The 56405-nt window shown below is 70.5% G+C and carries 52 protein-coding genes, 1 pseudogene and 1 riboswitch (1 of these 54 running past the window's edge); of the genes and pseudogenes, 20 read left to right on the top strand and 33 right to left on the bottom strand.

All coding sequences use genetic code 11. From position 1 onward, the window contains the following. A protein-coding gene (locus E7Z54_RS16455; protein ID WP_136435519.1) for an NAD(P)-dependent alcohol dehydrogenase crosses the window boundary here: on the top strand, positions 1-543 show its 3' portion. It extends 441 nt beyond the left edge of the window; the window shows 543 of its 984 coding nt (coding positions 442-984); its start codon lies beyond the left edge, outside the window; the stop codon is at positions 541-543. Positions 544-553: 10 nt separating this feature from the next. Here E7Z54_RS16455 and E7Z54_RS16450 read toward each other — a convergent pair whose 3' ends face one another. From E7Z54_RS16450 to E7Z54_RS16440, 3 genes are all read right to left on the bottom strand, one after another. Further along, positions 554-898, bottom strand: coding sequence for an ArsR/SmtB family transcription factor (locus E7Z54_RS16450; protein ID WP_136435517.1), 345 nt, complete (start codon positions 896-898; stop codon positions 554-556). Beyond that, positions 895-1356, bottom strand: coding sequence for an SRPBCC domain-containing protein (locus E7Z54_RS16445; protein WP_136435516.1), 462 nt, complete (start codon positions 1354-1356; stop codon positions 895-897). Before E7Z54_RS16445 ends, E7Z54_RS16450 begins: the two co-directional genes overlap by 4 nt. A 72-nt stretch (positions 1357-1428) precedes the next feature. Beyond that, positions 1429-2166, bottom strand: coding sequence for an SDR family oxidoreductase (locus E7Z54_RS16440; RefSeq protein WP_136435514.1), 738 nt, complete (start codon positions 2164-2166; stop codon positions 1429-1431). Positions 2167-2261: 95 nt separating this feature from the next. Here E7Z54_RS16440 and E7Z54_RS16435 point away from each other — a divergent pair, with 95 nt between their 5' ends. Next, entirely contained in the window at positions 2262-3419 is a 1158-nt protein-coding gene (locus E7Z54_RS16435; protein WP_136435512.1) for an ATP-binding protein, read from the top strand. A gap of 28 nt (positions 3420-3447) precedes the next feature. On the opposite strand, the gene E7Z54_RS16430 is transcribed toward E7Z54_RS16435, so the two are convergent. Further along, positions 3448-4446 (bottom strand): cytochrome d ubiquinol oxidase subunit II, encoded by a 999-nt coding sequence (locus E7Z54_RS16430; RefSeq protein ID WP_136435510.1) that lies wholly within the window; start codon positions 4444-4446, stop codon positions 3448-3450. After that, complete coding sequence (locus E7Z54_RS16425; RefSeq protein WP_240769738.1) at positions 4443-5864, bottom strand: cytochrome ubiquinol oxidase subunit I; 1422 nt, start codon at positions 5862-5864, stop codon at positions 4443-4445. The genes E7Z54_RS16430 and E7Z54_RS16425 overlap by 4 nt, the downstream gene beginning before the upstream one ends. A 72-nt stretch (positions 5865-5936) precedes the next feature. On the opposite strand from E7Z54_RS16425, the gene E7Z54_RS16420 reads away from it, so the two are divergent. After that, positions 5937-6734 carry an SDR family oxidoreductase gene (locus tag E7Z54_RS16420; protein ID WP_136435509.1) on the top strand — a complete coding sequence of 266 codons (798 nt, stop codon included), beginning with the start codon at positions 5937-5939 and terminating at the stop codon, positions 6732-6734. 2 nt (positions 6735-6736) lie between these two features. Here the strand turns inward: E7Z54_RS16420 and E7Z54_RS16415 are convergent, their stop codons facing one another. Together E7Z54_RS16415 and E7Z54_RS16410 are read right to left on the bottom strand one after the other, a co-directional pair. Further along, the gene (locus E7Z54_RS16415) at positions 6737-7450 is read right to left on the bottom strand and encodes a sortase domain-containing protein (protein WP_136435507.1); all 714 of its coding nucleotides are present in this window, start codon (positions 7448-7450) and stop codon (positions 6737-6739) included. Further along, positions 7447-8337: an LLM class F420-dependent oxidoreductase gene (locus E7Z54_RS16410; protein WP_136435505.1), complete on the bottom strand. Its 891-nt coding sequence runs from the start codon at positions 8335-8337 to the stop codon at positions 7447-7449. The genes E7Z54_RS16415 and E7Z54_RS16410 overlap by 4 nt, the downstream gene beginning before the upstream one ends. Positions 8338-8389: 52 nt before the next feature. On the opposite strand from E7Z54_RS16410, the gene E7Z54_RS16405 reads away from it, so the two are divergent. Continuing rightward, positions 8390-9079: a peptidylprolyl isomerase gene (locus E7Z54_RS16405; RefSeq protein WP_240769737.1), complete on the top strand. Its 690-nt coding sequence runs from the start codon at positions 8390-8392 to the stop codon at positions 9077-9079. Here the strand turns inward: E7Z54_RS16405 and E7Z54_RS16400 are convergent, their stop codons facing one another. Beyond that, complete coding sequence (locus E7Z54_RS16400) at positions 9080-9988, bottom strand: SDR family NAD(P)-dependent oxidoreductase (RefSeq protein WP_136435503.1); 909 nt, start codon at positions 9986-9988, stop codon at positions 9080-9082. A gap of 51 nt (positions 9989-10039) precedes the next feature. On the opposite strand from E7Z54_RS16400, the gene pepN reads away from it, so the two are divergent. From pepN to E7Z54_RS16375, 5 genes are all read left to right on the top strand, one after another. Continuing rightward, positions 10040-12496: an aminopeptidase N gene (gene pepN, locus E7Z54_RS16395; protein ID WP_240769736.1), complete on the top strand. Its 2457-nt coding sequence runs from the start codon at positions 10040-10042 to the stop codon at positions 12494-12496. Then, positions 12493-13308 carry a formate dehydrogenase accessory sulfurtransferase FdhD gene (locus tag E7Z54_RS16390; protein ID WP_136435502.1) on the top strand — a complete coding sequence of 272 codons (816 nt, stop codon included), beginning with the start codon at positions 12493-12495 and terminating at the stop codon, positions 13306-13308. Before pepN ends, E7Z54_RS16390 begins: the two co-directional genes overlap by 4 nt. 71 nt (positions 13309-13379) lie before the next feature. Further along, on the top strand, positions 13380-14840 hold the full coding sequence (gene rmuC / locus E7Z54_RS16385; protein ID WP_240769734.1) for a DNA recombination protein RmuC: 1461 nt from the start codon (positions 13380-13382) through the stop codon (positions 14838-14840). Positions 14841-14860: 20 nt separating this feature from the next. Then, complete coding sequence (locus E7Z54_RS16380) at positions 14861-16387, top strand: TldD/PmbA family protein (protein ID WP_136435500.1); 1527 nt, start codon at positions 14861-14863, stop codon at positions 16385-16387. Beyond that, positions 16384-17787, top strand: coding sequence for a metallopeptidase TldD-related protein (locus E7Z54_RS16375; protein WP_136435498.1), 1404 nt, complete (start codon positions 16384-16386; stop codon positions 17785-17787). The genes E7Z54_RS16380 and E7Z54_RS16375 overlap by 4 nt, the downstream gene beginning before the upstream one ends. A gap of 3 nt (positions 17788-17790) precedes the next feature. Here the strand turns inward: E7Z54_RS16375 and E7Z54_RS16370 are convergent, their stop codons facing one another. The 15 genes from E7Z54_RS16370 to E7Z54_RS16300 form a co-directional block, all read right to left on the bottom strand. Beyond that, on the bottom strand, positions 17791-18642 hold the full coding sequence (locus tag E7Z54_RS16370) for an acyl-CoA thioesterase domain-containing protein (protein WP_240769733.1): 852 nt from the start codon (positions 18640-18642) through the stop codon (positions 17791-17793). Between the two features lie 7 nt (positions 18643-18649). Then, on the bottom strand, positions 18650-19930 hold the full coding sequence (locus E7Z54_RS24090; protein ID WP_240769732.1) for a serine hydrolase domain-containing protein: 1281 nt from the start codon (positions 19928-19930) through the stop codon (positions 18650-18652). Beyond that, on the bottom strand, positions 19927-22749 hold the full coding sequence (gcvP, locus tag E7Z54_RS16360; protein WP_136435494.1) for an aminomethyl-transferring glycine dehydrogenase: 2823 nt from the start codon (positions 22747-22749) through the stop codon (positions 19927-19929). Before gcvP ends, E7Z54_RS24090 begins: the two co-directional genes overlap by 4 nt. A gap of 75 nt (positions 22750-22824) precedes the next feature. Next, a riboswitch (glycine riboswitch) is annotated at positions 22825-22922 on the bottom strand. Positions 22923-22945: 23 nt separating this feature from the next. Further along, complete coding sequence (locus E7Z54_RS16355; protein ID WP_136435492.1) at positions 22946-23566, bottom strand: MerR family transcriptional regulator; 621 nt, start codon at positions 23564-23566, stop codon at positions 22946-22948. 112 nt (positions 23567-23678) lie between these two features. Further along, entirely contained in the window at positions 23679-24152 is a 474-nt protein-coding gene (locus E7Z54_RS16350; RefSeq protein WP_136435490.1) for a bifunctional nuclease family protein, read from the bottom strand. 52 nt (positions 24153-24204) lie between these two features. Next, on the bottom strand, positions 24205-24939 hold the full coding sequence (gene ftsR, locus E7Z54_RS16345) for a transcriptional regulator FtsR (RefSeq protein WP_136435488.1): 735 nt from the start codon (positions 24937-24939) through the stop codon (positions 24205-24207). A gap of 2 nt (positions 24940-24941) precedes the next feature. Next, positions 24942-25451: an FHA domain-containing protein gene (locus E7Z54_RS16340; RefSeq protein ID WP_136435487.1), complete on the bottom strand. Its 510-nt coding sequence runs from the start codon at positions 25449-25451 to the stop codon at positions 24942-24944. A 65-nt stretch (positions 25452-25516) separates the two neighbouring features. Then, the gene (gene gcvH / locus E7Z54_RS16335) at positions 25517-25933 is read right to left on the bottom strand and encodes a glycine cleavage system protein GcvH (protein ID WP_136435485.1); all 417 of its coding nucleotides are present in this window, start codon (positions 25931-25933) and stop codon (positions 25517-25519) included. A 26-nt stretch (positions 25934-25959) separates the two neighbouring features. Beyond that, positions 25960-26736, bottom strand: coding sequence for a DUF881 domain-containing protein (locus E7Z54_RS16330; RefSeq protein ID WP_240769731.1), 777 nt, complete (start codon positions 26734-26736; stop codon positions 25960-25962). Beyond that, positions 26729-27061 carry a small basic family protein gene (locus E7Z54_RS16325; RefSeq protein WP_136435483.1) on the bottom strand — a complete coding sequence of 111 codons (333 nt, stop codon included), beginning with the start codon at positions 27059-27061 and terminating at the stop codon, positions 26729-26731. The genes E7Z54_RS16330 and E7Z54_RS16325 overlap by 8 nt, the downstream gene beginning before the upstream one ends. Then, entirely contained in the window at positions 27058-27903 is an 846-nt protein-coding gene (locus E7Z54_RS16320; RefSeq protein ID WP_136435481.1) for a DUF881 domain-containing protein, read from the bottom strand. The genes E7Z54_RS16325 and E7Z54_RS16320 overlap by 4 nt, the downstream gene beginning before the upstream one ends. Next, complete coding sequence (locus tag E7Z54_RS16315) at positions 27896-28519, bottom strand: CDP-alcohol phosphatidyltransferase family protein (protein ID WP_136435479.1); 624 nt, start codon at positions 28517-28519, stop codon at positions 27896-27898. Before E7Z54_RS16315 ends, E7Z54_RS16320 begins: the two co-directional genes overlap by 8 nt. A gap of 36 nt (positions 28520-28555) precedes the next feature. After that, positions 28556-29608: a hemolysin family protein gene (locus tag E7Z54_RS16310; RefSeq protein ID WP_136435478.1), complete on the bottom strand. Its 1053-nt coding sequence runs from the start codon at positions 29606-29608 to the stop codon at positions 28556-28558. Further along, positions 29601-30944: a hemolysin family protein gene (locus E7Z54_RS16305; RefSeq protein ID WP_136435476.1), complete on the bottom strand. Its 1344-nt coding sequence runs from the start codon at positions 30942-30944 to the stop codon at positions 29601-29603. Before E7Z54_RS16305 ends, E7Z54_RS16310 begins: the two co-directional genes overlap by 8 nt. 52 nt (positions 30945-30996) lie before the next feature. Beyond that, positions 30997-32883 (bottom strand): acetoacetate--CoA ligase, encoded by a 1887-nt coding sequence (locus E7Z54_RS16300; protein ID WP_136435474.1) that lies wholly within the window; start codon positions 32881-32883, stop codon positions 30997-30999. 104 nt (positions 32884-32987) lie between these two features. Between E7Z54_RS16300 and E7Z54_RS16295 the strand changes: the two genes are divergently transcribed. Then, positions 32988-34607, top strand: coding sequence for an AMP-binding protein (locus E7Z54_RS16295; RefSeq protein ID WP_136435472.1), 1620 nt, complete (start codon positions 32988-32990; stop codon positions 34605-34607). On the opposite strand, the gene E7Z54_RS24205 is transcribed toward E7Z54_RS16295, so the two are convergent. After that, a complete protein-coding gene (locus E7Z54_RS24205; protein WP_276606238.1) occupies positions 34591-35259 on the bottom strand; it encodes an acyltransferase in 669 nt (222 codons plus the stop codon). The two genes, E7Z54_RS16295 and E7Z54_RS24205, sit on opposite strands and share 17 nt — an antisense overlap. 81 nt (positions 35260-35340) lie before the next feature. On the opposite strand from E7Z54_RS24205, the gene E7Z54_RS16285 reads away from it, so the two are divergent. From E7Z54_RS16285 to E7Z54_RS23375, 6 genes are all read left to right on the top strand, one after another. Beyond that, complete coding sequence (locus tag E7Z54_RS16285; RefSeq protein WP_136435470.1) at positions 35341-36483, top strand: CDP-glycerol glycerophosphotransferase family protein; 1143 nt, start codon at positions 35341-35343, stop codon at positions 36481-36483. Between the two features lie 35 nt (positions 36484-36518). Then, positions 36519-37841, top strand: a complete 1323-nt coding sequence (locus E7Z54_RS16280) for a TIGR04338 family metallohydrolase (RefSeq protein WP_136435468.1) — start codon at positions 36519-36521, stop codon at positions 37839-37841. A 53-nt stretch (positions 37842-37894) separates the two neighbouring features. After that, on the top strand, positions 37895-39727 hold the full coding sequence (locus E7Z54_RS16275) for a hypothetical protein (protein WP_136435467.1): 1833 nt from the start codon (positions 37895-37897) through the stop codon (positions 39725-39727). 180 nt (positions 39728-39907) lie between these two features. Continuing rightward, on the top strand, positions 39908-40111 hold the full coding sequence (locus E7Z54_RS16270; RefSeq protein ID WP_136435465.1) for a hypothetical protein: 204 nt from the start codon (positions 39908-39910) through the stop codon (positions 40109-40111). Positions 40112-40119: 8 nt separating this feature from the next. Continuing rightward, on the top strand, positions 40120-40371 hold the full coding sequence (locus tag E7Z54_RS16265) for a hypothetical protein (protein WP_136435463.1): 252 nt from the start codon (positions 40120-40122) through the stop codon (positions 40369-40371). After that, complete coding sequence (locus E7Z54_RS23375; protein WP_168798376.1) at positions 40368-40508, top strand: hypothetical protein; 141 nt, start codon at positions 40368-40370, stop codon at positions 40506-40508. The genes E7Z54_RS16265 and E7Z54_RS23375 overlap by 4 nt, the downstream gene beginning before the upstream one ends. Before the next feature lie 140 nt (positions 40509-40648). Here E7Z54_RS23375 and E7Z54_RS16260 read toward each other — a convergent pair whose 3' ends face one another. Next, positions 40649-41089 carry a nuclear transport factor 2 family protein gene (locus E7Z54_RS16260; protein ID WP_168798375.1) on the bottom strand — a complete coding sequence of 147 codons (441 nt, stop codon included), beginning with the start codon at positions 41087-41089 and terminating at the stop codon, positions 40649-40651. Position 41090: 1 nt separating this feature from the next. Continuing rightward, positions 41091-41249: a DUF1059 domain-containing protein gene (locus E7Z54_RS16255; RefSeq protein ID WP_136435460.1), complete on the bottom strand. Its 159-nt coding sequence runs from the start codon at positions 41247-41249 to the stop codon at positions 41091-41093. Positions 41250-41317: 68 nt separating this feature from the next. On the opposite strand from E7Z54_RS16255, the gene E7Z54_RS16250 reads away from it, so the two are divergent. Beyond that, positions 41318-42070: an AfsR/SARP family transcriptional regulator gene (locus E7Z54_RS16250; RefSeq protein ID WP_136435458.1), complete on the top strand. Its 753-nt coding sequence runs from the start codon at positions 41318-41320 to the stop codon at positions 42068-42070. Positions 42071-42125: 55 nt separating this feature from the next. Here the strand turns inward: E7Z54_RS16250 and E7Z54_RS16245 are convergent, their stop codons facing one another. Next, on the bottom strand, positions 42126-44417 hold the full coding sequence (locus E7Z54_RS16245; protein WP_136435456.1) for a beta-glucosidase family protein: 2292 nt from the start codon (positions 44415-44417) through the stop codon (positions 42126-42128). Positions 44418-44655: 238 nt separating this feature from the next. Between E7Z54_RS16245 and E7Z54_RS16240 the strand changes: the two are divergent. Beyond that, positions 44656-44826 (top strand): annotated as a pseudogene (locus E7Z54_RS16240) (SUMF1/EgtB/PvdO family nonheme iron enzyme); the annotation flags it as partial. Positions 44827-45100: 274 nt separating this feature from the next. Next, positions 45101-46315 (top strand): sensor domain-containing phosphodiesterase, encoded by a 1215-nt coding sequence (locus E7Z54_RS16235; protein WP_136435455.1) that lies wholly within the window; start codon positions 45101-45103, stop codon positions 46313-46315. Positions 46316-46460: 145 nt separating this feature from the next. Here E7Z54_RS16235 and E7Z54_RS16230 read toward each other — a convergent pair whose 3' ends face one another. Further along, entirely contained in the window at positions 46461-48371 is a 1911-nt protein-coding gene (locus E7Z54_RS16230) for an LVIVD repeat-containing protein (RefSeq protein ID WP_136435453.1), read from the bottom strand. A gap of 576 nt (positions 48372-48947) precedes the next feature. On the opposite strand from E7Z54_RS16230, the gene E7Z54_RS16225 reads away from it, so the two are divergent. Continuing rightward, the gene (locus E7Z54_RS16225; protein ID WP_136435451.1) at positions 48948-50474 is read left to right on the top strand and encodes a hypothetical protein; all 1527 of its coding nucleotides are present in this window, start codon (positions 48948-48950) and stop codon (positions 50472-50474) included. Between the two features lie 205 nt (positions 50475-50679). Here E7Z54_RS16225 and E7Z54_RS16220 read toward each other — a convergent pair whose 3' ends face one another. The 5 genes from E7Z54_RS16220 to E7Z54_RS16200 all read right to left on the bottom strand — a co-directional run. Then, positions 50680-52125 carry a sialidase family protein gene (locus tag E7Z54_RS16220; RefSeq protein ID WP_136435450.1) on the bottom strand — a complete coding sequence of 482 codons (1446 nt, stop codon included), beginning with the start codon at positions 52123-52125 and terminating at the stop codon, positions 50680-50682. 427 nt (positions 52126-52552) lie between these two features. Next, on the bottom strand, positions 52553-53932 hold the full coding sequence (locus tag E7Z54_RS16215; protein ID WP_136435448.1) for an LVIVD repeat-containing protein: 1380 nt from the start codon (positions 53930-53932) through the stop codon (positions 52553-52555). Positions 53933-54241: 309 nt separating this feature from the next. Next, positions 54242-55069, bottom strand: a complete 828-nt coding sequence (locus E7Z54_RS16210; RefSeq protein WP_136435446.1) for an ABC transporter ATP-binding protein — start codon at positions 55067-55069, stop codon at positions 54242-54244. Then, positions 55066-56091 carry a FecCD family ABC transporter permease gene (locus E7Z54_RS16205; RefSeq protein WP_136435444.1) on the bottom strand — a complete coding sequence of 342 codons (1026 nt, stop codon included), beginning with the start codon at positions 56089-56091 and terminating at the stop codon, positions 55066-55068. The genes E7Z54_RS16210 and E7Z54_RS16205 overlap by 4 nt, the downstream gene beginning before the upstream one ends. Next, positions 56088-56405: iron chelate uptake ABC transporter family permease subunit (locus E7Z54_RS16200; RefSeq protein WP_136435442.1), on the bottom strand; the 318-nt coding region annotated here is incomplete at its 5' end. The genes E7Z54_RS16200 and E7Z54_RS16205, both read right to left, overlap by 4 nt.

Here is a 56405-nt window from a genome sequence, read left to right as displayed (position 1 = left end):
CAGCGGGTGCTGGTGAACGGCGCGTCAGGCGGCGTCGGCACGTTCGCGGTACAGATCGCGAAGGCGCTGGGCGCCCACGTCACCGGGGTCTGCAGCGCGCGCAACGCCGAGCTGGTCACCGCCCTGGGCGCCGACGAGGTCATCGACTACACCCGCACGGATGCCACCCGCACCGGTGCGTCGTACGACGTGGTGCTGGACCTGGTCGGCAACCACTCCCTGCGATCGCTCCGCCGGGTGCTGGCGCCCGGGGGCGTCGTGGTGCTCTCCGGAGGCGGGGTGTTCCAGGGCGGCAGCCTGGCCGGGCCGATGGCGCTGATCGTCAAGGCGAAGCTGGTGGCGCCGTTCATCCACGACCGGGTCGTGGTGCTCGAGACTGCGCCCAGTGCGTCCCACCTGGCGGCGCTTCGCGACCTGGTCGAATCCGGCTACCTCTCCCCCGCGATCGACCGCACCTTCCCGTTGGTCGACACGCCGGCGGCGATCAGCTATCTCGAGCAGGAGCACGCCCGGGCGAAGGTGATCATCTCCGTCCTGGGCTGAGCCGACGGCGTCACTTGACCTTGTCGATGGCCTCCGCGATCCGCTTGATCCGGCGCAGTCGCGCGTCCCAGGTGTTACCGACGGAGTTGAGCTGCGCCGCGGCGCGCTCGAGCTGGGCCCGGTCGACGCGGTAGTGCCGCTCGCGGCCCGACGGCGTCGCCGTGACCAGGCCGACCCGATCGAGGACGGCGAGGTGCTTGGCGACCGCCTGGCGCGTCACCGGCAGCTGCTCGCTGAGGGAGGTGGCCGTGGCCGGCCCCGAGTCGAGCAGCAGGTCGAGCAGCCGCCTCCGGGTCGGCTCCCCGATTGCGGACCAGAGCTCGTCGTCGACGTCCTCCACCAGCGAGGCGCTCACCGCGGGACCTCCAGTGAGGCGAGGTAGGGCGCGATCCGCGGCAGGTAGTGGTCCCAGCCGACGGAGTGCTCGCGGTACTGCTGCTCGAGGACCGCGACCTCCCAGCCCATCTCGCGGAACCCGGTCTCGGTCATCTTGAGCAGGGTCCCGTCACCGGACGGGATCAGGTCGAAGGTCACCAGGAGGGAGTTCCCCGCGGCTGCGGTCGCGCCCACCGGATGGGTCCAGCGGAACGAGAACAGCCGGGGTGGGCGCGCGGCGACCACGGTGAAGGCGACGGCGACGCCGTCGGCGTCGGGGTCACCGAAGACGATCTCCCCCGGCGACCCGGGCGTCAGGTCGTACCGCGCGTCATCCGGCCACCACTCCCGGACGTGCTCGGGCCTGCTCACCACCTCGAAGACGACCTCCGGCGCCGCGTCGACGTAGATCTCCCGCTCGATGGCCCCGAACTCCATGCCAACCTCCTGCAACGTTTGGTTGCGCGCCACGGTATCCCCTGTCGCGGCAGCGCGCGACCGGCCCGCCCTTCAGCGCCCGCCGCTCACGTCCAGGAACGAGCCGGTGGTGTACGACGCCGCCTCGGACAGCAGCCAGCACACCGCCTCGGCGACCTCGTCAGCCGTTCCCGAACGCCCCATCGGCGTCGTCGGAGCTAGCCGGTCGAGCCGGCCAGGCTCGTGGATCTCGGTGTCGATCAGGCCCGGTCGCACCGCGTTGACGCGGATCCCCTCCCCCGCGACCTCGCGGGCGAGACCCAGGGTGAGCGCATCCACCGCTGCCTTCGAGGCCGCGTAGTCGACGTACTCCCCAGCCGAGCCCAGCACCGCCGCGCGGGATGAGACGTTCACGATCGCACCGCCCCCGCCGCCGCCCGCCGTCGACATCAGCCGCACCGCCTCCCGCGCGCAGAGGAACGCGCCCAGCACGTTGACGTCCAGCAGGCGTCGGATCCGGCGGGCATCCATCTCCGCGACCGTGGCCGCCGGGGCGACCACGCCCGCGTTGTTGACGAGTCCGCGCAACGCACCGGCCTCGGCGGGGAGCGAGCCGAAGAGCCGCACGACCTCAGCCTCGACCGCGACGTCGAGCGGCCTGGCCTCCGCCCATCGCCCGGCCTCGCGACACTCGGCCGCTACCCGCGCGGCCTCGGCCGCGTTCGTCCGGTAGGTCAGCAGCACGTCCCATCCCCCAGCCGCCGCTCGACGCGCCGTGGCCGCTCCGATGCCCCTGCTCCCGCCGGTGATCACGACCAGACCGTTGCTCATGCTCGGGACCGTACAGATACGACGCCCGTAGTGTCTGACCGATCTTTATACTCCTTGCTAAGTATAAAGAAGTGTCATCGATCAAGGGGTCCCCCATGCTGCCGAATCCCTACACGCCGGGCGAGGCGCCGCCGCGCGTCTTCGTCGGCCGCGAGACCGAGATGGAGCGTCTCCGCGATCGGCTCGCCCGGGTGATCGCCTACGGCGAGATGATGGGCCCGTTGACCGTGCTCGCCGGGCCGCGCGGCGTCGGGAAGACCTCGCTGCTGCGCGCGGTGCAGGCCGATGCGGCCGCCGGGGGCTTCGTGACGGCGTGGTCGTCGTGCGTGAAGGACCAGCCGTTCCTCGGCGACGTCCTGCACTCGGTACGACGCGAGCTGGTCGGGGTCGGCGCGCTGGACGAGCCGCGGGGCGCCCGGATCGACGAGCTCGGCGTGGAGGTCGGCGTCGGCGTGGCGAAGCTGTCGGCGAAGGTGTCGCCCGGACGGCGACCGGCCGTGCCGGCCGCGCTCGTCGGGCCGCTCGAGGACTTCTTCCTCACCACCTCGACCCTGGCCCGCGAGTTCGGTGGTGTCGGCCTGCTCGTCCTGATCGACGAGATCCACGCCGCCCACCTTCCGGACGCGGCCGTGCTCCTCAACGCCGCGCAGAACATGACCGGCCAGCGCGAGCGTTTCCCGCTGGCCATCATCGGCGCCGGGCTGCCATCGGCCGTCAGCCACCTGACCCACGCCGCCACGTTCGGCGAGCGCACGACGGAGCGGTCGCTGACCGTGCTCGACGAGGCGACCTCGCGGGAGCTGCTGGTCAAGCCGGCGGCCGAGCTCGGCGTGCGATGGAGCGCGGCCGCACTCGACCTCGCCGTGGGCGCCGCGCGCGGCTACCCGCACTTCCTCCACCTGGTCGGCGAGGCCACCTGGTTCGCCGCCCAGCCCGCGAAGGGCGCCCTTCTCGACGCCGCCGACGTCCGTCGCGGCACCCCCGACGTGGAGTCGGGCGTCAACGCCCTCTTCCGGGCCCGCTGGGAGAACGCCACCGCCGCCGAGCGCTCCTTCCTGCAGGCGATGGCCACCAGCGGCAACGACGTGGTCAAGCGGTCCGAGATCGCCGACGCCCTCGGCGTGTCGACACGCGCGCTGAGCGTGGACCGCCGCAACCTGCTCGACAAGGGCCTGGTCGAGGCGCCCCAGCGCGGCTACCTGACCTTCAGCATCCCTGGCTTCGGGCAGTTCGTCCGGGACATGACCGACTGAGCCCAGACAGGCCGGGTCGTCCGGCCGGTCAGTGCGTCCACTCCTCCGACTGGGTGAGCCGGAACAGGTAGTAGAGCGACGGGCCGACCAGGGCCGCCGCCAGAGCGACCGCGACCAGCAATCCCTGGAGGGTGGCAGGCGCTCCGGCCGCGTCCTCGATCGTCACCTCGTCCACCAGCAGCCACGGGTACTGGCCGACGCCCCAGCCGGACACCACGGCTGCGACGGCGACCACCGCCGTGAGGCGAGCCGGTGCGAACCGGCGCCGCCACAGGAGCACGAGGGTCGCCACGCCGGCCAGCGCCGACACCACGACGAGCGGCGCGGCGCGTCCCTCGAGGCCGTCGGCCAGCGTCGGTGCGTCCCGCTGGATCGGCACCAGCGCGGCGAAGACCGCCGCACCCGTCAGGGCGCCGACGGCCAGCGTCCTGCCCCGCAGCTGCTCCGCCAGCCGGGTGCTGGCGCTGCGGGCGGCGTCCGCCGCCAGGAAGGTGCCGGCGAGGAAGGCACAGGTGCCGACCGCGATCACCCCGCCGAAGAGCGACGTCGGGTTGATCCACGACGACCAGAGGTCACCGTGTCCGTCGGCCGGCACCCGGCCGGACGCGAGGCCGCCGGCGACGGTGCCGAGGAAGAACGGCGTCAGCACCGACGACAGCGCGAACACCGCTCCGAACAGCCGCGCCTGTCCGAGCGTCGCGGCGTACTTGCGGAAGGCGAAGCTCGCGCCGCGCAGCACGATGCCCAGGAGCGCCAGCAGCAGCGGGAGGATCAGCGTCGTCATCGCCGCGGCGAACGACGTCGGGAAGCCGGTCCACCACATGACCAGGACGTAGATCAGCCACACGTGGTTGGCCTCCCAGACCGGCCCGATGCTGTGGTCGACCAGCGTCCGCAGCTCCGCACCGCGGCGGCTCCCGCCTGCGGTCAGGTCGTAGAACCCGGATCCGAAGTCGGCGCCCCCGAGCACGGCGTACGCGACAACGCCGACGAACAGCGCGGCCGCGACCGCGACCTCGAGGCTCATCGGCGCTCCTCTGCCGTCTCGGTGTCCCAGAGCCGGGACTCCGGTCCGTACGGACTCGGCAGCTCCGCCTCACCCGCCCGCCAGCGCCGCGCCATCGAGCGGAGTACGACGACCGCGCCGACCGTCATCGCCGCGTAGACCAGCGAGGTGGTGCCCAGGAGCCACCACAGCCGGGAGGTGTAGTCACCCACCGCCTCCGGCGTGCGCATCACGCCGTAGACGATCCACGGCTGCCGCCCCACCTCGGTGGCGATCCACCCGGCCTCCATCGCCAGCACGGCGAGCGGACCGCCTGCGGCCGCGAACCGCAGGAACAGGCGACTCTCGAGCAGGTCCCTCCCGCGTCGCCGGAGCACCCAGAAGGCCACCGAGGAGAGCATCAGCAGCGAGCCGATCCCGACCATCGTCTGGAAGGCCCAGTGGGTCAGGTTGACCGGCGGGCGGTCGGCCTCCGGGATCTCGTCGAGTCCGGGGACCGGCTCGCTCGGGGAGTTCATCGCGATCAGGGAGCCGAGGTAGGGGATGTCGAGGGCGTAGCGGACCTCGCCGTCGACGAGGACGCCGCCGATCCGCAGCGGCGACGGGCTCTCCGTGGTCTCGGCGAGCTCGAAGGCCGCGAGCTTCGCCGGCTGGCGCTCGTCCAGGCCGGCACCGAGCACGTGTCCCACGAACGGCTGCGCGACGGCCGCGATGCTCGCGAAGACGAACGGGACGAGGAACCCGAGCCGGTGGTGCTCGTCGCGCCGGCCGCGCAGCATGCCGACGGCGTACACGCCGGCGATCGTGAAGCCGGCGACCATGTAGGCCGCCACCCACATGTGCGCGAACTGGAGGAAGGCGTGCTGGTTGAACAGCACCGCCCACGGCTCGACGTCGGTGACCTGGCCGTCGACGATCCGGAAACCGGTCGGGACGTTCATCCACGCGTTCACCGCAAGCACGCAGTAGGTTCCGACCACGCCGGTCACGGCCATCGGCAGCACCATCAGCACGTGCTGCCTCGGTGGCATCCGGCCCCAGCCGTAGAGGTAGATCCCGAGGAAGATCGCCTCGAGGAAGAACGCCAGGCCCTCGAACGCGAAGGGCAGCCCGAGCACGTCGCCGTACGTTCCCATCAGGCCGGGCCAGAGCAGTCCCATCTCGAAGCTGAGCACCGTGCCGGACACGGCGCCGATCGCGAACAGCACCGCGGAGACCTTCGCCCAGCGCTTCGCCAGGCCCAGCGCCACCGGGTCGTCCCGCCGGATCCCCCGCAGGTGCATCACGAAGATCATCGCCGGGAAGGCGACCCCGAAGCACGCCAGGACGATGTGCCAGCCCAGCGACAGCGCCATCTGTTGGCGGGCCGGGAGCAGGCCTGCGGGCTCGGCCGCTTGGGCGAGCTGGGTCAGCTGGGCAACGAGGTCGGCGGCCACCACGCTTCGAACCTACGCGGCCGGTGCGGTGGACTCACTCGTTTGTGAATGTTTTCACAAGTGATACTGAGCGGCATGACCCGACCCTCCGTCTTCATCACCGGCGCCGCCGCCGGCATCGGCCGTGCCATCGCCTCGCGCTTCGCGCGGGAGGGCTACCTGGTCGGCGCGTACGACGTCGACCTGGCCGGGCTCGCGACCCTGGCCTCCGACCTGGGCCCGGTGCTGGGCACCGGCCGGGGCGAGGTGGTCACCGGCGAGCTCGACGTCAGCGACCCGGCGGCGTGGCGGACCCGCCTGGACGAGTTCAGCGGCCACGCCGGTGGACGCCTCGACGTCCTCGTCAACAACGCCGGAGTCCTGCGGAGCGGCCCGTTCGCGGACATCCCGCTGGAGGCGCAGCACGCGCTCGTCGACGTCAACGTGAAAGGCGTGCTCAACGGCTGTCACACCGCCTATCCGCTCCTGAGTGCCACGCCCGGCGCGCACGTCGTCAACCTGGCCTCCGCCAGCGCGATCTACGGCCAACCGGAGCTCGCCACCTACTCCGCCACCAAGTTCGCCGTCCGCGGCATCACCGAGGCACTCGACCTCGAGTGGGCGAGGGAGGACATCACCGTGCGTGCGGTGTGGCCGCTGTTCGTCAAGACCGCCATGACCTCCGACATGGACATCGCCGCCAGCCGGTCGCTCGGCGTGCGGCTGACGCCGCAGGACGTCGCCGACGAGGTGTACGCCGTCGTCCGGCCGCACCGGCTTCCCCGCGCCGTGCACCGGGCGGTGGGTCGGCAGGCCACGGCGCTGATGGCCGCCTCGGCGATGACGCCCGGCTGGCTGCTGCGGGCGATCAACAGGAGGATCGCCGGTGCGTGACATCAGGAGCTGCTGACCAGCACCCCGATCTTGTCGATCCGGTGCTCGGGGTTGTCGAGCTCGTCCGCCCAGTAGTTCCCAGCGGCATGGTCCTCCTGGGTCGCGCACGTCGAGAGCGTGATCATCGCCCGGGTCGGCTCGGCGCCGGGCCACCCCGGCACCGCCGCGCGTTGTGCGCGCAGCGACGCCGGCGACCGGAAGGAGGTCCGCCGGGTCGCGGTGATCTCGTAGACGTACCGCCGCTCCCCCACCTCCACCACCACCCGGTCGCCGCGCCGCAGCCTCGGCAGGTCCACGAAGGCCTGCGTCGAGGACAGCCGATGCGCGGTCACCTGATAGTTGCCGATCCCGCCGGGGCCGACGCCGCCCTCGGGCCCGAACGGGCTCGCGGCGAGGCCGCGGTCCTGGATCTCGGTCCCCGGCGCGTCGTCGGTCCTGCCCCGGTACGGCACCACCACGAGGTCGTCGATCCCGAGCTTTCTGATCGTCAGCGTCGCCCGGCGGGGTCGGCCGTCGGACGGCTCCGGGCCGGCATCCGGCGAGGCGGTGTCCGCCGCCGACCCGCTGGACGCGGACGGTGGCGAGGACTCCGGTGCGGGAGACGGCGCGGTGGAGGTCGGCTCCGGGCCGGACTCCCCCGACTCGCGGGGGGACGACGAGCACGCGACCAGGAGGAGGCCCGTCGCGGCGATCCCGATCGCCCTCCACACCGTCATGGCCAAGGCTCCCCCACCTGAGGCAGCACGTCCGTCACGAGCGCCTCGGCCCACGACTCCGGGTCGACCCCGGTCGGCGGCATCATCGTCGCGAGGTCGACGCCGAGCTCGCCGTACTGCTCCATCTCCTTGAGGAAGCCGTCCCGGTCGGCCACCGGATCTCCGAACCAGAGGACCGTCTTGCGGATCCGCTCGTAGTCACGGCCGAGCTCGTCGCAGTGCCGCCGGAGGACGTCGAGCTTGTGGGCGACACCGGGAACGCCCTCGCCGGTGAAGAGGTTGCACGCGTCGCCGTACCGCGCGACCAGCCGCAGGGTCTTGCGCTCGCCCTGGCCGCCCACCATCAGCGGCACCCGACCGCGGACCGGCCTCGGCCGGCAGATGGTCTCGGCCAGCCGGTAGTGCTCGCCGTCGAACGGGCCGTCGTCGTCGCTCCACATCTGCTCGGCGATCCGGATCGTCTCCTCCAGCCGCTCGAAGCGCTCGGCGATCGGCGGGAACGGGATGCCGAGCCCGCGGTGCTCGCGCTCGTACCACCCGGCGCCGAGGCCGAGCCACGCCCGACCGTCCGACAGGACGTCGAGGGTGGAGACGACCTTCGCCAGGACGCCGGGGTGGCGGTAGGTCACGCCGGTGACGAGCAGGCCGAGGTCGATCCGCTTCGTGACCGCCGCGAGATAGCCCAAGGTGGTGTAGCCCTCGAGCATCGGCTCGTGCGCTCCGTCGTGCGCGCCGTGGTGCCGGCCCATCTGGAAGTAGTGGTCCATCACGCTGAAGAGTGCGATGCCGCCCTCGTCGGCGATCGTGGCGGTGTCGGTCAGCCGACCGACCAAGGTGGACTCCCACTGGGGGTGGGTGAAGCTCGCGTAGTGGATGCCGAGGTCCATGTGCCTCAACCTACGCCCGGGTGGTGGGGGGAGACTGCGTACGATGCGGCCCATGCGTCCCCCCATGCGTTCCTCCCTGCGCGCCGCTGTGCCGGCCCTGCTCCTGCTCGCCCCGCTCTCCGCCTGCTCCGACGACGCGTCGGCGGGGGACAACACGAGCCCGTCGGATGCGGCGGCGTCGGAGGGGCCCTGCACCTACGAGCCCGACGGCACCTCCTCCGATGTCGAACTGCCGCCCTCGCAGCCGACCGCGTCGGGTCAGGTGCCGGTCACGATGACCACCTCGGTCGGAGAGTTCAAGGCGACCCTCGACGCCGACCGGGCGCCGTGCACGGTGAACTCGTTCGTCTCGCTCGCCGAGCAGGAGTACTTCGACGGCACGTCCTGCCACCGGCTGACGACCAGGCCCGGCTTCCAGGTGCTCCAGTGCGGCGACCCGGACGGCACCGGCATGGGCGGACCCGGCTACACCGTCCCGGCAGAGTTCGACGGCACCGAGACCTACCCGGCCGGCACCCTGGCGATGGCGCGGGCACAGGACCCCGACAGCGGCGGGTCGCAGTTCTTCATCGTGTACGGCGACACCGGCCTGGACCCGTCCTACACGGTCTTCGGCACGGTCGACGCCGACACGGTCGCCCGGATCGCCAAGGCCGCCGAGGCCGGCGTCACCCCGGAGATGGGCCCGGAGGACGGCCGCCCGAAGACCCCGGTCACCTTCGAGACCGTCAGCGTCGACTGATCAGGACGACCCCGCCGGCAGGTCCACCCCGGTGAGCTCGACCGACCTCGCCCACAGCGCGTGGGCGAGGTCGGTGTCCCCGACGGCCGGCGCCATCCGGGCGGGCGCCGGCCAGCCCCAGAGCTCGGTCCTGCCGTGCGGTCCGATGTAGGTGCCGCCCGGGACGTCCATCGTCGCCGCGTAGACGGTGCACAGAGCGCCGCGCCAGGCCGGCATGCTCACCAGCCGCTGCCCGAAGACCCCGACTGCGCTCACCAGCGGGTTGGCCGACCCGCTGGTGATCCGGCTGACGGAGGCGCCGGGATGCGTCCCGACCGCACGCAGCGGCGAGCCCGCCCGGGTGAGACGACGGTCGAGCTCGACCATGAACAGCAGGTCGGCCAGCTTGGAGGCGCCGTACGCCGCGAACGCCCGGTAGGGGCGTCGCCTCCAGCCGAGGTCGTCGAGATCGAGCGCCCGGCTGCCCGAGCGGTGCTCCCGCGATCCGAGCATCACCACCCGGTCGGTCAGCAGCGGCACCAGCAGGTTGGTGAGCGCGAAGTGGCCGAGGTAGTTGGTCGCGAAGTGCATCTCCACGCCCTCGGGCGTGAGGGCGTAGGGCACCCCGAGCACCCCGGCGTTGTTGATGAGCACGTCGACGGGACGGTCGTCCTGGTGAAGCGCGGCCGCGAAGCTCCTGACCGAGTCCAGGTCACTGACGTCGAGCCGCCGGACCTCCACCCGGCCCTCGTCGTGGCCCGGCACCGTCGGCGCCACGGCCTCGCCCTTCTCGACGCTGCGACAGGCCATCACGATCGAGGCGCCCCGGGAGCCGAGGATGCGCGCGGTCTCCAGGCCCAGCCCGCCGTTGGCTCCGGTGATCACGAACCGCCGCCCCTGCTGCTGCGGTACTTCGGTCCACGGACGCATGGTCCGAAGGTTGCCACATCGCGGTGCCCCCTCCGTCCCTAGGCTGGAAGCGTGACGAGCATCTCCACCGACTCCCGCAGCCTCACCCGCGCCGAGGCCGAGCACCGGGCCGCGGCGCTCACCGTGGCGTCGTACGACGTCGAGCTGGACCTCAGCGTCGCCGACGAGGTCTTCCGGTCCCGCACCACGATCCGCTTCTCCTCCGAACCGGTGGAGACGTTCCTCGACGTGAAGCCGCGGGCACTGCACGCGGTGACCCTCGACGGTCTGCCCCTGCGCCCGGAGCTGCTCGATCGCGGCCGACTTGCCCTGGAGCTGGGCGCCGGTGAGCACGAGCTGGTGGTGGACGCGACGATGGGCTTCCGGAACGACGGCGAGGGTCTGCACCGGATGGTCGACCCGGCCGACGGGTTGGCCTACGTCTACGGGATGTCCTTCATGGACGCGGCACCGTCGGTCTTCGCGTGCTTCGACCAGCCGGACCTGAAGGCGCCCTACACGATGCGGGTGACCGCGCCTGCCGACTGGATGGTCGTCGGCAACGCGCCGGCTCGAGAGGCCGGCGCGCAGGACGGCGTACGACGGTGGGAGATCGGCCCCACGCCGCCCCTGGCCACCTACTTCGTCACGATCGTCGCCGGTCCGTATCACCGGCTGACCGACGAGCACGACGGCATCCCGCTGGGCCTCAGCGCCCGGAGGAGCCTCGCCGGGACGCTCGACCGCGAGGCCGACGAGCTGCTCACCCTCACCCGCCAGTGCTTCGACGAGTTCCACCGGCTGTTCGGCGTCCGCTACCCCTTCGGCGACTACCACCAGGCATTCGTGCCGGAGTTCAACGCCGGGGCCATGGAGAACCCGGGGTGCATCACGATCCGCGACCCGCTGCTCTTCGAGGGCAGCAGCACCCGCGCGGACCGCAGCTTCCGTGCCGCCCTGATCGCGCACGAGATGGCGCACCAGTGGTTCGGCAACATCGTCACCCCGCGCTGGTGGGACGACCTCTGGCTCAACGAGAGCTTCGCCGAGTACATGGGCTACCGGGTGACCGCCGACGTCACGCAGTACCACGACGCATGGCTCCACCAGTCCTACGCACGGCGGGTGTGGGGCATCGCCGCGGACTCGCGCCCGACGACGCACCCGGTCGCCGGCAACGACGCACCCGACGCGCTCGCCGCACTGCAGAACTTCGACGGCATCTCCTATGCGCGAGGCTCCAACGTGCTTCGCCAGCTGGCGGCGCGCCTCGGTGACGACGCGTTCCTGGATGGGGTCCGTGAGCACTTCGACCGCCACCGCTTCGGGAATGCGACCATGCACGATCTCTTCGCGAGCTGGGCCCGGGCGGCCGGCGGCGTCGACCTCGACGGCTTCGTGAGGGACTGGCTGCTCACGCCGGGGCCGGACGTGCTCACCCTGGACCGGCCTGCTGGCGTGATCCGGCGCTCGTCCCCCGACGCCCATCCCGCGGACCGCCGGCACCAGCTGGACATCGCGGTCCACGACGGGGCGCGCTGGGAGGTCCGTCCGCTCGTCGTGGACGGGCCGGAGGCTCCGGTCGAGGTCGGCCGGGCACCCGTGCTGATCGACGCGCACGAGACCACGTGGGCGGTCAGCCCGCCCGATCCGCTGACCATGGCGGCCCTGCCCGCGCTGGCGGCGGACATGGCGGACCCCCAGCTGCGCGCGTCGATGTGGAACAACGTGCGGATGGGCCTGTTCAACGGCGTGCTGTCCCCGGCACAGGTGGCCGACCTGGTCGCGGCGGCGCCCCCGGTCGAGGACACCGCCGACGGTGTCCGCAACCTGCTGCCGTGGGTGCTCGGAACCGTGCTTCCCCTCGCCCCTGAGGGGACCCTGTCCCGATTCCACGCGGCGGTGCGAAGGGCCGGCGAGCGGTCGGCGCCCGGCTCCGAGCTCCAGCTCTCGGCCTTCCGAGCGACCGTGCTGACAGCCACGGACGCCGAGGAGCTCTACCGCTGGGCGGCCGGTGAACGCCTGCCGGACGGCATCGCGCCCGACGGCGATCTGCGGTGGAAGGCGTGGCGCAGGCTCGCTGAGATCGGGGCCACCGACCGCACCGCCCTCGACGCGATGCTCGCCGCCGAGCCGAGCGGCTCCGCGACCGTCGCCCACGCCCGCGCCGTGGCGTCACTGCCCACGGCCGAGGCCAAGGAGTTCGCCTGGGCCCGTGCGACGGGCGAGGTGTCGGTGGCCAACTACGAGATCGACGCGGCGGGCGCCGGGATGTGGCGGCCCGACCAGCTGGAGGTCACCGCCCCGTTCGCGGACGCCTACTTCTCGCAGCTGGACGCCATCGTCGCGGCGCACCAGGGCTGGGTGCAGGCGGTGGTGGTGCAGGCGTTCTTCCCCATCACCCATCTCGACGACGCGACCGCTGCCGCTGCGAAGGCCGCGCTGGAGCACGACCTCCCGGTCGCCGTACGACGCCGCCTGGCCGACCGCGTCGACGAGCTGGAACGCCTCCGTGCGGTGCTCCCGTGAAGGAGCGCCGCCCCGGGCCCACCGGCCGCGTCCACGTAGCGGAGTACGACGCCGGCCCGGCCCCCAGCCGCCACGAGGACCGGGTGCTGACGGAGGAGCCACTGGAGATCCGGCTCGGCTGGCCGGGCGCGCCGGCACGCCGGGTGTGGACCACGCTGCGCACTCCGGGCAACGACTTCGAGCTCGCCGCCGGCTGGGTGCACCACGAGGGCCTGGGGTCCGCCTCGGGCGTCGCCTACTGCACCGACCGTGACCTGACACCCGAGCAGGAGTTCAACGTCGTCACGGTGACCCTCCTGGCCGCTCCACCTCGCCTGCCCACGCAGCTCGACGCGCTGAGCGCGGGCTCCTCCGCATGCGGGGTCTGCGGAACCGACAGCGTGAGCGAGGTGCTGGCGCGCCGTCCGGCCGCCGCCTGGGACGGCGCGCTGCCCTCACCCGCGGTCGTCCGGTCCCTGCCCGGCCTCATGCGGCCCCATCAGGAGCTCTTCGCCCGCACCGGCAGCGCGCACGCGGCGGGCCTGTTCACAGCCGACGGCGAGCTCCTGGTGTGCCGGGAGGACGTGGGCCGGCACAACGCGGTGGACAAGGCGGTCGGGTCCAGGCTGCTGCACGGCGACCCGCCATCGGCTGCCGCGCTCGTGGTGAGCGGCCGCGCCGGTTTCGAGCTGGCGCAGAAGGCCGTGGCGAGCGGTGTCGGCGCACTCGTCGCCGTGGGTGCGCCGACCGGGCTCTCGGCCCGTCTCGCCAGCGAGGCCGGACTTGCCCTGTTCGGCTGGACCAGCGACGGGCGGACCGTCCGCTACGCCTGAGGACCAAGCATCTCGGCCGCCCCGGCGTGGGGGCACCGGATGTGTCGGGCCGCCCTGTTTGACTGCTCCACATGGAAATCGTCGCACTGCTGATCGGCCTACTCCTCGGCGCCGCCGCGGGGTGGTTCGCCCGTCAGTCGATGATCCGTGACACGTCCGCCGACCTGGAGGCCACGGCGCGCGAGCATGCCGTCGAGCTCGATCGTCTCGCGGGCCGGCACCAGGCCGAGCTCGCCATCGTCCGCCACGAGGTCGACCTGGCCATGGCCCGCCAGGACGCCGTGGTCGCACGCGTGCGCGAGCAGGAGGCAGCGGCCCGCGCCGCCGTGCAGAGCGACCTCGCCGCCGCGATGGCCACCGTCGAGCAGCTCCGCGACGCCCTGGAGGCCGCCCGCGACCAGCACAAGGTGCTCGTCGACCAGCACCGACAGGCGCAGCGGGAGCGGGAGCAGGCCGAGGGCGGCCACAACCAGGTCCTCAAGACACTCACCCCGGTGGCCGAGCAGCTGCGAGCGATGCAGCGCCGAGTCGAGGAGCTGGAGCAGCAACGCTCCCATCAGCACGGCGAGCTCGCCGAGCAGCTGCGCACCACCGCGCACACCGTCGCCGAGTCCAAGAAGGCCGCCGACACCCTCGCCTCGGCGCTCACCAACAACGCCGTCCGGGGCGTGTGGGGCGAGACCCAGCTGCGCACGCTCGTGGAGTCCGCGGGCCTGCTGCAGCGGGTCGACTTCGACGTGCAGCACTCGATCGAGGCCGACTCCGGCGCGCGCCGCCCGGACATGGTGATCAACCTGCCCGGCGGCAAGCAGATGGCGATCGACGCCAAGGTGCCCTACAACGCCTTCATCGACGCCCACAAGCCGGGGATCGCGCCCGAGCGACGCCTGGAGCTCCTTGCCCAGCACGCGAAGCGGGTCCGCAACCACGTCGACGCCCTGTCTGCGAAGAACTACTGGACCGGTCTCTCCGCGAGCCCCGAGTTCACGGTGGCGTTCATCCCCAACGAGCAGCTGTTGTCGATGGCGCTGGACACCGACCCCTCACTGCTCGAGTACGCCTTCGGGAAGGGCGTCGTGCTCGCGACGCCGACGAACCTCTGGGCCATCCTCAAGACCGTCGCCTTCACCTGGCGTCAGGACGTCCTCACCGACGACGCCAAGGAGCTCTTCGACCTCGGACGCGAGCTCTACCGGCGGATCGCCAAGCTCGCCGACCACGCTGAGAAGCTGCGTCGGTCCCTCGAGACCACCGTCAAGAGCTACAACGCCTTCGCGAGCTCACTCGAGACCCGGGTCCTGGTCACCGCCCGCAAGCTGGACCACATGGACGAGTCCGCCGTCCTCGGCACCGTCGGCCAGATCGACGTCATGCCCAAGCCGCTCACCAGTGGGGACTTCGAGACGGTTGCCGGCCAAGCGCCTCGAGCCCAGGACTTCGAGGTCATCGCCGACGTCGAGCGCCCGGAGCTCACCTTCGAGTTCGAGGCCGTCGACGTGGAGATCGTCGAGGACGACGCGCAGGCCGGCTGAGTCCCGCTAGATTTCGCGCCATGGCATCCGGGCAGCTCGATCCGACCTTCCTCGACCTCCCGTTCCGTCGGCTCGGTGAGGTCGCCCTGGCCCGCGCCGCGGACCTCGGCGCCACTCACGCGGACTTCCGCGGCGAACGGATCCGCACCCAGCACATCTCCGTTCGCGACCGCGCCCTCCAAGGAGCCTCCGAGGGCGACGCGGTCGGGTTCTCGGTCCGCGTCGTGCACGCGGGGGCCTGGGGGTTCGCATCCGGTGTCGTCCTGACCGACGACGAGGCGCGCCGCGTGGCGGAGACGGCCGTGAGCGTCGCGCAGGTCGCGGCGGCGATGACCACCCGACCCGTCGAGCTCGCGCGCGAGCCGGTGTACGACGACGTCACCTGGGTCTCGTCGTACGACGTGAACCCGTTTGACGTGCCCACCGGCGACAAGACCGCAGTGCTCATCGACTGGACCGAGCGGCTCCGTCGCCACGACGCGGTCCAGCACGCGTCGTCGTACCTCCTCGCCGTGCAGGAGAACAAGTACTACGCCGACCTCGCCGGTACCCGCACGACCCAGCAGCGGATCCGGATGCAGCCGGGGTTCGAGGCGATGGGCGCCACCGAGGACCTGTTCGACTCGATGGCCAGCATCGCGCCGCCGGTCGGCCGCGGCTGGGAGTACGTCACCGACGGCTACCCGTGGGACGACGAGCTGGCGGAGGTCCCCGACCTGCTCGAGGAGAAGCTGAAGGCGCCGAGCGTGGAGGCAGGTCGCTACGACCTGGTCATCCATCCGTCCAACCTGTGGCTGACGATCCACGAGTCGATCGGACACGCGACCGAGCTCGACCGCGCGCTGGGCTACGAGGCCAACTACGCGGGCACGTCGTTCGCGACCCCGGACAAGCTGAACACACTGCAGTACGGATCCCCGGTCATGCAGGTCACCGGCGACCGCACCGTGGAGCACGGCCTCGCGACCATCGGGTACGACGACGAGGGCGTCGCCACCCAGCAGTGGGACATCGTGCGCGACGGGCTGTTCGTCGGCTACCAGCTCGACCGGCCGATGGCGGCGCTCTTCCCGGAGCTCAACCGGCTCGACGGACAGGGCCGCTCCAACGGCTGCGCCTTCGCCGACTCCCCCGGCCACATCCCGATCCAGCGGATGGCGAACGTGTCCCTGCAGGCCGCCGCCGACGGACCGAGCACCGAGGAGCTGATCGGCCAGGTCGACCGTGGGCTCTACGTCGTCGGCGACAACTCCTGGTCGATCGACATGCAGCGCTACAACTTCCAGTTCACCGGTCAGCGCTTCTACCGGATCGAGGGGGGCAGGCTCGCCGGCCAGGTGCGCGACGTCGCCTACCAGGCGACGACCATCGACTTCTGGAACTCGCTGGCGGCGGTCGGCGGCCCGGACACCTGGCTCCTCGGCGGCGCGTTCAACTGCGGCAAGGCGCAGCCTGGCCAGGTCGCCGCCGTCAGCCATGGTTGCCCGACGTCGCTGTTCCGCGACGTGCGAGTGCTGAACACGACCGAGGAAGGAGCGCAGGCATGACCGGTGTCATTCCGCAGGATCTCGCCGAGCTGGCCCTGGCCGCCTCCTCGGCCGATGACTGCATCGTCCTGCTGAGCGACAGCACCAGCGCCAACCTCCGCTGGGCGAACAACACCCTGACCACCAACGGGGTCATGGTGGACCGCTCGGTCACGGTCATCTCGTTCGTCCGCTCGGCCCGCGGTGTCGCGGCGGCGTCGGTCAGCGGGAGTGCGACCTCGAAGGAGCAGGTGACCGACCTGGTCGCTGCGGCCGATGCCGCCGCACGCAAGGCAGAACCGGCCGAGGACGCTGCCGAGCTGGTCGACGACCGCGTCTCACCGGACTGGGCGGAACCGTCGGCACCGACCGACATCGGTGTCTACCGCGACGTCGCGCCGGCCCTCGGCGAGGCGTTCTCCCGCGCCCAGGCGGCCGGCCGGGTGCTCTACGGCTTCGTCGACCACGACGTGACCACCACCTACCTCGCCTCGTCGACCGGGCTGCGTCTCCGCCATGTCCAGCCCACCGGCCACTACGCCTGCACCGGCAAGGACGCGGAGCTCACCCGGAGCGCCTGGGTCGGCGGCGCGACCCGGGACTTCTCCGACGTCGACCCGCTGGCTCTCGACGCCGAGCTGGAGAAGCGGCTCGAGTGGGGCAGGCGCCGCCTCGAGCTGCCCGCCGGACGCTACGAGACCATCCTGCCGCCGAGCTCGGTGGCCGACCTGATGATCGACGCCTACTGGTACGCCGGGGCACGCGATGCCCACGAGGGTCAGTCGGTCTACAGCAAGCGGCCGGCCGGCACCCGGATCGGCGAGCAGATCACCGCGCCGGGCGTCCGGCTCCACTCCGACCCGGCGCTTCCCGGGCTGGCCTGCGCGCCGTTCTCGATCGCGACGTCCTCCGGCCCGACCACCTCGGTGTTCGACAACGGCATCGAGCTGGGACCGACGGACTGGATCCGTGACGGGGTGCTGACCTCGCTGGTGCAGACCCGCCACAGCGCACACCTGACCGAGCAGCCGGTGACGCCGTACGTCGACAACCTCGCGCTGACCATCGACGGAGCGGCCGGCGGCGTCGTCGAGACCGTCGACGACCTGGTCGCCGGCACCGAGCGGGGGCTGCTCCTCACCTGCCTGTGGTACATCCGAGTGGTCGACCCGCAGACGCTGCTCCTGACCGGCCTGACGCGGGACGGCGTCTACCTCGTCGAGGGCGGCGAGATCACCGGTTCGGTCAACAACTTCCGCTGGAACGAGAGCCCGATCGACCTGCTGCGCAGGTTCAGCGCGGCCTCGGCGACGGTCCCGAGCTTCAGCCGCGAGTGGGGTGACGAGTACTTCAGCCGCACGGCCACGCCAGCCCTGCGGATCCCCGACTTCAACATGAGCTCGGTCTCCCAGGCGTTGTAGCCCTCAGACGCCGGGCGTTCCCTTCGACCCGTCCCACTCGGACGCGGAGAGGTCGACGGTCCGTCGGGTGTTCGCCAGGGAGGTCACGGTCGCGGTCCCGATCGGTCCGAGCCGGTCGAAGACCTCGGCGGTGCCGACGGCCACGCCGGCGGACGCGACGTGGTCGGTGGTGCGCAGCCCCAGGGACGCGCTCTCGGGCAGTCTGGCGATGGCCAGGCTGATGTCGGTGTTGATGAACTCGACGCCCCCGCTGCCCCAGTTCGTCACCATGCTCGTCGCGTCGGCGATCGAGGCGACGGCCTGGAAGGGCGTGCACTCCTCGTCGACCACGATCGGCATCGCGGTCTGCCACGTCTGGTGGCGGCCCGCATTCTGGTGCTCGGTGAAGTCGTCGGACCACGGCTTGCCGCTCGCGAAGATCGGGACATGGTGCTCGCCCGTGCTCGGAGCGACGTCCGCCGGCGGCGGGCTCGGCCGGTCTTCGGCGGACCAGACCTCGCCCGGCGGGTTCTGCGACGACGTGAGGAACGTCGCGCCGGCCCGGGCCACGACCTCGCCGTCCTGCTCGACGACGGCGTCCAGCAGCAGGAGCCGCGGGCCCTCGCGGACGATGGTCGCGCTGCTGGTCGTCGCGGTCATCCGCGCCGGCCGGAACAGGTCCACGTGGTAGCGCGCCGGCACCAGGTCCGTGCGGCCCGTGACCGCAACCCTCTGCTCGAGCGTTCGCGCGAGCAGGCCGCTGACCGCCACGCCGTGCATCTGGTCGGCGCGCCACAGGCTCTGGGCCAGCGGCAGCGGCGTGTAGGTGTCGCCATCGCGACGGAACCAGCCCAGCTGGAACGTGTTCTCGTTCACGGGGCCATCATGCTGGATGACCACCCGGGATCGTGACCTCGGGGTCGTAGGGCACGCGGGTGTAGACGAACGACGCACACTCGAGGTGGCTGACCGAGCCGTCCTGCTTGCGGCGCACCTCCAGCGGCTCACCGCGGTGGTAGCCCTCGGTCCCGACGAGCACACCCTCGTCCAGCCCGAAGCGGTACTCCACGTTGCCGGTGCGCAGGTCGCGCACGACGAGCTCGTCACCGCACCACTCGAACCCGAGGGCGGTGTTGCCCCAGAACCACAGCCCGAGGATCGGCGCGATTTCGCGCGGGACCTCGACCGAGGGTCGCCACGGCGCGCACTCCTCGACCGGGTCATCGCCGAGCAGTTCGACCGGGACCAGCTCGGGCCGCAGCCCGGTGGTCGCGTTCGCCAGCACCGCGACGGCGTCGCGCGTCGTGGGGTCCACGAAGAGCGACGCCTGGAAGCCGGGCATCGACCCGGTGTGGCCGACCAGCGTCCGGTCCCGGCCGCGGAGGATGCGCAGACCGAGGCCGTAGCCTTCCGCAGTCGTCGCGGGGCGCGTCATCTCGGCGAGTGTCTCGCGACGGAGCACGTCGCGATGGCCGACGGCGAGGAAGTCCGCCCAGCCGAGCAGGTCGGTCACCGTGCTCCACAGCTGGCCCGCGGGCGCCATGGCGACGGTGTCGGCGTGCGGCTCCGATGTCAGCGTGTGGGCGAAGTGGTCGACGCTCAGGCCGGGGGCGTGGTCGTCCGGGGCGTCGTACGTCGTCGCGGTGAGGCCGAGTGGAGCCAGCAGCCGCTCCTGGACCAGGTCCCACCACAAACGGCCGCGCAGACGCGCCACCGTCTCACCGAGCAGCGCGTAGCCGAGGTTGGAGTAGTGGTAGTACGCGCCGTCGGACGCCACCCGAGCGCAGTGCTGGTTGGCGGCCAGGAGCTCGGCCGTCGCGACGCCCGGCGACCGCTCCCACCACGGTCCCACCGGCTCGCTCCGCAGCCCGGCCGTGTGCGACAGCAGGCCCCGCAGGGTCACGTCGCCGCACCCGGCCTCCGGGACGAACCGACCCACCGGGTCGTCGAGTGACAGCCGCCCCTCGTCCCGAAGCTGCAGGACGAGGACCGCGGTCATGGTCTTGGTGATGGATCCGATCCGGTAGGACGTGTCGGCGCTGATCCCCTCCAGCACCGAGACCGAACCGCGCCAGGCCTCCGCCCCGCCGTACGCCACCGCGGCGGACACGGAGGGCAGCCGGCCGACCGCCTGGACCGACCGGAGCGCGGCGTCGTGCGTCACTCGTCGTAGGCGTCGATCGGCGGGCACGCGCACACCAGGTTGCGGTCGCCGTAGGCCTGGTCGATCCGAGCCACCGGCGGCCAGTACTTGTCCGGGTCGATGCCCGCCGGGAACACCCCGATCTCCCGTGCGTAGGAGCGGTCCCACTCCCCGACCAGGGCCCGGGCGGTGTGCGGGGCGTTGCGGAGCGGCGACTCCTCGACCGTCCACTCCCCCGCCTCGACCCGGTCGATCTCGCCCTTGATCGCGATCATCGCGTCGCAGAAGCGGTCGAGCTCGGCGAGGTCCTCCGACTCCGTCGGCTCGACCATGAGCGTGCCGGCGACCGGGAAGGACATGGTCGGCGCGTGGAAGCCGTAGTCCACCAGTCGCTTGGCGACGTCGTCGACCGAGATGCCCGTCAGCCGGGTGATCTCCCGCACGTCGAGGATGCACTCGTGCGCCACCAGCCCGGTGTCGCCGCGGTAGAGCACCGGGAAGTGGTCGCCGAGGCGCGCCGCCATGTAGTTGGCGGAGAGGACCGCGACCGCCGTCGCCTTGGTCAGGCCCTCGGCGCCCATCATCCGGATGTAGGCCCACGAGATCGGCAGGATGCCCGCCGAGCCGTACGGCGCCGCGCTGATCGCACCGATGCCGTCGCGCCTGTCCGCCACGGGGTGCAGCGGATGCGTCGGGAGGTACGGCGCCAGGTGCTCGCGCACCGCGACCGGACCCACGCCCGGGCCGCCGCCGCCGTGTGGGATGCAGAACGTCTTGTGCAGGTTGAGGTGGGAGACGTCGCCCCCGAAGCGGCCCGGCTTCGCGTAGCCGAGCAGCGCGTTGAAGTTGGCCCCGTCGATGTACACCTGGCCGCCGTGCTCGTGGACGATGTCGCACAGCTCGGTGATGCTCTCCTCGTAGACCCCGTGCGTCGAGGGATAGGTCACCATGATCGCGGCGAGGTCCTCGGCGTGCTCAGCACACTTCTCTCGCAGGTCGTCGAAGTCGACCGTGCCGTCGTCCGCGGCCTTGACCACGACGACCCGCATCCCGGCCATCACCGCGGAGGCGGGGTTGGTGCCGTGCGCGGAGGACGGGATCAGGCAGATGTCGCGCTGTCCCTCGCCGTTGGCGCGGTGGTAGTCGCGGATCGCGAGCATGCCGGCGAACTCCCCCTGCGCACCGGCGTTCGGCTGCACAGAGACCTGGTCGTAGCCGGTCACCTCCGCCAGCCAGCCCTCGAGCTCCTCGATCAGCTGCCGGTAGCCCTCAGCGTCCTCCGCCGGCACGAACGGGTGCAGGTTCGCGAAGCCGGCGAGGGAGATCGGCTCCATCTCGGTGGTCGCGTTCAGCTTCATCGTGCAGGAGCCGAGCGGGATCATGCCGCGGTCCAGCGCGTAGTCGCGGTTGCTGAGCTTGTGCAGGTAGCGCAGCATCGAGGTCTCGTTGTGGTGGGTGTTGAAGACCGGATGGGTGAGGAACTGCGTGGTCCGCGCGAGCGCGGTCGGAAGCGCGGCAACGGGCTCGACCGCCTGCGGCACGACGCCGAACGCCGTGTGCAGCGCGCGCAGCGTCGCGACGCTGGTGGTCTCACCGAACGACAGCCCCACCGTGTCGGCGTCCACGAGCCGCAGGTGCAGGCCCTGGTCGCGTGCCGCCGCCACGATCTCCTCCGCCCGGCCGGGGACCGCGACCTGGAAGGTGTCGAAGAAGGTGTCGGTCTGCACCGCGAACCCGGCGTGGGCGAGGGACGCCGCTGCGCGAGCCGCGAGCTCGTGGATCTCCTGCGCGATCGCCCTCAGCCCGCCGGGACCGTGGTAGACCGCGTACATCCCGGCGGCGACGGCGAGCAGCACCTGTGCGGTGCAGATGTTGGAGGTCGCCCTGTCCCGGCGGATGTGCTGCTCGCGCGTCTGGAGCGCGAGACGGTAGGCCGGTCGGCCCTCGGCGTCGATCGAGACGCCCACCAGGCGACCGGGCAGCTGCCGCTCCAGGCCGTCCCGGACAGCGATGAAGCCCGCATGCGGGCCGCCGTAGAACAGCGGGACGCCGAACCGCTGGGCCGACCCGACGACGACGTCGGCGCCCATCGTGCCGGGTGCCTCCAGCAGGGTCAGCGCGAGCAGGTCCGCGGCCACGACGGCCAGACCGCCGTGTTCGTGCGCGGCCTCGATCAGCGGGCGGATGTCGGCGACCCGGCCGGACGCGCCCGGGTACTGCACGAGCACCCCCGACACCGCGCCCTCGGGAAGGCCGTCGCTCAGGTCGGCGACGACGACCTCGATGCCGAGACCTGCGGCGCGGGTGCGAACCACGTCGATGGTCTGGGGAAGCGCGTCGGCGTCGATGACGAACGGGCCGTTGGCCCCCCGGTTGGCGCGGAACGCCAGCGCGACCGCCTCCGCGGCGGCGGTGCCCTCATCGAGCAGGGAGGAGCCGGCGGTCGTGAGGCCGGTGAGGTCGGCGACCATCGTCTGGAAGTTGATCAGCGCCTCGAGGCGTCCCTGCGAGATCTCGGGCTGGTACGGCGTGTACGCGGTGTACCAGCTCGGATCCTCGAGCACGTTCCGGCGGATCACCGCAGGCGTGACGGTCGCGTGGTAGCCCAGCCCGATCATCGGCTCGCCCGGCACGTTCGTTGCGGCGAGCGCGCGGAGCTCGGCCGCGGCCGCTTCCTCGCTCACCGCGCGCGGCAGGTCGAGGGGGTCGGTGGTGCGGATCGACTTGGGGATCGCGGCGTCCATCAGCTCGTCGAGCGAGGCGTAGCCGAGACGGTCGAGCATCGCCGTCACCTGGGCCTCGTCGGGTCCGATGTGGCGGTTCACGAAGGGTGCGCTCATGTGGTGGGTGGCTCCAGGGATCGCGTGATCGAAGCCTCCCCCTCTGTCAGCGCACCATTGCGCCTCCAGAGTCGCCTGCTCTGCACGGTCCGGGCGCCTGAGAGGTTCCGGGGAGGAATTGCCCCTTCGGCGCCAGCCTCACCGAAGAGACTGGACTCTCCCGCGCAGCATCAGATGGCGGGACCAGACTACAGCGTCAGCTGACGATACGCGCAGCGCGACGCGCGGCGAGCTCGTCGCTCGCCAGCGCCGCCGAGGGGTCGGCCTCGGCCGCGTGCTCGCTCGGCAGCTGGGCGAGGGTGCCCTCGATCTCGCGCCAGACACCACCGATGGCGATGCCGAAGACGCCCTGGCCGCCCTGGAGGAGGTCGATCACCTCGTCGTTGCTGGTGCACTCGTAGACCGAGGCGCCGTCGCTCATCAACGTCACCTGGGTCAGGTCGTCGGTGCCGCGCTCGCGGAGGTGGCTCACGGCCGAGCGGATCTGCTGGAGCGAGATCCCGGCGTCGAGCAGGCGCTTGATGATCTTGAGGATCAGGATGTCGCGGAAGCTGTAGAGCCGCTGCGAACCGGAGCCGCTGGCGCCGCGGACGCTCGGCTCGATCAGGCCGGTGCGGGCCCAGTAGTCGAGCTGGCGGTAGGTGATGCCGGCCGCGTTGCAGGCCGTCGGGCCGCGGTAGCCGAGGTCGCTCGGCAGCGGCGAGACGTCGTCGGTGAAGAGAAGCCCCTGCTCCTCTGCGACAGCCGTGGCCTCAGCCTCGCGGTGGGCCGTCTCCGGCTGCTGCTCGTTCACTGGGTCCTCCACGGGGCGCGACATCGACGGTCGTTCGATAGTTCAAGGTACGGCCGTTGTGAGGGCCGGTCAAAGACATGACCGGGCGTGTCGCCGAAAACCCTCAGCCTCAACTTGAGGTTGAATCCGCTGGCGCTCACCCGGGGGTGGACCCGAAGTCCTCGGGTGAGACGTGGTCGAGGAACTCTCGGAACTTCTCCACCTCGTCCTCCTGCTCGGCGGGGACGGCCAGGCCGGCCTCGTCGAGCACCTCCTCGGCGCAGAAGATCGTGGTGCCGGTGCGCAGCGCGAGCGCGATCGAGTCGGAGGGACGGGCGCTCACCTCCACCCCCGAGTCGAAGACGAGGGTGGCGAAGAAGACCCCGTCGCGCACGTCGGTGATGCGCACCTCGGACAGGTCGTTGCCGGTCGCGGCGAGGATGTCCCTCATCAGGTCGTGGGTCAACGGTCGCGGCGGCACCACGCCCTGCTGGGCGAACGCGATCGCGGTGGCCTCCACGGCGCCGATCCAGATCGGCAGGTAGCGATCACCGGCGACTTCGCGGAGCAGGACGATCGGCTGGTTGGAGGGCATCTCCACCCGGACTCCCATGACATCCACCTCACGCATGCGTCCAGCGTACTTGTGCTGTGAAGGGCGAGGCGGCAGGAGCCGACTGCGGCTAGATCCTCCGCAGGCCGGCCTTCACCAAGGTGGCGTGCAGACGCACCGACAGGGCCGCGATCTCACTGACCGCATCCTCTGCCCGCGCGCTCGCGGCGGCGTCGCGACCCTTGCGCACCGGTGCGACGACCTGGTCGATCAACCCGACCTCGCGGTCGGCGGCTGTGCGGTAGGCGCGGAGGTGGCGCGGCTCGATCCCGAAGTCGGCCAGCTCCTTGGCGGTGCGCGCGATGACTAGGGCGTCGGTGTCGTAGTGGCCGGTCGCGGACGGCGTGATGAGCGCGAATCCCTCGAGCTGTGTGAGCTGCTCCTCGTCGATCCCGGCCACCTTGATCAGCTCCTTGCGGGAGAGCCGCAGCCGGTCGGTACGACGGAACGACTCCGGGGACGGGAGGCCGTCCGCCCCGAGCGCGACCGTCGGCACTGTCGGCACCACGGGCTCGGGGGCCGGCGGCTGGAGGCCACGGTCCATGGCGTCCAGGTGCTCGCCGATCACCTTCAGCGGCAGGTAGTGGTCGCGCTGCATCCGCAGGATGTAACGCAGGCGCTCGATGTCACGCTCGGAGAACTTCCGGTAGCCGGCAGGCGTTCGCTCAGGCTTGATCAGCCCCTCGGACTCCAGGAACCGGATCTTGGGGATCGACACGTCCTCGAAGTCGGTGCGCAGGCGGTCGAGGACCTGCCCGATGTTGAGCAGCTCGTCCCGCGCTCCGCGGGGGACAGCAGCCGGCATCCTCAGGCGCTCTCGTGCCCGGCGAAGAAGACCAGGCGGTACTTGCCCACCTGGACCTCGTCGCTGTCCTTGAGCTGGACCTTCTCGATGCGGTCGCGGTTGACGTAGGTGCCGTTCAGGCTGCCGGCGTCCTCGACCGTGAACGTGCCGCCCTCGCGGCGGAAGACCGCATGCCGTCGCGAGACCGTGACGTCGTCGAGGAAGATGCCGCTGTCCGGGTGACGGCCCGCACTGACCTCGTCGGCGTCGAGCAGGAAGCGGCTGCCCGCGCCGGGCCCCTTCTGCACCACGAGCAGCGCATGACCGACGGGCAGGGCGTCGACCGCCGCGGCGTCAACAGCGCTCAGTGCGCGGTCGGAGGTCTCGACCTTGTCGCTACCACCGAACTGGATGGTGGCAGTGGCGTCGCTGGTCGCCGGCGGCGTGTCCGACCCGACCAGGCGGGTCCCACACTGCGAGCAGAACCGCGCATCATCAGGGTTCTGCTTGCCACAGGCGGTGCAGAACGGCATCTGGGAGCTCCTCGGCGATCGAATCTGTCTGTGTCGAACCTACATGGTCAGCACCACGTGAGGCGTCAACTCTCGAGCTGTGCCTCGTAACCGGCGGCGTCGAGGAGGCCGTCGACCTCGCCCTTGTCTGCAGGCACGACCTCGAAGAGCCAGCCGGCGCCGTACGGGTCGTTGTTGACCAGCTCCGGGGTGGCGTCCAAGGCCTCGTTGATCGCGGTGATCTCGCCGGTCACCGGCGCGTACACGTCGCTGACCGACTTGGTCGACTCGAGCTCGCCGCACGCGGCGCCGGAGGTGACCGTGGCCCCGACCTCGGGGAGCGAGACGTACACGATGTCGCCGAGGGCGTCCTGCGCGTAGTCGGTGATCCCGACGCGGACCGACTCGGGGGTCTCCCCCGGCTCACGCAGCCACTCGTGCTCGACGGTGTACTTCAGGTCCGCAGGGTTCGTCACCGGTTCTCCTCGGGGGGTCGTCGTCATGGTCGCGCAGGCCGGTGGCCAGAAGGCTACTGCCCCTGGTCGGGGACGGCGAAGGAAGGCTCGTCGGTCGTCGTCACAGCCTCGATGTCGATGGAGCGGAGCTCCTGCACCTGGATCTCGGCACCGTCCTGCTCCAGCTGCTGCTTGGGGCCGAGCGCGAAGCTGATCGCCGAGCTCAGGACACCGGGCTCGCCGATCACATCGATGACGTAGGGCGCCTCGACCTGCACCCCGTCGATCGTGAATCCGCCGTCGGTCTCGGCGAACGACGTCTGGGCGACCACCCGGACCGTGCCGTTGATCGCGATCGCCTCGGCGCCGACGGTGCGCAGCTCCTGGACCGTGTCGAGCAGCGACGCCTGGCGGACCCGACCCTCCGACTCGGTGACGGTGATCCGGATACCGGGTCCGGTGACCGGCACCAGGCCGGCGAGGATGCTGAGGTCGTCGACCTCGCCCTGGGCCTGGTCCAGCGCGGTCTGCCGCTTGGTCGTGTCGTCGCGCAGGTCGGCGGCGACCCGCTCGAGGCGATCGATCTCGGACTCGGTGCGCTGGCGGGTGGCGGAGAGCGCACTGAGCAGGTCGACCAGCTCCTGTTGGCGCAGACCTGCGTAGCTGTCGTCAGTGCCGGCGACCCGGACCTGGGTGACGGCCGCGAAGCCGAGCAGTGCCATCAGCATCCCCGCGACGACCTGCTTGCGCGAGGGTCGGAGCATCGCCTGCCGCAGCCGCTGCATCGCCGCCACCTGGCCCTCGTCCACCTGGCCCTCGCCCACCTGGCCCACCTGGTCCTCCTCAGGCATGGAACAGGTGCCTTCGGATGGCCGCGACGTTGGTGAAGATCCGGATCCCGAGCACCACGATCACGCCCGTGGAGAGCTGGCCACCGACGCCGAGCCGGTCGCCCAGGTAGACGATGCCCGCAGCGATCACCACGTTGCTGAGGAAGGAGACGACGAAGACCTTGTCGTCGAAGATGCCGTCGAGGTAGGCGCGCAATGCTCCGAACACCGCGTCGAGGGCGGCCACCACGGCGATCGGCAGGTAGTACTCCAGGCCGAGCGGCACGTCGGGCTGGAAGATGAACCCCAGCACGATGCCGATGACAAGACCGAGCACAGCGATCACGGCGTGCCACCTCCCTGGTTCTTCCGGATGTCCTGGTCGTACCGCGCCGACCGTAGCTCCCGCAGCTTCCCGGGACCTGCAGGCAACCGGATGTCGGTCACGTTGTCGATGTCGTACCGGAAGCCGTACTGGCTGGCCAGGGACACGAAGGCCAGGCCGCTCGGCGTCTCGAGGAGGTCTGCGGCGAGGGTCCTCGGGTTCCCGATCGCCGTCACGGTGTAGGGCGGGGCGATGCCGATGCTGTTGACCTCGATCGCGAGGCCCGAGTTGCGGATGGCCGACATCGACGTGAGCCGCTGGCCGTTGATCGCGATCGCCTCCGCCCCGGCGGCCCAGAGTCCGTCGACGAGGAGGGCGAGGTCGGAATCCCGCAGCTGCGCGTTGGGGTCGGCGAACTCTGCGTTGTCGAGCGAGATCCGGACCCCGTCACCGGTCACGCGGGTGAACCCGGTCAGTGCGCCGAGCTGGGCCCGGCGGGCCTGCACGGCGCTGTAGCGCTCCCCCAGCCGGCGTACCTCGTTCTGCGCCGTGGTGTTGTCCTCGCGCAGGCGTGCGACCTCGTCCTGGAGGCCGGCCACCATCGCACGACGCGCCCCGATCCGGTCGATCAGGCTGGCCCGACTGGCGTCTTCGGTGTCGGCGTTGCGCGAGGTCTGCACCGCAGCGACCGTCACCAGCATCGCGAAGGCCGCGACGACGAGCACGACCGCGGTCCGCGAGCTGGCACGCGTGTGCTCGTCAGGGCCCTTGCGCGACGCGGCGACCTGGTAGTCGCGGTCGAGCGCCTCGGCGGTGATCAGGGCGAGCAGCGGGGTCCGGGACCGGTCCAGGTTGTCATTCATCGCGCACCACCGGCGGGGACCGTCGCTCCGTCGTCGCCAGCAGCTTGCGGACCTGCCAGGCGTAGAGGACCCCCGCCCACCAGTACAGCCCGATGCCCCACAGCGCGAACGCCCAGCCGAAGACCTGCGCCAGGGTTGCGACGACCCCCTCGCCGTCGCCGAGGAGCAGCAGCGGGAAGGCGTAGAGGAGGTTGAACGTCGCCGCCTTGCCGAGGAAGTGCACCGGGAGCGCGCTGTAGCCACGGGTCCGCAGCAGGGGCACCAGCCCCCACAGCAGCAGGTCGCGCAGCGGCAGGCACAGGGCCACCCACCACGGGATGATGTCGCGCATCGCGAGCCCGACGACGACGGCCAGGATGTAGAGCCGGTCGGCGACCGGGTCGAGGAGCTGCCCGAGCACCGACTGCTGGTTGAGCTTGCGCGCGAGCCACCCGTCGAGGAAGTCGGTGATGCCCGACAGCATGAGAACCACCAGCGCCCACACGTCGGCCTCGGGCCCGAGCACCAGCCACAGGAACAGCGGGACGCCGAGCAGTCGCAGGCCGCTGAGCAGGTTGGGAACGGTCAGCACGCGACTCTCAGCCGAGCGATCCTCGCGCGTCCGCCGTCCAGCCACGGATGACACCCTAGTTGGCACCTGCGCCGTCCTTCGTCAGGCCTGCTCCTCCGAATGCGCGGCGTCGCGGATCTCGCCCACCAGCTCCTCGATGACGTCCTCGAGCGCGGCCACACCGAGCGTCGCGCCGTCCCCGTCGACGACGCGCGCCATGTGGGCCCCGCGGCGCTGGAGGACCTCGAGCGCCTCGTGCAGCAGCATGTCCTCGGTCACCGTCGCGAACGGCCGGATCCAGCGGTCGGCGACCGGTCGCATCCGGCGTTCCTCGTCCGGCTCGAGCACGTCCTTGATGTGGAGGTAGCCGAGCAGCTCGTCGCCGGCGTCGGAGACCACCGGGAACCGACTGAATCCGGTCGCCGCGCACAGCGCCTCCACGTCGGCGCCGGTCGAGCCGCGAACGATCGTGGCCAGGGTCTGGGGCCGCATCATCACCGACCCGACCGTCTTCTCCGTGAAGCCGAGCGCACCGGAGAGCCGGCCGTACTCCTCCTCGGCGATCAGGCCCTCCCCGTGTGACTCCTCCACGAGCGCGGCGACCTCCTCGCGGGTGAAAGTGCTGGAGACCTCGTCCTTCGGCTCGATCCGGATCATGCGGAGGATGCCGTTCGCCATCATGTTGATGCCGACGATGATCGGGCGCAGGACGGTGACGATGCCGTAGAGCGGTGGGCCGAGGAGCAGCGCCGCGCGGTCGGGTCCGGCGATAGCGATGTTCTTGGGCACCATCTCCCCGAGCACCACGTGGAGGAACACCACGATCGACATCGCGATCACGAACGCGACCGGGTGCAGCCACTGGTCGGGAACGTGCAGGGCATGGAAGCCGGGCTCGATCAGGTGGGCCAACGCCGGTTCGCCGACCGCACCGAGGCCGAGGGAGCAGACCGTGATGCCGAGCTGGGCGCCGGCCATCATGAGGGAGACGTGCTCCATCGCGTTCAGCGTGGTGCGCGCGATCCGGGATCCCGCCTGCGCGCGCGGCTCGATCTGGCTGCGTCGAGCGGAGATCAGCGCGAACTCGGCGCCCACGAAGAACGCGTTGGCGAGCAGCAGGAAGGCCGCCAGGAGCAGGCTGGTGAGGTCACCCATCGGTCCGCGGCACCTCCTCCACGCGCAGGGAGATCCGGTCGATGCGGAGACCGTCCATGTACTCGACGGTCAGCACCGCACGTCGCTGGACCTCGTCCTCGTCCTCCCCGGCGAGTGGCACCACGGCCTCGTCGCCCGCCGAGGGGATCTTCCCGAGCAGCTGGAGCACGAGCCCGGCCACCGTGTCGTAGTCCTCGCCCTCGGGGAGGGCCACGCCTGTGAGGTCCTCGACCTCGTCCGGCCTGAGCAGCCCGGAGAGCGACCAGCTGCCGTCGCGGCGGAGCCGTCCGCGGTTGCCCAGACGGTCGTGCTCGTCGGCGATGTCACCGACGATCTCCTCGATGACGTCCTCCAGCGTCACGATGCCGGCGTGGTCGCCGTACTCGTCCAGCACGATGGCCAGCTGGAACCCGTCAGCGCGCAGCAGCGCGAGCAGGGGGTCGAGGCGAAGCGTGTCGGGGACGACGATCGGGCGCACCATGAGGTGCTTGACCCGGGTCGTCGCACGTTCGTGGAGAGGCAGCGCGACGGCGTTCTTGACGTGGACGGTGCCCACCACGGCGTCGGTCTCGTCGAGCACCGGGAAGCGCGACATGCCGGTCTCCCGCGCGAGCGCGATGATCGCACTGGCTCGGTCGTTCACGTCGAGGGTCCGGGTGCGCACGCGGGGAGTCATGATCTCCCCGGCCGTCCGGGTGCCGAACTCCACCGAGCGCTCCATCAGCTCCGCGGTGTCGGCGTCGAGGGTCCCCTCGTGCGCCGAGCGCTGGATGAGGGACGCCAGCTCCGTGGAGCTGCGTGCCGACCGGAGCTCCTCCTGCGGCTCGACGCCCAGCCGGCGGACGATCGCGTTGGCACTGCCGTTGAGGACCCGGATGGGAAGCCGGCATGCGGCAGTGAAGGCCCGCATCGGGCCCTGGGTGATCCGTGCGGTCGCCAGCGGCAGCGCGATCGCCACGTTCTTCGGGACCAGCTCGCCGATGAGCATGGTGAGCAGGGTGCTGAGCACCAGCCCGGTCGTCACCGCGACCGGCGTGACCGCTCCCTCGGGCAGCCCGGTCCCGCGTAGGGGTTCCCGGAGCAGCGCGGCGATCGCCGGCTCCGCGAGGAATCCGATGCCGAGGTTGGTGATCGTGATCCCCACCTGGGCGCCGGACAGCTGGGTCGACAGCGAGCGCAGCGCCTTCTGGAGCCCTTCGGCGGCGGCGTCACCTCCGGCCGCTGCCCGATCGACCTGGCCACGGTCGACGGTGACGAACGCGAACTCGGCGGCGACGAACAAGCCACAGGCGATGACCAGCAGGATGGCGATTCCCAGCAACAGCCAGGGGGTCATCGAGGTCCTTCAAGGAGCGGGGCAGGGGTGCGGTTCACTCTAGCGCCGCAGGTCAGCCCTTCCGCGCGCGGCCGACCTCCGCGTACCAGTCGATCAGCTCCGGGGCGTCCACGCTGCCGGGATCGAAGGCACCGCCGAGGTCCTTGCCGGCAAGCACCTTCTTGACCGGGACCTCCAGCTTCTTGCCCGTGCGGGTATGCGGGATGCCGGGCGCCTGGATGACCGCATCCGGCACATGACGCGGCGAGGCGTGGGTCCGGATCGCGACCTTGATCCGCTGCTCCAGGTCGGCGTCCAGATCCACGCCGTCGGACAGGACGACGAACAGCGGCATCCAGTAGCCGCCGTCGGCCTCCTCCAGGCCGATCACCAGGGCCTCTCGAACCTCCGGCAGCGCCTCGACGGGTTCGTAGATGTCGGCGCTGCCCATCCGGATGCCGTTGCGGTTCAGCGTGGCGTCGGACCGACCGTGGATGACCACCGAGCCGTGGTCGGTGATCGTGATCCAGTCGCCGTGTCTCCAGACGCCGGGATAGGTGTCGAAGTACGCCTCGTGGTAGCGGCTGCCGTCCTCGTCGTCCCAGAAGAACAGCGGCATCGACGGCATCGGTCGGGTCACCACCAGCTCGCCGACCTCGCCGCGGACCGACTTGCCCCCGGGATCGAAGGCATCCAGCGCCACGCCGAGGCAGGGCCGGGACAGCTCGCCCGGCCAGACCGGCAGGGTCGGCACCGGGCCGACGAAGGCGCTGACCACGTCGGTGCCGCCGCTGATCGAGCAGATCTGGACGTCCGGGCCCAGCTCGGCCTGGAGCCCCTCATGGCTGGTCGCAGGGAAGGCCGAGCCGGAGATGCCGATCCGCCGCAGCCGCGGCAGCTCGTGGTCGGCCGGGCCGACGCCTGCCTTCTGGCAGGCCGCCACGTAGCCGGGGCTCATGCCGAGAACCGTCACGTCGTGCTCCGCGGCCAGTGCCCACAGGCCGTCGGTCGCCGGCACCGCCGGGCTGCCGTCGTAGGCGACGACCGAGGCGCCGGTCAGCAGCCCGCCGACCACGAAGTTCCACATCATCCAGGAGGGGGTGGTGTACCAGAACAGCCTCTCCCCGGGACCCATGTCGAAGTGCAGAGCGGCCACCTTGGCCTGCTCCAGCATCGCCCCGCCATGACCGTGGACGATGCCCTTGGGCTTCCCGGTGGTGCCGGAGGAGAACAGCACCCATAGCGGATGGTCGAACGGCAGCTCGACCGGTGCGAGCTCCGCTGTCGCGGACACTGCCTCGGTCCACGTCGGTGTGCCGACCTCGAGCGTCGCGCGCAGGCTCGGCAGCGCGGCCTTCAGCTCGGCGACGACCTCGGTCCGATCGTGCGTCCTCCCGCCGTGGACGTACGACGACGCGTGCACCATCAGGACCGGCTCGAGCTGCTCGAAGCGGGCCTGCGCGGCAGAGGCGGCGTAGTCCATCCCGCAGACCGACCAGATCGCACCGATGCTGGCCGCCGCCAGGAGAGCGACGATCGTGTCCGGCGTGTTCGGGAGGTAGCCGACCACCCGGTCGCCCTCCGCCACCCCGAGCGCCCGGTAGGTCGCCGCGAGCGACGCCACCTGGGCTCGCAGCTCGCCCCAGGTGACCTCGCGGGTCTGCGACGGATCCTCGACCACCCCGACCACCGCGACGTCGTCTGCAGGCCGGTCGCGGAAGATCGCCGCCGTGTAGTTGACCCTCGCCTCCGGGAACCACACCGCCCCGGGCATCCGCTCCTCGGCGAGCGCCGGTCCCGGAAGCGGGGATCCGACCTGCGCGGCGACGCACCTCCAGAACGTGTCGAGGTCCTGGACGGACCAGGCCCACAGCTCGTCGTACTGCTCGGGCGTGGACGCACCGCGAACGCGGCCCGAGGCGGCCGATGCGACCTTCGCGAACTCCTCGATTCGGCTCATGCGGGCAGCCTAGTGAAGAAGGTCACTGGAACCTGTTCTCGTTCTGCTCGAAAGGTGGCATTCTCGGCTCACCCACGTGCCCTGCACTGGCCAAAGGAGCCTCCATGAAGTTCAACCTCGCCACCGTCTTCGAGACCGTCGCGGACACGGTCCCGGACCGGATCGCGCTCAGCTACGAGGGCCGCGACCTGACGTACGCCGCGCTCGACCGGGAGGCGACCCAGGTGGCCCACCTCTTCGCCGCCTCCGGCATCGCGGCGGGCGAGCATGTCGCGTTGTATCTCAAGAACTGCGTCGAGCACGTCACCGGCATGGTCGGGCTGCTCAAGACGCGGGCGGTGCCGATCAACGTCAACTACCGCTACACCGACGCCGAGCTCGAGTACCTGTTCACCAACGCCGACGCGGTCGGGATCGTGGTGGAGGAGACCGGCCACCAGCAGGCGCTGGCGAGGATCCTCCCTGACCTCCCCGACCTGAGGACGGTCTTCGTGGTGGGCGAGGTCGAGCCGGCGCTCCGGTCAGCCGCTATTGACCGCGGCGTCTCCATGGTCGACTTCGGGTCCTGGCCGGAGCACTCCGAGGAGCGCGACTTCGAGCCGCGGACCGGCGACGAGCACTACATCCTCTTCACCGGCGGGACCACCGGCTACCCCAAGGGCGTCGTGTGGACCCACGACGACCTGTTCCACAAGCCGCTCTCGGGCGGGAACCCGTACGGCGACGCGCACCCCGACCTCGAGGCGCTCGCAGCGGCTGCGGCCGCGATGCCGCCGCTGTCCTTCCTGATCGCGGCGCCGCTGATGCACGGCGCTGCGTCGTACGCCATGTTCTTCTACTTCATCTTCGGCGGCCGGCTCGTGATGCTCCGCGACTTCGACCCCGAGCGGATCGTGGACGGCATCGCCGAGGACGGGCTGCAGAGCCTGCTGATCGTCGGGGACGCCATGGGCATGCCGCTGGTGGAGGAGATGGAGCGGCGCAAGGACGAGGTCGACTACTCCCCCGTCTTCATGGTCAGCTCCGGCGGCGCGATCTGGTCCCAGGCGTGCCGCGACCGGTTCCGGGCGATCGTGCCGAACGCCATCCTCAGGGACAACTTCGGCGCCTCGGAGTCGGGCAACGACGGCGAGATCACCCTCGACGGGAACGGCAACCTGCGGGTGCCGGCCACGGACCGGATGCTGGTCGTCGACGACACGCTGGCCGAGCTGCCCCGAGGACCCGAGCACGTCGGGCTGATCGCGCGGCTCGGGCCCGTCCCCCAGGGCTACTACAAGGACGAGGAGAAGACCGCTCGGACCTTCCGCACGCTGCCCGACGGGCGACGCTGCTCGGTGCTCGGCGACATGGGCTACCGGGACCTGGACGGGTCGATCGTCTTCCTCGGCCGCGGCTCGCAGTGCATCAACACCGGCGGCGAGAAGGTGTACGTGGAGGAGGTGGAGAACGTCCTTCACGGCCATCCAGATGTGGCTGACGTGCTCGTGGTCGCCGTGCCCGACGAGCGACTGGGTGAGCGGGTCGCAGCCGTGATCGCCGCGCGCGACGGCCGCGCGCCCTCGCTCGACGACATCCAGTCCCACGCGCGTGGCGCGCTGGCGGGCTACAAGGTGCCGCGCGACGTCGTCCTCGTCCCGGAGGTCCGGCGCACCCCGGCCGGCAAGGCGGACTACAAGTGGGCCAAGCAGGTCGCCGCGGAGCGGGTCACCCCTCGCCGCTGAGCGCGACGCTGCGCACGTCCGGGGATGTGCCCTGCGACACCCATCCGACTCCCGGCTCGAGGCGCCGGATCACCTTGGCGGGCACGCCTCCGATGACCGCGTGGTCCTCGATCGTCCCGCGCACCACGGAGCCGGCGGCGACCACGACGTTGCGGCCGATCGTGGTGCCGGGCAGGACCATTGCGCCGTGGCCGATCCATGAGCCGGAGCCGATGCTGACCGGCTGGTGGGCTCCGAACTGGAGCCCGACCGGCAGGCTCGGGTCCTGGTAGCCGTGGCTGGCGTCGGAGACGAACACGTCCTGCCCGAACCACACGTCGTCGCCGATGCTGATCGACTCGTGCGCCGTGATGCACACCCGGGCGCCGAGGACGCACCGGTCGCCGATCACCAGCCCACGCTCCGGCAGCGCGGCCTGGGTCGGCCCGTAGCCCACGGAGAGCGTGGAGTACTTGCCGATGAGGGTGTCCTGGCCGACGTGGATGGAGCCGGTGCCGAACAGGGTTCCGAGCGGGAAGGCGAGGCAGCTGCCGCGCCCGAACGCCGCGAACTCGTCGGCCAGCGCGGTGCCGGGGGCGACGTCCCCGACCCGCTCCAGCCAGCGCCAGGCGGCGTGGATGGACCGGTTCATCAGGCGACGGGGTGACGGCACCGGGCGAGGCTACCGAACCGCCGGACCGCCGGTGCGGGTCCGCGTTTCCTCGATCGTTCCAACCGGACCTAGGATTCGTTTGTGCAGCCCCATGTCATCGCCTACTTCGCGGACGACCCCACCCGCGTCTACCAGCTCCTGCAGTGGATCCCCGTGCTGGAGAGGCTTGATGACAGTCATCCCGTCGCGATCGTGACGAGGGATCCGGCCACTGCTGCGCTCGTCGGGGAGCGCAGTGCTCTCCCCGTGCTCTGTGCGCCCGGCTTCGCCGACCTGGCTGAGCTGTACGACGAGCTCGGCGCCAAGCTCGTCGTCTACTGCAACAACTCGATGCTCAACTTCAACTCGCTGCTGGACGGTCGGATGCTGCACGTGCACATCAACCACGGCGAGAGCGACAAGCAGAGCATGGTCAGCAACAACGCCAAGGCCTACGACCGGGTCTTCGTGGCCGGCGAGGCCGCGGTGCAGCGGCATCGCGCCGCGCTCATGGAGCTGGACGAGGCCAAGCTCGTCCGTCTCGGCCGCCCGCAGCTCGACCTGCGTCCGGCTCCCCTGCTGCCGGCGAGCCCCGGGCGTCGTAGCGTCCTCTACGCCCCGACCTGGGAGGGCGACGCCGAGTACAACGACTACACCTCGGTCGACGTCTTCGGGCCGGAGATCGTCCGGGCGATCCTCGCGACCCCGGACGTGCGGCTGGTCTACAAGCCCCACCCGAAGATCACGACCAGCCTGACGCCCGCGATCCGCGACGGCCACCAGGCGATCCTCGACCTGGTCGAGCGCGCCGCCGAGCAGGACCCGGCCGCGGGGCACGCGGCCGTCTGGCAGGGCGACATCCTCGCGGTGTTCCCGGGGTGCGACGCGATGATCACCGATGTCTCGTCCGTCGGCCTGGACTGGCTGTATCTCCAGACCGACAAGCCGGTGTTCATCACCGACCGGCACCACGACGCGGAGCGGCTGCGCCAGGACGTGCCGGTCAGCCGGTGCGCCGACGTGATCGACGCCGGCAACATCGACCACCTCAGCGAGCTGCTGGCGGCCCGGCTCGAGCATGACGAGCACCGGATCGCGCGGGCTGCGATGCGGCACCACTACTTCGACGACAACGGCGTGGGTGACAGCACCGTGCGGTTCGTCGAGGCCGTCTCGGATCTCGTCGAGCTGCGGGACCGCCTGCGAGGCACGACGTCGGCGGCCGGGTTCGAGGCGACCGCCTGACCGGCGCTGTCGGCGCGACCTGAGAGCCTTCCTCCGTGCCCGACACCCAGGAGGTCTACGCCGCGGAGGACCTGTTCCGCGGCTGGCTCGACGAGGCGCACCGCTCGCCGGGTGACCCGGTGCGGGTCCGCGTCGGTGGTGAGCTGCGCGAGTTCGCGCCGGAGACCGAGGTCCGGTTCACCGACCCCGACCATGTCGAGGCGTTCGTCGACAAGGTGCTCGCCCACGTCGTGGCCAGCCAGAGCGTGTACGACGACGGCACCGGACTCGACCTCGCCACGGTGCCGGTCTCGGTGCGCGCCCGCCGCGGGCACCGGCTGGCCCACTACGAGCGCCACGAGCTGCCGCTGCGCGGGGTGATCGCGATCCCGCCGCGCGAGATCGGCGGCTCGTGGTCACTCCGTGCGGCCGTCGTTCTCCACGAGATCGCGCACCACCTCTGCTCCGACGACGGCCACGGTCGCGAGTTCCGCACGACCTTCCTCCGCCTGCTCGAGGACCTCGGGATGCCGGTGCTCGCCGACATGCTCCACACGGCCTACCGGGTCAGCGGCCTCGACACCGGCGTCGACGACGAGGACCGCACCCTGCTGCGGATCGGCCGCCTGCTGCGCCAGGCCGAGCGGAGCAGCAACGAGGCGGAGCGTGACGCCTTCTTCGCCAAGGCTCAGGCGCTCGCGACCCGCCACCAGATCGCTCTCGCCGTCGCGCGGGCGACCGCGACCGACGAGGAGCGGCGCGAGGACCCGACGTGGGAGACGGTGCTCATCGGTGAGAGCGGCAAGCGCTCACTGGCTCGCTATGTGCGGCTGGTGCTGGAGATCGCGCGGGCCAACGACGTCCGGGTCGCGATCTACACCACCAACACCCGGGTCACGCTCTACGGCTTCCCGTCCGACATCTCGATCGTGAAGGCGCTGTACGCCTCACTCGTGACGCAGATGGTGACCGACGCCGACGCCCACCTGCGGTCCGGCGCGCATCGGGCCGACACCCGTCTGGTGTGGAACGCTCGGCGGCGCCGATGGGAGGAGAGGCCGGTGCACGGCTCCACCGCCCGGGCCGCGTTCTACGAGGCGTGGGCGGACCACGTGGGTGAGCGGCTGTTCGCGGCGCGGCGTGAGACGCAGGCGGCCGTGATCGAGGCCGAGAGCCCGTCGTCGTCGTCGACCGAGCTCGCCCTCCGGGCCAAGGAGGTGGAGGTAGTGGACTACTTCGCGCAGATGCAGGCCGAGCACGGCGTCCGTGGCACCTGGAAGGGTGCGGCTTCCGCCGGCCATGCTGCTCCGGGGTCGCACCATGCCGGCGTCCGGGCCGCTGCGCGGGCTCGCCTCGGCACGGAGCGGGCGCTCGAGTAACGGTTCGGCCATTTGTTGGCGTGGGCCACCCGCGCCGACTATGGTCCGCATCCATGACGCTTGGTGACGCCTCCCCGAACATCGACTCCCCCGTCGGGAGGTCGCGCGGGCGCCGTACTGCGTGGGTGACCGCGGGCAGTCTCGGTGTGGCCGCGGTCGTGGGGGGCGGCGCGCTCGCCTGGCAGTTCTGGACGGCGCAGGGGCCGCAGCCGGCCGAAGTGCTGCCGGACGGCACCCTCGCCTACGTCGCGGTCGACCTGGACCCGCCCGGTGGCCAGAAGGTCGCCGTGTACGACGCCATCCGGAAGTTCCCGTCGCTGGGGAAGGAACTGGGCCTGGACAGCCGCGACGACCTGCGGCGTTCGCTCGTCGACGGGATCGCCGCTGAGGGCGGCTGTGACCTCGACCGCGACGCGATCCTCTCGTGGGCCGGTGACCGAGGTGCTCTCGCCGTGGTCGACGGTGACCGCGACCTGCCCGAGGTCGTGGTGGTCGTGCAGGTCGGCGACGCCGACAAGGCGGCCGCCGGGCTGTCGGCCATCGCCGCAGACTGCGCCGCGGACGAGTTCGGGCACGCGATCGAGGGTGACTGGGCCGTCCTCGCTCGCAACGATGCGGTCGCCGAGCAGGTCGTCGAGGACGCAGCGGACCGCGCGCTCGCGGACGACGCCGACTACCGCCGGATCACCGGCGCCGCCGGCGACCCCGGCGTCGTCACGCTCTACGCCGCGCCGGAGGCGGGACCGGCACTCCTTCGGGCGGCCGAGGAGAACCCGTTCATCGGGTTCATGGTGACCACCCAGATCACTCCCGCCGTCGACCCGATCGGGGCCGTGATGGGCTGGATCACCCTGATGCCCACGCTCTCCGGTGCGGGTGCGGCGCTGGGTGAGCATGAGATGGCAATGGAGTCCGACTACCAGCCGAGCCCTGCCGAGCGGCGTCTCCAGAAGCGGATGGAGAGGTACGACGAGCTCAGCCCCGCCGAGCAGGACCAGCTGATGAAGGAGATGGAGGCGTTCCACTCGGCGGAGTGGGAAGAGGAGCTGCCCGAGACGGAGCTGGACCTCGATGACCTGGCCGAGCCTTCGGACGACCTGCGCCGGGCATTGCAGGACTTCACCGGTCTCGGTGGTGTCCTCCGCTTCGACGACGGGGCCGTCGAGCTCGAGGTCGTCGGCGATCGGATGCTCGGCAGCTACGGCGGCGTGTACGCCGGCGGCTCCGGCCATGACGTCGTCGCGACCCTGCCGGCGGACAGCGCCGCCGCTTTCGGCGCCGGGTTCGCCGACGGCTGGGCGCAGAGGTCCCTCTCGCAGATCCAGGACCAGTGGTACTACTCGGGGCAGAGCGAGGAGGAGCTGGTCACCTCGCTCGAGGAGGCGACCGGACTCACCTTCCCCGAGGACTTCGAGGCACTCGGAGGAGAGGCGATCGCAGTCGTGGCGCGGTCCGGATTCGACCCGTCCTCGGCAGCGGAGGACCCATCGAAGCTCGCCGCCGCGGTGCGGATCATGGGCGACCCCGACCGCATCGAGGAGGCGCTGGCGAAGGTCCGCGGCGCCGTCGGCAGGTCCGGAGCGACCTACCTGCACTCCGAGGCCACCGACGACGGCATCGTGGTGGGTCCGAACGTGGACTACCTCGAGGAGCTCGCGAGCCCCGGCGAGACGCTCGGCGACTCCGACCGGTTCGAGCGCGCCGTCCCCGACGCCGACGGCGCGACCACCGTCATCTTCATCGACTTCGACGCAGGGAACTGGCTGGTCGGCCTGATGGACGACGACCGGGACCGGGCCGATGTCGAGCCACTCGACACGCTCGGATTCACGGTGACCGAGGACGGCGACGAGCAGCACGTCCTCGTCCGGGTCACGCTGGACTGATGCTCGGTCGGGTGACCTGATCGCAACGGTGGGGTGATCGCCGAGCGGTCGTGCCCGCAGCGGGTCAGCCGGGTCGGACTACGTATCCAAATACGTAGTCCTCCGGTCGCACCCGGCGCCCACCCGACGTTCACTGGGAGAAAGCCCGACAGTTGCCCGACCCCAGGAAGCGAGGCAGTCATGATCATCGATCAGTCCGACATCGGGATGGCCGGCAGGCTTCGCTCGATCCTGCTGGAGATGGCGCGGCGCGAGGACGAGCTCGCAGCCGACGAGGCCGCCGCGAGGCCGTACTGGTCCCCCACACCGGACATGGTCGTCGCCCGCCGCAACGCAGCAGCACTGCTCCGTGCCGAGGCCGACCAGTTCCTAGCGGTGAGCTGAGGTACGCCATGTCTCTCGTGCTTCCCCAGAACGAGAAGTACCTGCGTGACGTCTTCGGCGCCCCGCTGAGCGACGGCGCGTGCGTCCTCGACGCCGAGCGGCAGGTGGGCTACGTCCGTCTCGAGTTCGGGAACCGCCGAGGCCCCGACTCGGCCTACTGGGACGGCTGGTTCAGCGTCACCCCGACCCGGAACGGCCACCCGCTGCGAGGCAAGGTCGCCAACGGCCGGCTGGTCCAGCTCATCGGCGGCGCGACATGACCTGGCACACCGTCTTCGCGGCCACCGGCGACTACCAGCGGCTGCTCCGGGCGATCCGTCAGGAGGGCGGCGTCGTCACCGGCAGCCGGCCCTGCCCGGCCGGGTACGTCGTCGTCTACGTCATCCACGAGCACTAATCCGATGGACCACGAGATCCTCAGCCCCATGCAGGCAGCGGAGATCGCGGCGTGGTGGTGGCAGGCGTTCGAGGCCCTGGACGACCGGGAGCATGCGGCGAGGCTATGAGCGCGGCTCCGAGGCTGATCGCGGCCGCGAGTCAGCCGTTCGACGTGAAGGGCGAGAAGTGCTCGTGCACGATCAACCACCGGCCTTCGTCCCTGGCGAAGACCATCGTTGAGCGAGCCCGGAACGAGAGCCGCTCGTCCTCCTCGGTGACCACGTCGTAGTTCATGACGAAGGTCGCCACGGCCACCGGCCCGAAGACATCGATCTTCACGTCCTCGACGTCGGGCACGAACGCCTTCACTCCGGTGATGGCCTCCCGCTCGAGTCGCTTCGTGGTGTCGGCGTCCTGCCGCCCGAGCGGTTCGAAGTCGTCGTACTTGGTGAACTTCGGCCCGAACGCGTGCAACGACTCCAGCTCGTCGACCGCCTTCCTGCGCGCCGCCGAGAGGATCCGCTCCAGGGCACGTTCCACCTCCGCCTGCTCGTCGTCGTAGGCCCGAAGCAGGATCGAGCGCTCGTGCACGGCGGTCACCTCACACCTCCTCGGCCATGTCCAGCAGATCCTGCCGGCTCACCCGGCCGACCAGGTCAGGGTGGGTGTCGCGGATGTGGCCCTCGGCCTGCGCCAGGAGCTCTGCTTCGGTGGCGCCTCGTGCCACGTAGCCGCACTCGCACCTGATGACCTTTGCCATGGCTCCTCCTCGTCGTTGTCGCCGTGGTTCTGATTGTGGCCGTCCGGCGTTGTCGCTACGTTGCAAAGATGTTGGCCCGGACGAGGATCCAGGTCTGCGGCCAGGTCTTCATCGAGCTGTGCGGACGGACGCTCGACGCAGGGCTGCTCCGCGGGCAGGGCCGTGTCCTGTTCGTCTACCTCGTGCTCAACCGGGTCCGTGCGCTGCCTCGCGGCGACGTAGTGACCGCGCTCTGGCCGGACGAGGCGCCGGCGGCGGCGCAGGCGAACCTGCGGGTCCTCGTCTCGCGACTACGAGGCGTCCTGGGCGCCGACGCCGTCGAGGGGCGCAGCAACCTGCGGCTGGTGCTGCCGCAGGACGCCTGGGTGGATATCGAGGTGGCCGCGCGGAAGATCCACGAGGCTGAGGCGGCCGTCGCGGCTCGCGACTGGTCCCGGGCGCTTCCCGCGGCATCCACGGCGTTCACCGTCTCCCAGCGCGGCTTCCTGCCGGGAGCGGATCCGCCCTGGGCGGTCGAGCGGAGGCGCTGGCTGGAGGACGTCCAGATCCGCGCTCTGGAGTGCGATGGCATCGCCAGCCTCGGCATCGGAGGGTCAGAGATCGCGGCCGCGGAGCGCGACGGCCGTCGGCTCCTGGAGCTGGCGCCCTACCGGGAGAGCGGCTACCGGCTGCTCATGGAGGCTCTCGCGAACCAGGGGAACACCGCGGAGGCGCTCCTCGTCTACGAGCGACTCCGGACGGTGCTGCGCGATGAGCTGGGCACCTCCCCCAGCGTCAGGTCCCAGGCGCTTCATCGGCGCCTGCTCCAGCGGCTCGAATGACCGTCTGTCCGAGCCCGGGTGGCCGGCCCTCGGGGTTCAGGCGCTCGCTCGATGCTCAGCAGCGGCCGCGCCCGCGCCCTCGGTCGACCGATCCGGACAGCGGGAGGTCGCGTGAGGAGCCGCCGACCCTCACGCCGTAGCATCCCGGCACCACGCGCCAGTCGTCCGCGGCGGTGTCCCAGATCGAGAACGCCCGCCGGTCCAGCTCGAAGGTGACGGTGCGGGTCTCTCCCGGATCCAACTCCACCTTCTCGAACCCCTTGAGCTGGAGCGGTGGCTCCCCCGCCTCTTCGGGGAAGGCCAGGTAGAGCTGCGCGACCTCCGCGCCGGTGCGGCTCCCGGTGTTGGTGACCTGCGCGCGGACTGTGGCGCCGGTCGCGCGCCGTCGGATCTCGAGACCGGAGTACGCGAAGGTCGTGTACGAGAGCCCGTGGCCGAACGGGAACAGCGGTTCGATGCCTTGGTCGTCGTACCAGCGGTAGCCGATCAGCAGTCCCTCGCTGTACGTCGAGTGCGGGACCCCGTCGGCGTCCTTGACGCCGGGGTACTGCTCCACGCTGCGGATCGGCCCGTCGACGAGCCGTTGCGGGAAGGTCACCGGGAGCCGACCGGAGAAGTTGACGTCGCCGAACAGCAGTCCGGCAAGCGCGTCGCCGTCGACCTCGCCCGGGTACCAGTTCTCGACCACCGATGGCACCGCGTCCAGCCACGGCATCTCCAGCGGGCCGCCGTTCTGCAGCACCACGACCGTGTTGGGGTTCGCATCCGCGACCGCCGCCACCAGCGCGTCCTGGTTGGTCGGGAGCGGGATGCAGACGGGGAAGTTCGGGGTCTGGGTGAACGCGAGGATGGGGTTGCAGACCGCCTGGCGGGGACGGAGGTCCGGCCGGTCGTTCATCTCGGTGTTGGCGTCGCTCACGAAGACGACGGCGACGTCCGCTGTCCTCGCGGTGGCAGCGGCGAGAAGCGGGACCGTTCCGTCGTTGTAGGAGACCGTGCTCCCGTCGCGCGCGGCGCGGGCCCTGATGGCGGACAGCGGCGGGACGACGTCGGGGTCGAGCCCGAACACAGGGACGTGGTGACTCCCGTACCCCTGGGAGGCGAGCTGTGCACCGAGCGGTGCCGCGGGCGTCCCGATGAGTGCGATCCGCTTGCCGGCGCCCCTGAGCGGGAGCAGATCCCGCTGGTTCTTCAGCAGGACCGAGCCGTCCTGGGCGATCTTCGTCGCGGTGGCGATGCTCTCCGGTGTGGTCGACCGCGCCTGACCTGCCTCGGACCCGGGCAGCGGCGGATGCTCGAACAGGCCGCCACGGAACATCGGGCGCAGGATCCGGCGAACCATGTCGTCCAGGCGGGAGACAGGCACCTCGCCCGACTCGACGGCGGCCTTGAGCCGCTCGCCCCACTTCGCGGGCGACATCTCGGAGACGCCGAGGATGCCGTCACCCGGCATCTCCATGTCCATGCCGGCCAGGGCCTCGGGCACCGTCGTGTGCGCGGCACCCCAGTCGCTCATGACGAAGCCGTCGAACCCGAGGTCTCCCTTGAGGTAGCCCTGGAGCAGTGCCGGGTTCTTGCACGAGTGCAGGGAGGCGACCCGGTTGTAGCCGCACATGACCGCGCCGACGCCCGAGTTCACCGCGTCCTCGAAAGGCGGCAGGTAGATCTCCCGGATCGTCCGCTCGTCGGCCTCGGAGGAGTTGGTCGTGCGGTCGATCTCCTGCTCGTTGAGCAGGAAGTGCTTGGCGGTGGCCAGGACCGGCCTCCTCTGGATCCCCTCGATCACCTCGGCCGAGAGGCGTCCGGCGAGGTACGGGTCCTCGCCGGCGTACTCAAAGCCCCGCCCGTAGAGCGGGTTGCGGGCCATGTTGATCCCCGGACCGAGGACCACGTTGACGCCCTTGCGCATGGCCTCGTCGGCCAGCACCTCGCCGAACCGCCCGATCAGGTCGCGGTCCCACGTGGACGCCTGGGTGATGCCCTGCGGGAACGCAGTCGTGTGCTGCTGCTGGAATCCGATCCCCGCGGTGCTGTCGTTCAGCACCAGGTCCGGGATGCACAGCCTCGGGTTGCCGCGGATGACCCCGGAGGCGTGCCGGTTCGGACTGCTGGGGTTGAAGTAGCCGAGGCCGGTGACCATCTGGATCTTGTCGTCGAGCGTCATCGCGGCGACCAGCTGCCCCGCGCGAGTCTCGGCCGACTCGTCCGGGTCCAGCCACGGGCAGGCCGGCGCGGCCTCGGCAGTCGGATTCGCCAATCCGACCGCACTCAGGGCACCGCAGATCAGGAGCAGGAAGGCTGCCAGCGCGCGTCTCGAGGGCGCGAGCGCGGATGAGGAGATGGACATGGAAGGTCCTCGCCGGGGCCGGTTCGAGGACAGGCCCCACGGGTATCGGGAGCACAGCTGGTCGCACGATACCGCGCGGCCGGGCGGTCGAGACGCGCGTCGTCGCAGCCCTTCGAGGAGGCCGGGACCGGGCGATTCCGCTGCGGCGCACGTCCCGAACGCGTTACCGGTGGCACTTCGCGGCGTTGTAGAACGTGATCTAGTTCACTGCGCCTGAGGAGCAGGATGGACCGCCGATCCGTGGTCCGTCGACGGCGCCGTGAATCACGGCCAAAGGGTCCGCCGAGGTGGGTCCTACCTATGTCACGACTCCTACTGCAACCGCTATCGCGTGGCCGCCAGGGACCACAGCGCGCCGGACGACGCGACGGGCAACATCGGGTTCCGGGTCGCTGCGGACCTCGGCTGACCAGCCGGCGGCTAGAGGAGCGGTCCCCCGCGCCCGGCACCTGGTCAAGCAGCTCGACCCGCCGGCGCGGGCATACGTACGAGGGACAGGTTCTCCCTCGAGGCCGTGCCGGGTCAACGAGCGCCGTTACACAAGCCGTGGCTTTCGCCCCTGTGTGGTCTGGTTTCGTTCAAAGCTGCGTCGCGGGTCGGTAGGTTGCAGGCAAGATGGTGACCACGCGGTGAGTCAAGAAGGGGCAAAACCTGCGGCCTGCCCTCCTACGTAAGGCGATGCGGTGTCCCTGAGAGTGCCGACCACCCAAGGTGCCGGGCTTGGCCCGCAGCGTCGGCCCGACGCATCGCGCGAGATCATCCGCGAGAGCCTGACCTCGCTGCGCTCCCACCTGGGGATGCAGGTCGCGTTCGTGGGTCGGTTCGCCGGTGGCCGGCGCGTCTTCGAGTACGTCGACGCGGACTCGACCTTCTACCCGATCTCGCCGGGACAGAGCGACCCACTCGAAGAGACCTACTGCGCGAGAGTGACCGACGGCCGGATCCCGGAGCTGATCCCGGACACCGCTGAGGTCCCGGCCCTGCAGGAGATCGCGGCGACCTCGCTGCTCCCGGTGGGATCGCACATGTCGGTTCCGATGCGCGATGAGAACGGGGAGCCGTTCGGGACGTTGTGCTGCTTCAGCACCAAGGCTGACGCCGGGCTGCGCGAGCGTGACCTCGAGGTGCTGCGCATGTTCGGCGACCTGATCGGGAGCCACATGCAGTTCCTGATCGCGCACGAGCAGGCCAGCCGACGGGCACGAGCACGCATCGACAGGGTGATCGTGCGGGGTGGCCCACGGATCGCACTGCAGCCCATCGTCAACCTGGTCACCGGGCACACCTACGGGTACGAGGCCTTGTCCCGGTTCCCCGCCCACCGCGACTGGACGCCGGACCGGTGGTTCAGGGAGGCCGAGTCCCTCGGGCTGGGGCCAGCGCTGGAGGCGTCCGCCCTGCGGGCTTCCTTCGCGCACCTGCCGGATCTGCCCGAACAGACGGTGATGTCGGTGAACGTCTCTGCGCATGCGCTGTTCGAGGACCCCGATATCGCGGCCATGTTCACCGCCAGCGAGTACTCCGCGCAAGTGGTCCTCGAGCTCACCGAGCACGACCAGGTCGACGACTACGAGGGACTCGACGATCTTCTCGGTCCCCTGCGTCGGGCAGGGGTGCGGGTGGCGGTGGACGACGCGGGCTCCGGGTACGCCGGACTGGATCACATCCTGCGACTGGGGCCCGAGGTCCTCAAGCTCGATCGAGCCCTCGTCGAGGGCATCGGCGACCATCCCGGACGACAGGCCATGTGCGAGGCGATGGTCCGGTTCACCCAGAGAACCGGGACCATGCTCGTCGCGGAGGGTGTCGAGACCGGGCGCGAGCTGGCTGCCTTGCGTGACCTCGGCGTCCTGTACGCACAGGGGTACCACCTCGGCCGGCCCACGATCCCGGACTAGCGATCGCGCAGCGACCTGTGCGTCCGACGCGGATCACTCCAGTCGTCGACGCGTCGGGTGAAGCCGCGAACAGAGAACACCCTGATCTGCGTTTCTGCAGATCAGGGCGTTCTCACTCGCTGAGTTCCCCTCGTTCGCCTCACCCCTAGCCGACATCCTCGAAGATCCACAGGCCGCTGTCGCGGTCGCTGCCCAGGATGATCGTCCGGCCGTCGCGCACGAACACCTCGACTCCCCAGAAGTTGTTGCCGTTGGGGTCGAGGTAGCCGCCGACCTCGACGAGGTCGCCACCCTGGATCCGGAGTGCCCGGAGTCCGCCGGCGTAGTAGGAGAGGTATGCCCTGGCCGGGTCCTGCGGATGGGTGGCGACCTCGTGCACGGTCAGGTCGCCGAAGCCGGTCGCGTAGGCCGGGTCGTGCGCCTCGTGGATCGCGTAGGTGTCGAGCGCAGCGAACTTGCCGCTCGTGACGTCGTTGGTGAACAAGTGGACGTAGCCCCAGCCGTCGAAGGCGGCCGTCGCCTCGATTCGCTCACCGATGGTCCCGATCGCCGGTCCGTCCGGGTAGCTCCAGGGCGGCGTGAACGGCGGCGTGTCGAACATCTTGTGGTACGCCTCGTGGTTGGTGCACACGCCGACCACCTCGTCGACGAACGCGCCGGAACCGCAGAAGGGCGGGTTCTCGGTGCCGCCGTGCCGTTGGACGAAGACCACTGCGTCCCAGCCGGCGAGCACTGCCTCATGCGCCTTCTCGCCCGGGAAGCACGCCGGCTCGGGCGCGCTCGGGTCGCCGGTCGGCCCGCGCTGCAGGACCACGATGCTCTCCTCGCCCGTCGCGAGCGAGGCCTCGTAGCCCGGGATGGAGCTGGGCGACGGGACCGGAGCCGAGTCCGGGCAGCCGTAGCCGCCGTAGACGACCGGCCCGTTGAGCCTCTCGTCCGGGAGGATCACGATCGGCGCGGAACCGGGGACGGGTGCCGAGGGGTAGGTGCCGGCGAACGCGCCGCTGGCGATCGAGAAGTTGGTGGCACCGTACGGGGCGAAGTCCTCGTCGGTGCCGATGAAGTGCTGGTTGTCCGCAGTGAACTCCGCCTGGTGTCCGTTGCCCTCCGGCCGGCGTGCGTCGCCGGTCGACTCCAGCAGCTCGGGGTCGGGGTTGGTGTAGTCGGTGTCGCCGATCAGCGTGGGGTTGGCCGGATCGTCCACGTCGAGCTGGACGAAGCCGCCATCCCAGTAGGAGAGCAGCATCACCCAGCGGCCGTCGATCCGCTTCACGACGATGTCGTGCAGGAAGATCTGGACCAGCCCGAGCTGGATCTGGGTGATCCCGGGGAACACCCGGTCCAGGTCGAGCTCGCGGATCAGCCGCGGGCGCTTCGGGTTGGTGATGTCGAGGATGTCGACGTCCGCGGCCTCGAAGTTGTCGACCATCACCGCGTAGGCCTTGGCTCCGGCGTCCCAGGCGAAGGCGCTGTGAGTGTCGTTGGCGTCGCCGAGCGAGAGGTTGGCGCGGTCGCCGAAGTGCTCGGAGAGCTTGACCGGTTTGCGCGGGTTGCTGACGTCGTACAGGGAGATCCCGCCCTTGCCGTTCTTCCCACAGTGCTCGTTGTTCATGACGAGGACGTCGCCGCTGAACCTCGGCGTCGTGATGGTGACCACCTGCATGCCCTCGCCGGGCCGGGTGTCCTGGCTGGACGGAATGAAGCCGACCTGCTGCGGGTCGCTGAGGTCACTGATGTCGACGACCCACGCGCCGGCGTCCGGCGACGTCTGGCCACCCACTTCGGGCCCGGCACAGTCCGGCTCGCCCCAGTTCGCGAGGAACGCCCACTGGCCGTCCGGACTGACGGCGACGTCCGCGACCAGCTCAGGCGTGCTCGTGAGGCGTTCGACCGACAGCAGGTCGATGGTGCCGAACGCCCCATCGCCGATCAGGTGTCCGTCGGTCGGACCGTGTTGGCCGGGGTGTGAGCTCACCGACCCGGCTGCCCACATCTGGCCGAGCAGCACCATCGCCGCGGCCACCAGCACTGACGTACGACGACGCTGTCGGCCCATCTCGGGCTCCTCTCGGTGGCGATCGGACGCGCTTGCCCGAGTCCGCGCACACCAACGAGCATGTCACTTACCCGTGGCCCCCGCTAGCGCCATTTTTGGGGAGCTTCGAGAACCGTCCCGGCCGCACCGTTGCGCTTGTCACTGCCTCCCCAGCCTCCGGAGCTCCCTGGGGAGATCGGCGTACTGGGGCGGCTGCTCGGCGAAGGTGGGCGCGGCACGCAGCGGATCTGCGATCAGCCACTCGCCAGGCGGTCAGGCGCTGTCCAGGACCGACATGGCAGCCTTGGCCACTCACTTGAACGAAACCGCCCTTATGTGGTATAGGCGAACCCCACGCGCCTGAGTAGACTGTCGAACGAGCAACGAGCGGAGATGCCGGACGTCGTTGGATCGAACCCGCGCACTTCCGTCCCTTCCGTCCCTTCCGTTCGACGATCCGTCCCATTGCGGACCTTTCCGTGAGCACTCACGGGAAGCGAGGGGGGTGCTGCGCATCTTCGCTCGACGGGCCACTTTCCTACGTCGTGCGACGCCGCCCCGTCGACATCTCCATTCCGCTCAAGGGGGTGCACCACCGTGCGTACACCGAAACGACTGTTGTTGCCGCTGCTCTGCGTATTCGTCCTCGTCGGTGCCCTGGCCGCTCCTGCCGGCGCAGGTCGTCCCGACGCGAAGAACATGTCGCTGGAGTCCTTCGACCCCAACCCCGACTTCATCACCTCCGACATCGCCTTCTGGGGCGATAGGGCGTTCGTCGGGAACTACGGCGGCGTTCGCTCCTACGACATCTCAGACCCCGCAAACCCCGTGCGGCTCGCAGACTTCGAGTGCTTCGGACCGCAAAACGACCCCTCCGTGTGGGACACCGACGGCAACGGCCAGGCCGATCTGCTGGTCCAGTCGGTCGACCTGACGCTCGAGGGACCGGAGTGCGGCTCGCCGCAATCACGGCATCCGGACGGAACTCGCCACGACGAGGACCCGGATGGTTGGGAGGGCATCCGCCTGTTCGACATCAGTGACCCCGCGAGTCCGGTGTTCCTCGATGCGATCTATCTGGACTGCGGATCACACACGAACACGCTCTACCCCGACCTCGCGCGCAACCGGCTCGTGGTGCTGAACTCGTCGTATCCACTTCGCGCTGGCCCGACCTGTGGCTTCTCGCACGACGGTACGGACATGACGCAGAACCTGACCAATCCGTTCGATAGCGATCCCGGCAGTCCTGCGGATCCGTTCCACGGCGTGGTCCAGACGGTGATCATCCCGCTCGAGGGCAACGCAGCGGATTCCGCAGCCGCCGCCTTCGAGGGACCCCAGCTCCCGATCAACTACCCGGGCGACCCGGACAACGTGTTCGATCCCGCGGAGCACGGGCTGGCCGGCTTCGGGAAGTTGCGGGCCTGTCACGACATCGCCGTGTATCTGCCGGACAACCTGGTGGCGGGGGCATGTGCCGAGCAGAGCCAGATGTGGCGGATCGGTGCCGACGGGCTGCCAGACACGGAGAACCCGGTCTGGGTGTTCGACGAGAGGCAGATCGACTTCCACCACTCGGCGACGTTCACCTGGGACGGCAAGGTGGTGAACTTCATCGACGAGTCGTTCGGCTCGGGCTGCCCGACCGTGACCCCGGGCGTCGGTCAGACCGGAAGGATGTACTTCGTCGACGCGGCCTCGGGCAAGAAGTACAGCGAGTTCCGGCTCCACCGCAGTCAGGCCCCGGAGCATGTCGACTACTGCTCGGCGCACCTCGGCAGCAACGTGGTCGCGGCGGACGGCAAGTACCTGTTGGTGAACGCGTGGTACACCGGCGGGGTCGACGTGATCGACTTCACCAACCCGCGTAAGCCGAGGGAGGTGGCCTACTACGACGTCGACGGCGACGAGTGGTCCGCCTACTGGTACGAGCAGTCCGGCAGCGACGTGACCGGGCCGTTGAACATCTTCGCCACTCACGGGGTGGAGCACGTGGCGAGCGGTGATCCGGTCCTGGTCTCGCACGCCCGTGGCTTCGAGTCGTTCCTCGCGGACGTCGCGGCCGACCGGGTCGGCCTCGACCACCTGAACCCGCAGGTGCAGGAGGTGAGGATCCCGTAGCGATCGACCGAGAGGCTGCCCTCCCCCAAGGAGGGCAGCCTCTGAGCGGCATGACCCCGCCCGTATGACCGGTCGGATCGCGGCATGCGCGAGCGTCCTCGTGACGGGTCGAACCAACGGTGCTCCAGGACGTAGAAGACGGCCACCCCTTGATCCTTCAGGAGCCGAGCACCTCGAGCGAGCCGAGCCCGACGTACCGCGGCGTCTATGGCGCGACGGTGGTGGCGAAGATGTCGGTCGGGTTGGCTTCATCTCCGGTGTTGGCGAACGAGGCAAACGGGATGAAGTTGTTGCCGGCCGACTCCAGCCCCTCGTAGTCACCGGTGAAGAAGCCGCGGGCGTTCGGCGCCGACCGCATGTCGAATGGCCCCTGGGTGATCTCCTCCCGCGGTGACCAGGTGAGGCCGCCGTCGGTGGACCTGGTCACCCAGTACTGCGTGTCCAGGGTCGGTGAGGCGACCGTGTCGGCGCTGAAGTCGTAGTAGGTGACGGCGATGGTGCCGTCGTCGGCAACGTCCACCGACGGAGTGAAGGCCTGGGTGGCGACGTTCGACGACACCCGTATCGGTGTGCTCCAGGTCAGCCCTCCGTCGGTGGACCGGGAGAAGGCGATCTGGTCGCGTTCGCCTCCGGTGAACCGAGCGTCCTGCCACACGATGTACAGGCTGTCGGTGCCGGACCGTTCGTCGGAGGCGATCTCGGGGATGATGTCGCCGGTTCGCACGGGAGCGTCGTCTCTCGGGTCGGTGACGCCGACGGTGCCGAGCCGCGATACGTGGATGCGGCCCGACCACGTCTCACCTTGGTCGGTGGACCTGATGAGCGCCACGTGCAGGCCACGCCTGGGGGGCTTGTTGGAGACGTTGCGGATCTCGTCGAACACATTCACCAATGCGCCGTCGGGCATGACCGCGATCTGGTTGCCGATGGTCTGGTTGTTACGGCCCGGGTCGTAGATGACGCGCACCGGCTCCCAGCTGGCACCGTCGTTGGTGGTCCTGGTGAACACCACGGGGCCTTTGAACGCCAGGCCACGCTCGGCCGACGTGGCGCTCGCGCGTTCGGTGGGGAACACCAGCCGGTCCCACACGGCGTACACATTGTCCGCATCGGTGTAGTCGGCCGTCATCGAGTTCTTGTCGTTGAAGACATTGGGGTCGTTCTCGCGCAGCAGTGTCGTGATCGGTCCCCAGGTCTGACCGCCGTCGGTCGACCTGGACACCAGCATGGCGTGATCTACATTCGAATCGTTGATCGACAGTGACATGAAGTAGGCGTCACCATCCGGACCGAACGTCACCCACGGGTCGGTGGCGCGCTCGAAGTCGCCACCGTTAGCGGGACTGCCGCCGGCACAGCGGGAGAACGGCGGCTGTACGCCCAGCGGTGGCGTCGTCCATGTGCCGCCTCCGTCCTCCGAGTACGCCGTCAGCAAGGCGTCGGCGCCGCCGTTGGACCACCGGTTCTGCTGCCACGTGCCGACGATGTTGGCCGTATCGGTGGGGTTGACGTCAACCCAGGGTTCGACCTCGGAATTGGGAAACACGGTGCCGGTCTGCGGTGCGCCGTTGCAGCCTGGAGCGAACGGCGCCACACCGCTGACCTGCGTCAGCGGGCCCACGCCCGCGACAGCCGGCGCAACGGTCAACATCACGACAGCGGATCCAGCGAACGTACGAGTCATCAGACGTTTCACGACTGCTCCCATCGTAGGACCAACTTCGCCCCAACCCTCCGCGCCAGCGCGGCCTGAGAACCTGATACAACCGCAACCTACGCCTCATCACCGCCCCAGTCACTGGGCTTCTTCGGCGGCTACGAACTCCATACGTTGCCCATGCTCGGCCGCCACCAGTGCTCGCCTACGTGTTCGTCGTGAGGGCTTCGTTCGTGATGCCGCTTCTACCGCACGGCATCTCCCACCGCACCTGGTCGGCCGCCGCGCCGAGGGCGGTCGACCAGTGGTCGCGATGACGCCCACCCGACCGGACAGGACGGGTCAGCGGCGAGCAACTTCGGTGCACCGTAGTAGGGCGCCCCTGCGTCGCCTCGCCATCAACCACGGAGGGCTGTCGTCGTCAGTGCAGCGAGAACTCCTGTGTCTGCGGGTTGAGGTGCCGCAGACGCAGCGCACCGGCCAGCGCATTGCCGCTCAAGCGGTACACGTTCAGGCCTTCGGTGATGCTCGACTCGTAGATGAAGTTGTTGTAGTAGTACGACGACCACGCGCCGCCGAGGTCGGGCGGGGTGATCGCGGGCGGGTCGGACCAGCCCACCGTGACCGGGTTCGCCGGGTCGGTGAACTCCGTGACCCACGTCCCGGCCTGGTAGTGGCCGCCGACGGCGACATACCTGCCGTCCCGAGTGGGCACGATGTTGTAGTTGTGGATCGTGCAGTTCTCTTCTGCACCGTCCTGGCCTCGAGGCAGCACCCACTGGCCGAGCTTGGTGCCGGTCTCGGCGTCGTAGAAGAACAGACTCTTGTCGACGTCCGGGTCGCCGGTCTGACACTCCGGCGATGCCCCACCACCGGGCTCCCAGCCGAGGACGATGACTTCGCCGTCCCAGGTGAACGAGGCCGAGTGCCAGCGGCCATTCGTTCCAGCCTGCCCCACCCCCGGTTCGACGATCGTGTACAGGAACTCCGGGTCCGCCAGCGATCCACCGCGCGGCGCCCCGACACTGAAGATGTTGGTGGCGTCGGCGCTGGCGCAGGACATCAGGTTCACCTCACCGAGGATGAGGCCAGCGTCGTGGCAGCCCGTGCGTACGTCCGTCAGCGGACCGGCGAGCGGCTCTCGGCGCAGCAGGCTCGACGTTGCCGGGTTGGCGAGTGGCACCTCGATCACGTCGATGAAGTCGCCGATCGGGTCGTCCTGAGCGCGTGGGTTGCCGGGGAGCCCGGCACATCCGACACTGCTGGAGTTGTTGCTGTAGACGATCAGCCGGTCGCCCTCGCGGGCACCGGTCACGGTGTGCGAGCCGCAGGGCAGGCTCACCGACGCGACCAGCTCCGGGTCGCTCAGGTTGCTGATGTCGAAGACGTGGACACCCTCCCAGCCAGCTGGGACGGTCTGGCCGTCACAGGTGCGATCGGTCGTCTTCTTCGAGTTCCACGACCGGATGAGGACGTCGTCCCAGACGAAGATGTCGCCCTGGTCCCCGTTGCACCGCTGGTGAAGGAGCTCCACCGGTGCCTCTGGGTCGGAGATGTCGATGATCCGGAACCCGTCGTAGTTGCCGTTGAAGGCGAGGCGGCCCCAGAACGCGATGTCGGAGCTGATGTGGCGGACCCCGTCCGGCTCGCCGAAGAACGTCGCCGGGTGGGAACTGTGACCCAGCGCGTGCATGTTTCTCGTGTGTGGATCCGTCGCGTGGTCAGCGACGGCAGCGGGCCCGAAGGCGAGCGCGCTGATCCCGGCGACCATCGCGGCCGCCAGTCGGTTTCGGGCGAACATGGTCAGACCTCTTCGTCTGCGGGGCCGATTCGGCCCCGAGCTGACTGGCGGCTCGGCCAGGTCCAGACCGGGTCGAGCGGCCCGGGCGCATCGACGCGCCGCCCTGGGCCACCCAAAGTCGCCGCGTCCAATCTCCTCGCTTGGAGCGTCCACTCTCCTCGCTCGGACATGCGGCGTCAACGGTGCAATGCGCGGTTGCCCGAGGAGACGGCGAAGCGGCTCAGGCGCCAGCGTCGTGACGTGGGTCGGCTGCACGAACCGGTGACAGCTCGGGTTAGGTCCCCTCCGGCTGGGATCCCTCCAGCTCGGTCACTCCTCCAGCGGTACGACGATGGGAGTGCCCGTGACCGGGTCGTCCACCGTCAGGCAGGCGACGCCGAAGACGTCCGCCATGAGCTCGGGAGTCACGACCTCGCGGGGCCGGCCGCAGGCATGCACGGCTCCGTCGCGCATCGTGATGATGTGGTCGGCGTATCGGCAGGCCTCGTTGAGGTCGTGCAGCACCATGACGACGGTGGCGTCGCGGTCGCGGTTGAGCCGCCGGAGCAGGCGGAGGACCTCCAGCCGGTGCGCCAGGTCGAGGTAGGTCGTGGGCTCGTCGAGCAGCAGGACCGGGGTCTGCTGCGCCAGGACCATGGCGATCCAGGCCCGCTGTCGCTGCCCGCCTGAGAGTTCGTCGACGTACCGCCCGGCAAGGCTCGCGGTGCCGGTGACCTCGAGCGCTTCGGCGACGGCATCGTGGTCGGTGTCGGTCCAGGCGCTGAGGATTCCGCGGTGCGGGTAGCGACCTCGCTCCACCAGGTCTCGCACCGTCAGCTGTTCGGGGACGACGTTGCTCTGCGGCAGCAGTCCGAGACGCTTCGCGACCTGACGAGTGGGAAGGCGGTGCACGGGCTCACCGTCGAGCAGCACACTGCCCGCGGTCGGGTTGAGGACCCGGGCGATGGTCTTCAGCAGGGTCGACTTCCCGCAGCCGTTCGGTCCGACGATGGCTGTCACGGCGCCAGCTGGCACGGTCAGGTCGATGCCGTTGAGGATGGTGTCCGTGCCGTAGCCGGCGTGGATGCCGTCCACGCGTACCTGGTGCAGCGCGGTTCCGGGTCGGCTGGCCGGGTCGTGGGTCTCGAGGGTGGTCATGGTCGTCCTGTCCGGTGGAGGAGCCAGAGGAGGTAGGGCGCGCCGAGGGCTGCCGTGATGACGCCGGCCGGCAGGGCCGCGTCGTCGAGCAGCCGTTGGCCGAGGGCGTCTGCGGCGAGGACGAGCAGCGCGCCGGTGAGCATGGACGTCGTGAGAGTGGCTGGTGAGGTCGGTCCGACGAGGCGCCGCGCGATGTGCGGTGCGCCCAACGCGACGAACCCGAGGGGTCCGGCGACGGCGACTGCGACGCCGGCGAGCAGGGCCGAGGTCACGACGAGTAGCGTCCGGGTACGACGTACGGGCACCCCGGCTCCGGTCGCGATCTCGTCGCCGAGTTCGAGCGTGGCCAGACTGCGCAGCAAGGCGTAGGCGAGGGGTAGCGCCAGAGCGGCGCCGACGAGAACGACGGTCACGTGGGTGGTGTTGCGGGCGTGCAGGCTTCCCGACAGCCACACCTCCGCGGCACCGAGCCGGCCCGGGTCGATCCGCGCCACCACGAGGGTGACTGCGGCGTTGGTGACGGCGTGGACGCCGATCCCGACCAGGATCAGCCGCACGCTGCTCGCCCCCGTCCACCGGGAGAACACGTAGAGCACGCCGGCCGCGCTGGCCGCGCCGAACGCAGCGGCGAACGGAAGTGCCAGCGGTGGCAGGCCGGCGCCGATCGCCAAGACGGCGGTGAGGCTGGCCCCTCCCGTGACACCGATGATGTCCGGGGAGGCAAGTGGGTTGCGGAGCAGCCCCTGCATGAGCATGCCGGAGGCGCCCAGGCAGGCGCCGGCAGCGATCGCCACCACCACGCGCGGCAGCCGGAGCTGCTGCACGATGAACGAGGTGCCGCCGTCAGCGAGCCCGACCGTCGCCGCGAGAGCGTCGATGACCGGAATCTGCCGGGTGCCGTTGACGAGCCCGAAGATCCCTAGGGCGACGACCAGCCCGGCCAGCAACAACGGGGCAACCAGACGTGCGAGCGGGCGTGTGGACCGGCGCGCGACGGGTTGGGTGGCCGTGGTGGTGCTCATCCGGCCACCCGCGCCTTGGCGGCGATCCGGATCAGGAACGGCGCGCCGATCATCGCCGTCAGCACGCCCGCCTGGATCTCGGTCGGGCGCGCGATGACGCGGCCGAGGATGTCGGCGACCAGCAGCACGACCGGCCCGAGCAGGACCGAGGCGATCAGGACGTCGAGGTGACGCCCGCCCACCAGGAAGCGAGCCAGGTGGGGGACGATCAGCCCGAGGAACGCGATCGGACCCGCCAGCGCCACCGCGACGGCGGCGAGCGCGACCGCCGTCAGGCTCGCGAGTGCGCGCACGCGGCCGGGCCGCTGCCCGAG

This window comes from Nocardioides sp., from assembly GCF_004803405.1.
GTDB lineage: Bacteria > Actinomycetota > Actinomycetes > Propionibacteriales > Nocardioidaceae > Nocardioides > Nocardioides vastitatis.
Note: the sequence above shows the minus strand (reverse complement) of the source record. Positions and strands in the feature narration are given on the sequence as shown.

What these genes read in the sequence shown, in the direction of transcription:
- E7Z54_RS16445 (WP_136435516.1), bottom strand. Translation starts at nt 1,356, where the DNA reads ATGGAGTTCGGGGCCATCGAGCGGGAGATCTACGTCGACGCGGCGCCG.
- E7Z54_RS16440 (WP_136435514.1), bottom strand. Translation starts at nt 2,166, where the DNA reads ATGAGCAACGGTCTGGTCGTGATCACCGGCGGGAGCAGGGGCATCGGA.
- E7Z54_RS16435 (WP_136435512.1), top strand. Translation starts at nt 2,262, where the DNA reads ATGCTGCCGAATCCCTACACGCCGGGCGAGGCGCCGCCGCGCGTCTTC.
- E7Z54_RS16430 (WP_136435510.1), bottom strand. Translation starts at nt 4,446, where the DNA reads ATGAGCCTCGAGGTCGCGGTCGCGGCCGCGCTGTTCGTCGGCGTTGTC.
- E7Z54_RS16420 (WP_136435509.1), top strand. Translation starts at nt 5,937, where the DNA reads ATGACCCGACCCTCCGTCTTCATCACCGGCGCCGCCGCCGGCATCGGC.
- E7Z54_RS16415 (WP_136435507.1), bottom strand. Translation starts at nt 7,450, where the DNA reads ATGACGGTGTGGAGGGCGATCGGGATCGCCGCGACGGGCCTCCTCCTG.
- E7Z54_RS16410 (WP_136435505.1), bottom strand. Translation starts at nt 8,337, where the DNA reads ATGGACCTCGGCATCCACTACGCGAGCTTCACCCACCCCCAGTGGGAG.
- E7Z54_RS16405 (WP_240769737.1), top strand. Translation starts at nt 8,390, where the DNA reads ATGCGTCCCCCCATGCGTTCCTCCCTGCGCGCCGCTGTGCCGGCCCTG.
- E7Z54_RS16400 (WP_136435503.1), bottom strand. Translation starts at nt 9,988, where the DNA reads ATGCGTCCGTGGACCGAAGTACCGCAGCAGCAGGGGCGGCGGTTCGTG.
- rmuC (WP_240769734.1), top strand. Translation starts at nt 13,380, where the DNA reads ATGGAAATCGTCGCACTGCTGATCGGCCTACTCCTCGGCGCCGCCGCG.
- E7Z54_RS16380 (WP_136435500.1), top strand. Translation starts at nt 14,861, where the DNA reads ATGGCATCCGGGCAGCTCGATCCGACCTTCCTCGACCTCCCGTTCCGT.
- E7Z54_RS16375 (WP_136435498.1), top strand. Translation starts at nt 16,384, where the DNA reads ATGACCGGTGTCATTCCGCAGGATCTCGCCGAGCTGGCCCTGGCCGCC.
- gcvP (WP_136435494.1), bottom strand. Translation starts at nt 22,749, where the DNA reads ATGAGCGCACCCTTCGTGAACCGCCACATCGGACCCGACGAGGCCCAG.
- E7Z54_RS16355 (WP_136435492.1), bottom strand. Translation starts at nt 23,566, where the DNA reads ATGTCGCGCCCCGTGGAGGACCCAGTGAACGAGCAGCAGCCGGAGACG.
- E7Z54_RS16350 (WP_136435490.1), bottom strand. Translation starts at nt 24,152, where the DNA reads ATGCGTGAGGTGGATGTCATGGGAGTCCGGGTGGAGATGCCCTCCAAC.
- ftsR (WP_136435488.1), bottom strand. Translation starts at nt 24,939, where the DNA reads ATGCCGGCTGCTGTCCCCCGCGGAGCGCGGGACGAGCTGCTCAACATC.
- E7Z54_RS16340 (WP_136435487.1), bottom strand. Translation starts at nt 25,451, where the DNA reads ATGCCGTTCTGCACCGCCTGTGGCAAGCAGAACCCTGATGATGCGCGG.
- gcvH (WP_136435485.1), bottom strand. Translation starts at nt 25,933, where the DNA reads ATGACGACGACCCCCCGAGGAGAACCGGTGACGAACCCTGCGGACCTG.
- E7Z54_RS16330 (WP_240769731.1), bottom strand. Translation starts at nt 26,736, where the DNA reads ATGCCTGAGGAGGACCAGGTGGGCCAGGTGGGCGAGGGCCAGGTGGAC.
- E7Z54_RS16320 (WP_136435481.1), bottom strand. Translation starts at nt 27,903, where the DNA reads ATGAATGACAACCTGGACCGGTCCCGGACCCCGCTGCTCGCCCTGATC.
- E7Z54_RS16310 (WP_136435478.1), bottom strand. Translation starts at nt 29,608, where the DNA reads ATGGGTGACCTCACCAGCCTGCTCCTGGCGGCCTTCCTGCTGCTCGCC.
- E7Z54_RS16305 (WP_136435476.1), bottom strand. Translation starts at nt 30,944, where the DNA reads ATGACCCCCTGGCTGTTGCTGGGAATCGCCATCCTGCTGGTCATCGCC.
- E7Z54_RS16300 (WP_136435474.1), bottom strand. Translation starts at nt 32,883, where the DNA reads ATGAGCCGAATCGAGGAGTTCGCGAAGGTCGCATCGGCCGCCTCGGGC.
- E7Z54_RS16295 (WP_136435472.1), top strand. Translation starts at nt 32,988, where the DNA reads ATGAAGTTCAACCTCGCCACCGTCTTCGAGACCGTCGCGGACACGGTC.
- E7Z54_RS16275 (WP_136435467.1), top strand. Translation starts at nt 37,895, where the DNA reads ATGACGCTTGGTGACGCCTCCCCGAACATCGACTCCCCCGTCGGGAGG.
- E7Z54_RS16270 (WP_136435465.1), top strand. Translation starts at nt 39,908, where the DNA reads ATGATCATCGATCAGTCCGACATCGGGATGGCCGGCAGGCTTCGCTCG.
- E7Z54_RS16265 (WP_136435463.1), top strand. Translation starts at nt 40,120, where the DNA reads ATGTCTCTCGTGCTTCCCCAGAACGAGAAGTACCTGCGTGACGTCTTC.
- E7Z54_RS23375 (WP_168798376.1), top strand. Translation starts at nt 40,368, where the DNA reads ATGACCTGGCACACCGTCTTCGCGGCCACCGGCGACTACCAGCGGCTG.
- E7Z54_RS16255 (WP_136435460.1), bottom strand. Translation starts at nt 41,249, where the DNA reads ATGGCAAAGGTCATCAGGTGCGAGTGCGGCTACGTGGCACGAGGCGCC.
- E7Z54_RS16250 (WP_136435458.1), top strand. Translation starts at nt 41,318, where the DNA reads ATGTTGGCCCGGACGAGGATCCAGGTCTGCGGCCAGGTCTTCATCGAG.
- E7Z54_RS16245 (WP_136435456.1), bottom strand. Translation starts at nt 44,417, where the DNA reads ATGTCCATCTCCTCATCCGCGCTCGCGCCCTCGAGACGCGCGCTGGCA.
- E7Z54_RS16230 (WP_136435453.1), bottom strand. Translation starts at nt 48,371, where the DNA reads ATGGGCCGACAGCGTCGTCGTACGTCAGTGCTGGTGGCCGCGGCGATG.
- E7Z54_RS16220 (WP_136435450.1), bottom strand. Translation starts at nt 52,125, where the DNA reads ATGTTGACCGTTGCGCCGGCTGTCGCGGGCGTGGGCCCGCTGACGCAG.
- E7Z54_RS16215 (WP_136435448.1), bottom strand. Translation starts at nt 53,932, where the DNA reads ATGTTCGCCCGAAACCGACTGGCGGCCGCGATGGTCGCCGGGATCAGC.
- E7Z54_RS16210 (WP_136435446.1), bottom strand. Translation starts at nt 55,069, where the DNA reads ATGACCACCCTCGAGACCCACGACCCGGCCAGCCGACCCGGAACCGCG.
- E7Z54_RS16205 (WP_136435444.1), bottom strand. Translation starts at nt 56,091, where the DNA reads ATGAGCACCACCACGGCCACCCAACCCGTCGCGCGCCGGTCCACACGC.